This window comes from Providencia sp. PROV004 (assembly GCF_011045615.1).
Taxonomy (GTDB): Bacteria; Pseudomonadota; Gammaproteobacteria; order Enterobacterales; family Enterobacteriaceae; genus Providencia; species Providencia rettgeri.
On the sequence record NZ_CP042859.1, the window covers coordinates 2,014,633 to 2,072,303 of the forward strand.

Consider the following 57,671-nt stretch of genomic DNA (forward strand, 5'->3'; position numbering starts at 1 on the left):
ATGGGGATCCAATCATGGGCAAAGATGGGCGAACTCCGCTATCCCCTATTGAATGGATTGAATCCCTGAAAGAAAGCGCACCACACTTATTCCCAGCCGCATCAGGTACAGACGCAGGGAAACATAAGCAAGGTGGCGCACACCTTAAACGTTCTCAAATGTCCGCCAGCGAAAAGGCTGAATATATTCGCCGCTATGGCCGTGACACCTATTTAAGACTTCCAAAAGAGTAAGGAAAGGCAGCAATGACAACAACAGTGAATAGTGATTTAGTGATTTATAACGATTTGGCACAAACCGCGTTCTTAGAGCGTCGCCAAGATAATTTAGCGGTATTCAACCAAGCATCGAATGGTGCCATTGTGCTAGATAACCTGTTTATTGAAGGCGATTTCCGTAAACGTGCTTTCTATCAAATCGGCGGATCCATTGAGCACCGTGATGTTAACTCAACGGAAAAAGTAGATAGTAAAAAAATTGGTGCGGGTGAATCGGTTGATGTCAAAGCACCTTGGAAATACGGTCCATATGCAACTACGGAAGAAGCATTTAAACGACGTGGTCGCGATGTCTCTGAGTTCTCAGAGCTGGTGGGCACGGATGCAGCAGATGCTTCCCTAGAGGGTTACATTAAATACTCGCTGGCGGCATTGGCAGCAGCCATTGGGAGTAACAAAGCAATGGTTGTCACGGCAGATATTGCCACCGACGGTAAGAAAACACTGACCAAAGGGTTACGCAAATACGGTGATAAATTCAACCGTGTTAATTTGTTTGTCATGCACTCAACGACCTATTTTGACATTGTTGATCAGGCCATTGATAACAAAGTCTATGAAGAAGCAGGGGTCGTTATCTATGGTGGTCAGCCCGGCACGCTGGGTAAACCTGTTCTCGTGACAGATACCGCGCCAGTGGATGCTATTTTTGGTCTTGTTCCTGGTGCGGTGACTATCACCGAATCTCAAGAGCCGACTTTCCGCTCATTTAACATTAATGATAAGGAAAACTTAGAAATTGGCTATCGTGGTGAGGGCACGGTAAATGTGGGTGTTCTAGGCTATAGCTGGGATGAAACGAAGGGTGAGAACCCTGATTTAACCAAACTTGGTACTGAAGGTAACTGGAAGAAGCATTTTAAGAGCGACAAGATGACCGCGGGTGTGATGATCAAACTGACCACTGAAGCGGGAAAGTAACTCTGTCAGCGGATAAAACGTCCGCTATCGCTGACAGTACCGATGTTGTGACCGTTACACTCAATTATACCAAGGGAAGCTCGCCAGTTGAGGGGGCTACCGTTAACTGGTTAACAACGGGGGGAAATTTGAGTGTGACATCTTCTAAGACGGGCAAAGCGGGTGGCACGACAGTGAAACTGACCTCGGATACCGACGGTAAATTCATTGTCACTGCGACAGCCGATGGCGTGACTCAGTCAACGGATGAAATTACATTTACGGCTAAGCCACCTGAAAGTGGTGAATAACTTAAAGGGGTGTAATGCCCCTTTCTTATTTTGAGGGGCTTATGATTGATTCAGATAAAACCTCCCTGACCTTTAACAGCTATGCCAGCGTCGCGGATTTAAAGTCTTATGCTTCAGCAAGGCAGTTAACGCTCCCTAATGAGGGGTTGGAAGGATTGCTCATTGTGGCCATGGATTATCTTGAATCCCAAAAGTGGTTAGGTAAGCGAACCGATGCTCATCAGCCGTTATCTTTTCCACGTACGGGATTAATTCGTGATGGTATTGCGGTTTCAAGTGAAATTATCCCCCGGCAAGTTATCCAAGCCCAATGCCGCTTAGCAATCGAATCTCAAGAGAACGACCTACAACCCACTTTAGGCGGGGAAATCATTGCGGAACGTATTGAGGGTGCAATTGATTTGAAATACGCGGAAGGCACCAATACAGGCACACCGAATTTCGCTTGGTTGAAAGGTTTGTTATCGGGCTTGATTGATATCTCTGAGGGGTTCGCCATTAATACTTTTGCAATGAGGTAGCCATGAATATCTATCAGCGTGGTCACCACACAGCGTTGCGAATGCTGAATAAATACGGTGCTTCATACCAAGTTAAACGAGATGGCAAACACTGGGTTGATGATGAGACGGGTAAAGAGCACCACGAGGCTGAAACCGAGTTTCTCGTCACAGGGGTTAAGGTGCAATACAAACCTCATGATATTGACGGGACGCTTATTCTGGCGACGGATATCAAAATGGTCTTTTCACCCGCCACAGTTATTCAGAAAGGGGATCGGGTATTCGTTGACGGCGTGTGGTTGCGTGTTCAAGAGCCTAACCCAATTAAACCTGCTGAACTCGTGATTTGCTATCAATCTCAATTGAGGGCGTGACATGTCACAATCATTTATGCGTTCAATTAACTTGTTTGTTGATAGTGCCCAAGCAGACATGGAAGCGGTTGTTAAGAAAACGGGGTTTAAAATTTTGGCTCAGCTGGTTCAAATGTCACCTGTCGGTAATCCTGAACTCTGGGAAGTCAACCAGACGGCAGTCAGTTATAACCAAGCAGTATTTGAACACAATGAAGAACTTAGGAAAGACCCTAATAACCTTACCCCGAAGAAACGCCAGTTAAAAAAGCGCGTGCGTGTCAATGACTCCATGGATATCAAAGCCCCTCCGGGTTATACCGGTGGACGTTTTCGGGGAAATTGGCAAGTGACGTTTGATACACCTGCGGACGGTGAGACAGGACGAATTGATAAATCAGGCCGCATGACCGTCTCTATGGGGAATTATGTGCTTGAGCACTTTAAGGTAGGCATGAGTGCTATCTACTTTACCAATAATGTGCCCTATGCTTACCCGTTAGAAATGGGCCATTCAAAGCAAGCCCCGAATGGCATGGTGGCTATCACTGCACAGAATGTGAGTCAGTTTTTTAGAGAGGCTATTGCTGAGGTGAAATCATGAAGCAATCCGAAATTAATCAGTCAATACGTGCGCTGGTGGCTCAAATTGCGAAGCAAGCGGGGTTAAAGGTGGCATGGCCTAATATGGCTTTTGATGAGATTAATTCCCCTTATCTGCAAATGCATATTTTGCCAGCGACAACGGAGAATATGGGGCTAGCGCTCGATATGCCGATTTTAAAAGGGGTCATTCAAATTAATATTGTGGGTAAGGTGGGGAGCGGTGATGAACAATTAAGCCTGGTTGCGGATAACATCAAAGCTCAGCTTGAAAATGGGCTCACACTGACCAAAACCCTTTATCTCAACAGTGAGCCAAATCAATTACCCCCTCTCGTGGGGGATACCCACTACACCATTCCCATACGCACATCCTATCGATGTGATTCAGTTCGATAACACCGCCAGCTGGCGGTTTTTTTATGCATAAATAAAGAGGTTCATTATGGCGGAATATAGCATTCCTAATGGTTCTACTGTTTCGGTGTCCAGTGGATATGGTGAAGCAATCGCGATTACTGCAGCATCGAATGCCAGTGAGGTTGTTCTTACTGTTGCAAGCGCGGGCGATATTAAAGCGGGTGATGTTGTGATCATCAGTGACAGCTGGAGTAATTTAAATGGCCCTAAACGGGTTAAAACGGTTGCAGCCAGCAATATCACCATTGAAGGCTTTGACAGTACGGATAAATCTAAATATCCAGCAGAAGAAGCAATAGGTACTATCAAGAAGGTCACGGGTTGGACGCAAATCAAGCGTGTGACGACGGTGGGCATTGAAGGGGGCGACCAGCAGTCCACCAGCATTCAGTTTCTTGAGGATGATCAGGCAATCAGCCTTGATACCTTTAAGAACCCGTACATCATTACTTACACATTAGCTTATAACGCCGATGCTAAACATCATGCCTTATTGCTGGATTATGATGAAAGTAAATCGCTGGTGGCTGTGCGTTTTTATAATAAACGCGCCGAGCAAGATCGCTATTATTTGGCATCGACCTCGTATAAAGAAATCCCTGATACGGCGGTGAACGAAATTGAAACAACGACTGTTCGCTTCTCTTTGCGTTCTAAACAGTCCGTCTACGCCCACGCAAAGTAATCCCGGTATCTGAGCTCACAATTGATAAACCGATTGCCACAGGTGTTGTGGGAGAGGTGATTTTACTCAACCTCACCTTAACACCTGCTAATGCATCCAATCAGAATGCGACATGGAAGAGCTCTGATACCGCAAAAGCGACTGTGAATACCGCAGGTAAAGTCACACTGAAAGCCGCGGGCAAAGTGACTATCACTGCCACTGTTGACGATGTGACAGTCAATTCAGTTATTACGATTAATGAAAAGGCGAATAATGGCTAAGTTAACCTACAACCCAACACCCACATTTGAACACACCGTGAAAATCACAACACCTGACGGTAAGCAAGGTGATTTACCGTTTGTATTCGTTCACAAAAAAATGAGTGAACTGGATGAGATGGGGAAAGCTGACGATCTAACCGATACAGGATTTTTGCTTCAAATTGCGAAAGGGTGGGGATTTAAAGATCGCGAGTTTAACCACGATAATGTGGCAGAATTTTTCGATAACTACCCGGGGGCAGCTTTCGAGATTTTTACGTCCTATCGCCAAGCGCTCTTAGGTATTCGGGAAAAAAACTCCTAGCGGTTGCGCAGGTACTTTACAGTAAGCCACTGTCAGCGATTGAATTAGATTTGCTGGGGGATCTTGATGACAATGATGTTGAGGTTACCCCAGATATTGAAGCTTCAGTCACGCTATTCCAAGCGCTATCAACACAATGGCGGGTCAGTATGGATGGTCCTACTGGGATTGATTATACCGTTATTCCCATGCTGGCCAGCGCTTACGGTATTTGTGATCTGGCAACCGTGATTAAAGATATTCAACTGATGGAGTCAAAAGCTTTAGAATTGATCCATAAAAAATAGGGCAGTAATGCCTTAAACATTATAATTGTATATGTATACAGTGTTTTGGGTGGGTTTAGGTAGGTTAGTTATGGGAGGGATTCTGTTGCAGCCAAAACCATAACATGGCAATCTCGCGGGGCGCGAATTATACGTATGATAATGTAAAATACAAGCAACGCTATTGACTTAATGTAACTTAACTTACATTATAACCAGAGGTAATACACACCGTATACCTAGATGAAGTTGATAACTCATTGGTTTATAACGAGGTTAATATGGGTCACGCACTGCAAAAGCCTAATCGCTTGAATATACCTGCTCGTGACAAAAGTAAAATTGCAGCGCCAAAAGCTGCCATGAGCGAGCAATGTTCTCACGATAATCAAGTCAAGAATGCTTTTGATTTTGGTTTCGCTCGCTATGAAAAAGCCATGGAAAAATTAGCTAAGGTATAGTGAGTGATAAGCATCACAGGGGAGTTTGTCGAAGGGATTAACTATCTATCTATTGATGACCTAATAAACATCAATAGAACATTGATAGAGTTGCAAACTCCCAATGAGCCTATCGAAGTATTGAACTTCAATAACCTTAGCTCATCCCAATCAAGACCAAGCCAAGTGAAATATTATGAGCAGACAGATGACATGTTTGTTCTTACTGCAGTATTAATTGAAAGCCTGATACAAAATCATCCTTTTGCCAATGCTAACAAACGAACAGCAATGATGGCAGGGTACGTTTTTTTATTGCTTAATGGTTATGAATTAACGGCTCCAGAGGATGAAGTGGTTGAAATGGCTCGCGGATTAGCCACTAAAGAATATTCACTTGATGAACTAGACAGTTGGCTGTGTAATTGGTCAAGAGATTTTGATTCAAGGCAACTCTGTAAAGAGCGAATAGGCATTGAATATTGCTCTATATTCAGATTCAAATTAGATTAGCCCACTTCGGTGGGTTTTTTATTGCCTAAAGTTTTATTTTGTAGTCTTTGTATAGTCTTTTTTCAAAATCCAAGAATCGGCGCTTTAGTGTCGATTTAGCTAATGTCGAAGAAAAATAGTCAAGAGGGATTAGATTCGCTGAGCCTAAGTTATCGATAATAAAAAATCTTCCATGCGGTGAGTGTCCTAATTGATAAACAATATTGTAAGTTTTTAGAGTCATCGATACGATGGATTCACTGAAAACTTTCTTTTTGAACTCACTATACGCAATTTTCATGTTGCTTTTATGTTTCAGAAAAACGCTTTTATTGCTCAGGTAATAATCTAAAGTTTGAGATGTATTCCCATTTTTATCTTTTATCAATTGAAATATATAGCCTAGGCCACGGTCTGTTTCTTGTGTTCCATAATATTGAGATACAGTGGTTACGTTTTTATTTTTTCTAGCCAATAACTTGTAATAACGGACTTCTCGTAATGTTTCTTTATCATCACGATCACTATGATGTACCTTGATACATAGGTCAGAATAATCAGGGTGTTGATAACATGCACGTTGGCGACCTGATGCAATTAGAAGGGATGGGGGAAGATAAATTCCTTTGTTAAATAGTCTGTTCATACCAATAGCCGCTTTCATAATGCGATATAGATGTTGTGTCGGTTTATATATTAATCAGATTTTGGTTAAGTAAAGCATTGTACTTACTTTTGCTATGAAATGTAAGTTCGGTGTTTGCTTCAATTTGCACTCCCGCTAAGCCAATATTACTGATACTAATTGATAGTGAAAAGTTGCTTATCTCAATGGCTTTTATTGTTTATCTATTAACATTAACCTAACATAGGGCTATCTTAAGCTAAATCTTGGACTTGCTATGAATAGATTACTAATGCTTATAGCTCTTATATGCTGTACTTTTGTTGTAAATTCTAAGCCTGTTTATACGGCTGATGAACTTCATGAAATGGTTCTTTCTGGTACTAATCCTGAGATGCTTAATCCTCGCTTAGTGTACGATTCGACAGGTATAGTCACATTCAATAAATGTGTATCTACGATGAGAAAGTTACTCAGTGATTTGGGGAGTTATCCGTCTGTAATCGAAAGAAATAGTTTTGGTGTATTTCGCGCTAAGCTTTGGGCTAGTGACGGATTGTATGAGCTTAACTGTGTTGAAGCTAATGATAGTGTTATCGCTGAACAGTATAAGTCAGAGTACAAATAGAATGGAGATTTGTTTCAATTGAATGCCCACCAGCTGGTGGAATTTATGTTTGGCTGATGCTAATTGAGTGCATGGATAACATGAAGACATTAGGTTTAGTTTTAATCATCATTGGAGTTCTATTAATGGGGATTGGAATTTGGTCTTTCAGTATTATTTTTAGAATTCGTCATAGAGAAAAGCACTTTAGAAGCCATAAAAAAAACCGATGATTGAGTTCCAACTTAGTGTTCTGCTTTTTTACTTTACTGGGAATTCACATCATACTAGATCGGTGAAAACTAAATGACGAGGCTGGGATGAAAAAACTACTACTAGGACTATTGCTTTGCTCTGTTGGGTTTGGGGCTGTTGCCGATTGGAAGTATTCTGAGAAAGTTGATGAAATGCGAGGAACTACTCAGTATTTTGCAAGCTTAGCACCAGAGAAGGATAATGAAGGTGTAGCAATAACGTTAATAGCGGAAGGCTATAACAATAAAGAAGCATATAATTTTCACTTTTCCCTAAATGGCGCTGAGTTTGATTGCAAAGTAGGGGATATCTGTTCTGGCCTAATGAAAGCTGATAACGGCGAAATTAAAGAGCTATTATTTGAGCTCGATAAAACAAACCAGCTTTTGGGATTTGTTATTGGAATGCGTAATTTTGCAACAGAATTATCTGGCGCAAAAATCCTATATATAGAGCTCCCTATTTTAGGTAAAGGCATGATGCAATTTAAGTATGAACCCAATAAACTGAAATGGTCGATGTAACAATCATCCACAGTCACATATAACCACCTTCGGGTGGTTTTTTTGTACCCGAGGAAAGTTATGACACAAGAAATAGCCAGTATTTCATTTAAGGTCAGCACTAGCGAGCTCGAAAAAGGCTCTAAAGCACTAAATGATTTACAACAAGCCGCCAGCAGAACAGACCAATCCGTAGATGAGTTAAATAGTACATTTAAACAATCTGAACCCGCACATAAAGCGGCAGCCCGTTCTATTTCCGAGTTAACCCAAAGACAAAAGGAAACTGCAGTAGCTGTTGAGGCTATGAATGCGAAGTATAAGGAAAATGCCTCATCACTACGAGACCAAATTCTATCCATAAAGAAAGCTGGTGATGCGAGTAGCCAATTTGCAGAGATCCTAAAAAGACTGAACAGCCAGTATGAAAGTGGAAGAATTAGTGGTGTACATTTTGCCATACTGGAAAATCAGATTAAAAAGGCAGTCAGAGAGACCGAAACCGGGAACACAAAAGTTGCTGACTCGTTTGCGAGGCAAATTGAAAGTATTGAAAAAGTATCGGGGTCTACAGCAAAACTGACCGCAATAAGAGAAAATCTGACCCAAGTATACCAAAAAGGCAACATTGATACCGAGCGGTATCAAGCATTACTTGAAGATATCACCAATCGTACCAATGGATTATCCGTTGCTGAAAAAGAACTTTCTGTTCTAAAGGATTCCTTCCTACGAAAAATACATGAGCAAGTTTTTCTGTATGGCGCCAGTAAAACAGAAATGTTGTCGTACAAAGCCGCTCAGATGGGGATTTCAAAAGAAGCAGCACCCATCATTACCCAAATGAAAAAGCAGGAAGAACGCACCGCAAGGCTAGCTTCTGAGCAAAAACAAGCAGCTCAAGCGGCAAGAGAGTTAGCCAGAGAGCAACAACTAGCTGCAGCGGCTGAAGCTAGGGAGGTTCAAACTAAAGAAAACTTTATTCAGGCGTTGAAAAATGAAGCGGACGCAATAGGTAAAACAAAATCTGAATTGCTACAAATGAAAGCGGCTCAATTAGGTGTGAGTCAACAGGCTGAACCGTATTTAGCGAAGTTAAAGCAGCAAGATCAGGCCTACCGCAATGGCGCTATTACATTGGGGCAGTATCGTAATGCTATGCGGCAATTACCGATGCAAATGACGGATATTGTGACGTCATTAGCTTCAGGTATGCCTATTTGGCTGGTCATGGTTCAGCAAGGCGGGCAGATTAAAGACTCCTTTGGTGGTGTTGGGAATTCATTTAAAGCGGTATTGTCATTAATTACACCAATGCGAATTGCAATGTTAGGGCTGGTGGGAGTGACTGGCTCATTAGTGAGTGCAGCTTATAAAGGCTCGAAAGAATTCACTGAGTACAATAAACAGTTTATTTTGACGGGGAGTTATGCAGGAAAAACCGCTTCGCAACTTGATTCATTGGCTAAACAGCTATCTGGTAATGGCATTACTCAATATCGTATGGCCGACGCATTAGCGAAAGTGGTGGGTTCTGGTGCATTCTCAGGAAATCAAGTTGGTATTGTTGCTGATATCTCTGCGAAGATGGAAAAAGCAGTCGGGCAGGATATTGATAAAACGATTGAGCACTTTAAACGTCTTAAAGATGATCCAGTTAAAGCGGTAACGGAGTTAAATAACTCGTTGCATTTTTTAACCGCTAAGCAGTATGAGCAAATTGCAGCGGCAGAAGCACAAGGACGTACTGAAAAAGCGGCAGAACTTGCAACGAAAGCCTATGCCGAGGCAATGAATCAACGTTCTATGTCTATCGTCGATAATCTTGGCACTTTAGAGCGTGCGTGGAATTGGATTGAGAACGCAGCGACTAAAGGCTGGGATGCGATGCTAGGGGTGGGGCGAAATCCAGGTCTTGCATTGGATAGACAGACAGCATTTGCTGAACTTCAGCAAGCCCAAAAACAGTATAATCAATTACAGAAAACTCTCGGTTATTCTAAAGGGTATGAGGGAAACAATGTAAATACAAAACAAGATGCTGAACGTTTAGCTAATGCTGAGCGTGAAGTTGAACTCAAAACACAAGCCTACGAACTTATTGACAAAGCGTGGGCAGCAGATGGGCTAAAAGTTGAGCGTGAGCGATTGGCTCGACAAGATGAAGAAAGGGCGATTAAGAACCAAGAGATTTTCAACGCTAAAGTTAAGCAAGGCCAAACAGCTGCTCAGCGTCGCAATGAGGAAGAAAAAGAGCTCAATCGATTAATTCTAGAAAATAAACGGCACGCAAAAGAAGGTCGAGCATCTCTTTTTACTCAAGAGGATATTGAGGCTGCTAGGAGGGGGATTCAGGAACGAAATAAAGACAAAAAAGTACCTAAAGGCTCATCTTTTCACCCTGATTATGGCACCCGCCACGATGAAGATCTCCAAAAGCAGCTTTTAGCACTTGAGGCACAAACAAAAGTGGCTCGTGATTTCTCACAAACAGGTGACCGCATTGTGAGTAACGAACGTAAGCAACTTATGCTTACTGAGGCCCAATTCACTATCTTGGATAGGATCGTTAAAAAAGGTGAGCGTCAATTAACGACTGATGAAAAATCACTGTTAATGAGACGTGAGTCTATTTTGTCTGGTCAGCGTGAACTTGCAGTTAAAGGTGATGCTTTAGAAAAGCAAAACCGTGAAAACAAGCTGCTTGAGGAAAGAGCCAAGCGTATTAAAGAGATTGAGAATCGTATTCAGGCTTTAAAAGGCAGCGCAGGATTAACCGATAGACAATACCAGCGTAATATTGCATTAGAAAAGGCGGATTCACCTGAGCAAAAAGCCAAGTTAGAAGAGTTTTACCGTGAGGAAGATGAACTTCGGGGAAACTGGCGTGACGGTATCAAAAAGGGCTTTGCGGAGTTTGAAGAAGACGCAACCAACACTTATGGAAAAGTCGCCCAAGCTTCGCAGTTTGCTTTTGTTGGGATGACTAATTCTCTCACGGATTGGTCTATGACAGGCAAGGCTAATTTTGGTGATTTTGGGCGTTCGTTTGCTCGGATGGTTACCGATATGCTGATAAAGGCTGCAGCACTAAAGGCGATGACAGCAGCATTTGGTGGTACTAGCTTTGGTAACTTCTTAGGTATTAAGCCGGGCTTTGCGCGTGGTGGTTTTACGGGGGCAGGTGACAAGTACGAACCTGCAGGCGTTGTCCATAAAGGTGAGTTTGTTTTCACAAAAGAAGCCACAAGTCGTTTAGGTATTACCTCATTAATGTCATTAATGAAAAGCGCTGAAAAGGGCTATGCTTCTGGTGGATACGTTGGAAACAATCATCCTATGGCGAATGTACCTGTTCAGCGTATGTATGGAATGCAAGGCGCTGGTGGCGTTAATGTTAACCTTAATCTTGGCGGTATTAATGTTGAGGCGGGGCAAGTGCAGCAACAAAATACTGTTTCTAATATTGACTTAAATTCTATTGAAAGATCCCTGACAAGTAAGCTTAAGCAGCTTTTGGTCAGTGAAGGGCAGGAAGGTGGCGATCTGTATAAAATAGTCAAAGCCATTACAGGTAACAGATATTAATCAAGGGCCACCAGCACGGTGGCTTTTTTATTGGGGCATGTGTGATGGATGAATTTAAGTGGCGAACTCAGGTTCAGGATTCACCCGTAGGTGAGTTTAGGCATCGAGTTAGAGAGGTGGTGTTTGGCGACGGGTATAAGCAGGTTGCGGGGGATGGCATTAACCCCGAATCGCAGTCATGGCCCATTACCTATACAGGGCTAAAAGTTGATGTTATTCCTATTTTAACTTTCATTCGACAACACACAACAACGTCTTTTATCTGGATATCACCCTTAGGTGAGAAAGGGCTGTATCGAGTGAAAGCTGATTCTATCTCAATGAAACCCGCTGGTGGTCGAATTATTACGATATCAGCAACATTTGAACAGGCGTTTAGTGCATGAATATCACTTCTGATGTACAAAAATTAGAGCCCGGCAACCGCATTCAATTGGTTGAAATCGATGGCAGCGAATTTGACGGTCCCATTCTTCGTTTTCATGCTTATAACTTACCACACACGGAAGCAGAGCTTGAAGCAATCACGGATGATATACGGCCCAAATCAATTTGGTGGCAAGGTAACGAATATGCGGCTTGGGCTTATGAAATTAAAGGTGTTGCCAAAAACAGTGATGGAAGTCCAACGAAACCTCTATTAAAAGTTTCAAATATTGACGGGTTGGTCTCTTCGCTTTGTTTGCAGTTTGACGATATGGCACAAGCGAAAGTAACGATTTACGAAACATTTTCGCATTATTTAGATAGTCGAAATTACGCTGAAGAAAACCCAACGGCTAACCCCGATGAGCATTTTTCACAGGTTTACTATATTGAACAAAAAACCAGTGAAGTTGCTGGGGATGCAGTTGAGTTCAGATTAGCGAGTCCGTTCGATTTGCAGGGGATGATGATACCTGTTCGGCAAATCCATAATCTCTGTTTCTGGTGTATGAAGGGGGATTACCGTAGTGGTAATGGGTGTTCCTATTCGGGTAATAAATACTTCAATGAACGGGGTGAGCCTGTCGATGATCCATCACTAGATAAATGCGGTGGGCTAATCAGTGATTGTAAAAAACGTTTTGGTGAAAATGAGCCTTTAGATTTTGGAGGGTTCCCTGCAGCAGGATTAATACGATGATCACAAAGAAATTAACCGAAGCGATATTTCAGCATGTTAAGTTGGAATATCCCAAAGAGGCCTGTGGTGTTATTTGCCAAAAAAGCCGAGTCAAAAAATACTTCCCCTGCAGTAACCTTTCCGATAATCCCAATGACCATTTTGAACTTTCACCCGAAGACTATGCCATTGCTGAAGATTGGGGGGAGCCTATTGCAATTGTGCACAGCCATTGCGGGGATGGCGCTACGACTCAACCGAGCGAAATCGATAAGTTACAGTGTGATGCCTCGGGGTTACCGTGGATTATCGCATCATGGCCAGAAGGGGATATTCGACTCATTCAGCCTCGAGTAGAACGCGAGTTGGAAGGGCGTCCATTTGTGCTGGGTCATGCAGATTGCTGGTCTTTAATTATGGACTACTACCGACAAAAACACGGTATTGAGCTACATAACTACAGCGTCGATAGGCACTGGTGGGAAGAGGGCGAAAATTTGTATATGGATAATTACCAGACAGCGGGTTTTGTTGATGTTACGGGCGATCCGAAAGAAGGCGACATGATTATCATGCAAGTACAAGCCGATGTGCCAAACCATGCAGGGGTGATAGCCGACGGCATGTTACTTCACCATCTATATGGCCAACTGAGTCGACTTGTCCACTACAGCGATTATTGGCGTGATAGGACAGTTAAAATTGTTCGGAGGAAAGAATTGGTATGAATGAGCTCAAAACTATTCGGCTGTATGGCCAACTCGGTACGTTGTTTGGACGGGAGCATAAATTAGCGATTAACTCTCCTGGTGAAGCAATCAAAGCCTTATCAGTGCTCTATGAAGGCTTTGAGCAATTCCTTGCAAATGCACACCTTAAAGGGTTGGTGTTCGCGGTATTTAAAGGTAAGCGCAATATCAGCGAAGATGAGCTGAATTTAGATACCAGCGAAGAAATTCGCATTGCACCGGTAATAAAAGGGAGTAAGCGCGGGGGATTTTTCCAAACAGTACTGGGTATCGCTATGATTGGGCTTGCGGTCTGGAACCCTGCATTTTTAGCTATGTCAGCTACCACCAATAGCGCTTTAATGCTAGGTGGAGCTGCAATGGCAATTGGCGGTGTCGTTCAGATGCTGTCCCCACAACCGCGTGGTTTATCTATACGCCAAGACGCGGATAATAAACCATCGTATGCCTTTGGTGGCGCAGTCAATACCACAGCCCAAGGCAATCCAGTACCGTTATTTTATGGGCTAGACCGACGCGAAATCGGTGGCGCAATTATCTCTGCAGGAATATACACCGAAGATCAGCAATAAACTACATCAACTTTCTATGTTAAATAGCGGCTTAATTGCCGTTTTTTTATGGGTGAAATATGAGAATTCAAGGCGCGAAAGGTGGGAGTTCCAAACCTCGGACACCCGTAGAGCAAAAAGACAGCCTATTAGCAGAATCAACGGCAAAGTTACTGCTTGCTATTTCTGAAGGGGAAATTGCTGGTGGGTTAGATGATACGTGTATTTTTCTTGATGATACCCCAATCGGTAATGCAGATGGCTCTAAAAACTTTGAAGGTGTGACGTGGGAATTTCGTGCCGGTAGTGAACATCAGGAATATATTCAAGGTATCCCTTCCGTTGATAATGAAATTGCGGTGGGGATGGAATTAAAAGACGATCAGCCATATGTAAGAACGGTCAATAATACCCAGTTATCGGCGATCCGTATTCGCTTGTCTGTGCCTCAATTTCTCCAGCAACACGATAACGGTGATACCACAGGTTATCATGTCGATTATGTTATTGAGCTTTCCACGGATGGGGCTGGCTATAAAGAAGTGGTTAAATCCGCCTTTGACGGTAAGACCACCAGCGAGTACCCAAGAACGCACCGCATTGATTTACCCAAGGCTTCTACAGGTTGGCAAGTTCGTGTTCGCCGTTTAACGAAAAACCAGAATAATGCACGCATTGCGGATCGGATTAATATTGCTGCGATTGCGGAAGTGATAGACGCCAAATTGCGGTACCCAAATACGGCCCTGTTATTTATCACTTTTAATGCCCGTCAATTTAATAACCGGATCCCTAAAGTCAGCGTGCGCCCAAAAGGAGGCTTGTTGGTTAAGGTACCAACGAATTATGACCCCATTAACCGGACCTATTCAGGGGTATGGGATGGCACCTTTAAATTAGCGGCAACCAATAATCCAGCATGGGTATTTTATGATCTGGTACTCAATAACCGTTACGGCTGCGGTGACCGCATTAAAGCGTCACAAGTTGAAAAGTGGGACTTATATAAAATTGCACAGTATTGTGATGAATTAGTTCCAGATGGACATGGTGGTGACGGTAAAGAGCCTCGTTTTTTATGTGATGTGTATATTCAATCGCAAGAGTCGGCTTATACCGTCCTGCGTGATATTGCGGCGATTTTCCGTGGCATGACGTTCTGGGCGGACAATAAAGTCAAAGCGGTTGCTGATATGCCTGCCAGTATTTTCCGTACTTTTACCAATGCGAATATTGTGGGCGGTAAACCCTCTTATTCAGGTGGCAGTACTCAGAATCGCTATACACAAGCACTGGTTTCTTTTACGGATATTAATAACCACAGCAATGATGATATTGAGCCCGTAGTCGATTTAAAGCTTCAGCGACGTTACAAGACTGTGCGTAAGGTGGAGTTATCCGCTATTGGGTGTACCCGTCGAAGCGAAGCAAATCGCCGTGGACGCTGGGCATTATTAACCAATGCCAATGACCGCATGATTTCCTTTGCAACGGGGTTAGAGGGCGCAATACCTTCTCCTGGTCATATTATTGCTGTTGCTGACTCATCACTTGCGGGTCGCAATACGGGTGGTCGTATTTCATCCGTAGAGGGGCGTAAAATTACCCTCGATAGAACCACCTCAATTAAAGCCGGCGATCGCTTAATTGTAAACTTACCCAATGGCGGTTCAGAGGGGCGAACAGTTACAGCCGTAAATAAAAAGGTGGTGACGGTTTCTGTTGAGTATTCACAAGTACCCCAAAAAGAAGCTGTGTGGGTAGTGGACTCTGACGACTTAGCGATCCAGTTGTACCGGGTCATTAACATCAGCGTTAATGGTGATAATACCTACACCATTAACGGTACCATTCATAACCCTGACAATTATGACCATATTGACTCAGGGGCGCGTATTGATGAGCGGCCAATTACAGTTATCCCGCCCAATGTGCAGCCAGCACCGAAAAACGTGCGTATTTCCTCCTATTCACAAGTAGAACAAGGTATTGCATTCACCACATTGCGTGTTGATTGGGAAGCTGCTGAAAGTGCGATTGCGTATGAAGCTGAATGGCGTCGAGATAACGGTAACTGGATAAATGCCCCGCGTACATCAACGCTGGGTTTTGAAGTTAATGGTATTTATGCCGGGCGTTATCAAGTTCGCGTACGTGCAATTAATGCATCTGAAATTTCCAGCGTGTGGGCTAGTGCGGAAGAAACCCAGCTAAACGGTAAAGAAGGTAATCCACCGAAGCCACTTAATCTACGTGCGACCTCAGAGGTTTGGGGTATTACATTGGATTGGGGCTTTGATGTAAATACCAGTGATTCACTCAAAACAGAACTGCAGTATTCACCTGAAAATACCGCTGATTCTATGCAGTTGCTGGCGGATGTGCCTTACCCTCTCAAATCTTATCGTATGTCTGGCCTTAAAGCGGGTGTGCGCTTCTATTTTCGTGCAAGGCTGGTGGATAAGAGCGGTAATCAATCGGAATGGACAAGCTTTGTTTTAGGTGAATCATCAACGGATGTTGAGGGTATTCTGGGCGCGGTTGGCGATAAGTTCCTCAGCAATGAAGCCGGTCAAATCATGCAAGAGCAAATCGACTTCAACCAAGGGAATGTTCAACTGCAACTTGAGCAAGCAGCCGAAGCGACACTTAACAACACAATGATGTTAAATCAAGTCTCATGGCGCTTATTCGAAGAAGAGGGCACGCGTAAATCTGAAATATTCCGACTTGAACAAGTGAGAGTATCAGACCAGGAGGCGCTAGCACGTTGGCAGCAGCAAGTTAAAACCGACTACGAGCAAACCTCATCCGCTGTTCTAAAAGTACAAGAGTCATTATCAACACTTGAGGAGTCAACAGCGAAAGATATTTCACAGGTCAAAGCTGAGATTAAACAAGTTGATGACAAATTAGGACCGATGGATGCCCGTATTACGGATCAGTCAGAGGCGATTGCTAAAATCGATGAGACACAGACGAAGCATATTGAAACAGCAGAATCCCGATTTAATGATAATGAAGCGTTAATTAATCAATTGGCACGCACAATTACCAATGCTGAAAGTTCATTAGCAGAAGTGGGGATGCAGCTGACAGCGGAATATGGCAACCAAGCGGTTGAGCAGTTAAAAATTCAATCCTCAATCACTCGACTGGATAAGACGGTTGCTAATAATCAGTTAACGTTTGCACAGTCTATTGAGCGGCTTAATTCCCAATACGGAGAGACTCAAGCAGCGATTGAGAAAATGGCAAAAACAGAGGTGGACTATCAAGGTAATGCTTCTTCTGTTATTTCGTTTAAAACTGCGGTGATGTACAACGGCCAATATTATGATGCCAAAATGCTAATAGGGGCTAGCGTTAAAAACGGGCAAGTCGTTACTCAAATTGGTTTTAGTGCCGATACCTTCGGTATTTTTAATCCATCCAGCGGCAAGTTAGATCCGGCATTTGTCGTTATTAACGGGCAAGTGGTTATTAGCGAAGCACTGATTAACAAAGCTATGATTGGCAGTATTGTTGTTCAAACTGACATGCGCTCACCTAACTATGTGCCGGGCAAATCTGGAATGCGTATTGATATGCAAAACAGTGTGTTTGAGACAAACAGTAATGAGGGGGATTACTCCGTTATTCGAAACAGTAAAGGCGACTACTTTAAGTATAAAAACATCTACATCATAGAGTTAGGGTGGTTCTTATGATTGATAGTTTGTATGGCTTGAAAATTCGGAATTTAGACGGCAGTGAGTTTGTGTTCAATGAACGAACCGCTCCAGCGACAAACCTTTGGACTCGTTACGTTAGGGCGAATGATGGCCTCTCCCCTGATGGGGGGTGGCTAACATCAAAATGGACGTGTCCGAACGAAATTCCAGAAGGATATGGATTTCAGGTGGTTTCTTTAACAGCAGCGGAAGTCACGTTTACACAAAGCGGGGATAGGCGTTATGTATCGGGGACTCAAGATAAGATCGCCTATAGCTCGGATGGTCGAAAAGTCACGGTAATGGGGTTTAGTGATACGCATAATTTTAATTATACAAAAATTATCGCGTTTCCGACTATCGCATCACAAAAAACCGCGAGTGGTTTTGGGCTAAAAGTCATGGGGAGTTCTATCTTTCTGGAAAATACGCCACCCCTTGGTTATGCCTATGCCACTCATAAAGCCAAGGTCTACATTACGGATGCCTTTAACATTGAAAGTACCTTCCCCGGGCTAACAATTGAAAATGCCGTGTTTTTCTTTTACACCGACGATAACAAATCGTTTATCCGTTTAGAGCCTTCAAACGTACAAAGCTGGGAAAAGTTAAAGTGGTGGCGTTATGTTAGCCGAAATCGAAACAGTACCAATATTACCGCCTATTCGCCCGCGTGGTATTGGGTTGTTGCATTTACGAATGTGCAACCCGCCCAACTGGATACCCCCGGCTTTGGTTTGAAAATTCGTAATCTAGAAGGGAAAGTCACGTTTAACTCTCAAATGGGCGTAATGACTCGGCCTATTACCGTTCCCGGCAATCAAATACCGCTAGGTTCAGGTATTAACGTTGATCCCATTCGTCGACCCATGTACACACCGACAAAGGTCGGGGAGATATTCAGCAGCGATGGTGGTTTAGGCTGGTGGCGAGACTTAAATATCGGTAATTTAGGAGAGTCTCAAATCAGTTTATTTCAAACCAGTACCTCTCAACAGCGTGGTTATCACGGCAATCAAACGATAGCCCGAACCGCAACACCCGCTATTTTTCTAGACGCTGCAGATTATTTTCCTTTTCCATAGGTAACCATATGAAACAAATGAAATATGCGATATTCGCAGGAATGGTCGTGCTTATTGCTGCGTGCAAATCTCCTGTAACAGTTACGCACGAAGTATGTGAAGGATTATTTGTGGTCACACAATCAGACAAAAATGAGTTCAAACAACATCACTGTATGAAGTAATAAACGAATATCAATAAGCCGCGCAAGCGGTTTTTTTACGTTCAAAATTCAAGGAAACACCATGATTTATGAAATTGGCACTATCTCAACAAAGGCTAACGACCCGAAAATCACAGGTAAAAACACGTTATGGAAAAACAGCGTGACGAAAGTCTCTGTGGGGCAAATTATTCTTATCCAGTCGGGCAATACGATATATCAAAACAGCATTCGCTCGGTGGAAAGCGATACACAAATGACGTTGAGCCTTCCTGTTCCAGTGGCACTAACAGATGTGAAATACGTTATTTCAATCACGATGATTGGTTCAGTATCAGACGGTGTTAACAAAGCAACAGCGATGGTTACTGAAAGCTATCAACTGATGATGATATTGAACCGACTCATGACCGAATCCGGTGTGATTAAAGTGGTGTTACCTGACGGCACTGAAATGCAACTGAGAACGGAGAAAGAAAGGGATAGGCTGCTAGATGGGAAGTTTGATAAGACTGGGGGAGATATTAAAGGCAATACCACTGTTGAAGGTGATGTTGCTTCCAAAATGGGGACGTACTTAGTTAAGCTTGAGACCCGTGGAAATAAAACCTCAATAGTATCATCAAAGGACTATGAGAGGTTTAATATTCACACTCTTCAAGAAAAAAGTGGCACATTAATGCATGTCGGTGATTTTGGATGGGGAGATACTGGGGCTGGTACTGCAGGAAACTGGGATGCAGCTGCTGTTATTGAAAATTTCAGAACTGGAGTAAGCAGGATATGGCGGACTGAAGTGGGTGGGTCGGACTATGCGTACAGATATGCTCCAAATATTCTGTTCAAAACTGGGGACACTTTCACTAATATTTCGACGGACATATATACAGGCATAACAAAGATTACATCTGGAATAAGCGCTAATACAACTTCATACAAACATAACACTTTGTGGGGAAGCTCAAACACAACAAAAGACTCAAACGGTAACTTAAAAGCTGCATCACCAGTTATTAAGGTTTTTGCTGATCATATTGAAAGTAATGACGAATCCGAGGGCGTTGAACTCGAAAAACTCGGCACCGGACGTTATAAGCTGAAAGGTACACTGGGTATGCACTCAGATGCATCGTGGGGCGGGATACATGGCGGCTTAGTCGTTCCAAATGGAATTAATAATCTCCCGTTGGTGTGGGCTGATTTTGACGTTTTACCGGATGGTGACATAGTCATTGAGACACGTTATAGAAAACACGCCCTCCATCAGATGCTAGAAGCACAGCGATTAATGACTTACCCGGAGTTTCTTGATGAAAATAACGAAGAGCGTGAAGATTACGACTATTGCGATATTCCGAATGGTCACTGGATTGACGTGCGTGTAAACATGCCTAGTAACTCCCTCTACAATCAAAAGCAAGCTGAAGCAGAGAGACTCGCTAAGATAGAAGCAGAGCGATTAGCGCAAGAAGAAGCTAAACGTGCAGCAGAGGAAGAAGAGAGGGTAGAGCAGGAAGCTGCGGAACGTAAACAATATGGCCTTGATGAAAATAGTGTATTGCTGTAATTAGGTGCAAAAAAGCCGCATTATTGCGGCTTCACTTACTATACGCATTCAGTAGTTCTTGAATACTAACATCAAGAATGTTAGCTATCGCGAATAAGTCATCGATGTATATTGATAACTCACCACTTTCATATTGTATATATTTTTTTTCAGAGGCTGTTAAGCCTTTTGCTATTTCTTTGGTTGAAATATTTTTAGCTAACCGCTTATTTTTTATAAGGCTGCCGATTGCTTTATTTCCCATATCCCTCTCAATCAGTCCAGTTGCAAAGTAAGTTAGTTAGGGTGAGAGGGTATTTTACAAAAAATAATACAGGCTTCAAACGAAACAAGGCTAAGCAAGTATTTTATAAACAGAGCAACAATAAAAACTAATGCGCCAGCTCGAGTAGTTGGCGCATCTAGAACACTTATCAAAATATTCTACTTCGGCTTCTTGGGTTTCAGGAAGCCAATCACCATCGATAAATATCTCTTCTAGTGTTTCTTCAATATATGTTTTCTTCTCATTCTTCCCAAGACCGTCAATAGACACGTTACTTGAGTGATGTAGTTTATATCGATATTTAGATCGGGGTATTAGAGTAAGAAGAAGCTAAACGTGAAGCAGAGGAAGAAGAGAAGGGAGAGCAGTAGGATAATAAATCCTAACGAGAGGAAGGGTAAAAGCCGGTATAACTATGTCGGACTTTTACCCGACTTTTACCCGACTTTTACCCGCCCCAAACTCACCGCACAAAAAAACCAACCTTAAGTGGTTGGTTTCTCTATATAAAGTTGGTCGGCATGATAGGATTTGAACCTACGACCCCCGACACCCCATGACGGTGCGCTACCAAGCTGCGCTACATGCCGAACTTTGATTAATACTACTCATTTTACTTCTAAAAGCAATAGACTGAAGATGCGACTGGTTGATATTTAAACACTAATTTTCATTAAAGCGTTTTAACTCAGTAAAGATCTTCAACAACTCAGCCAAGTCAGGTTTTTCATTTCGTTCTATAGCACCTTGTTTATCATAGATATTAAACTGACCATTTTGATCCATGTAGAGGGTGGCATTATCTGTGGTAATGACAACATCGTCGTTATCACCGGTGATCACCCATGGGTAAGTACGTTTAACACTAAATAAATCCTCACCTTGGCTGTAATCATCGGGTGGATTACTGACATGTAGTAAACGCTGCATCAATGTTGTCATGACATCTTGATGACTAGTTAGCTTATCTATTTGCTGCGCTGGTGTGTTTGGCCAATAAATGAATAGTGGCACTTGCATATTATTACGATTGAAGCGTTTGCCATCTAACCACTCGTTTTCTGCTTTTCCTTGGTTATTGTAATTTGCGGTCACAACAACAATGGTGTTTTGCAAGCGATTATCACGCTGTAATACAGACATCACGCGATTGATTTGTTCATTGGTTTTCGCGCTTCCAGGTGTTCCTTTAATATTGAGGAAAGAGAACCAAGGAGAGTCATTCTTAAGGCTATCTAGCCAGTTACTCCATTGTGTCACTGTTAAGTTGTCATTATCTGCAGTTTTTGCAGGTAATGAGTAATCCGCTAAAATAGCTTGCCTGAATAATGGAGAATTAAAGCCATCTGTTGAGAATAAACCAAACTGATATCCTTGATGCTGTAAGGCTTCGATTAGCGCTGATGGATGGCGACCATTGAGAATATTATCGAAATAAGTTGATGAAATACCATAGAATAAGCCAAATAGCGCGGTATCGTTACGTAGACCGGCAGTGTAGTGATTCGTAAACTGTGTACTGATTTCTTTAAATTCGTTTAACGCACCCATAGAATCTTGTTGAGATTTGTCTCCAAGATCATCAATGACCAACAATAATAAGTTGTAATCGGCGCCTTGGTCATAATAACTTAAAGGTTTCAATGGGTAGTTTAATTTAAGTGCTGTTGGGCTACCTTGCTGGAATACACGGTTTTGATGTTCAGTTAAGTCTAACAGGCCATATCTATCAAGGAGCTTGCGGGCTGTCATGGGTTGTGACAATGGATAATTGTAGCGTTGCATGGTGATAGGGCGATAAAAATTAGCATCGGCCCATGCATACATCAGGTGTGACATAATAAAGGTCACAATAAAAATACCCGCAAGCGGTTTGCCAAATGTTTGGCGATTTAAACTACGTAATTTTTGCCAACTCCAAGTCGCAAATAACATTTCAACAAGAAAGATAATCGGAATGCTGATAAACATCAGTTGCCATTCACGAGCCATCTCACCCTTAGTTGGGTTGATGACCAAGTCCCAAACTTGTGGTGTTAAATGCAAACCAAATTGGCTAAAAACACGGATATCAAAAATTAATAGCGTTGTACCAGCCGTTGCAAGGGCAACACAAAGTACCCTCAGCAGCCGCTGAGACATAACAATAAAGGTCAGTGGAAAAACAATTAGTAAGTAAGTCGCAAAGACCACAAAACTAAAGTGACCAATCCAACTGACGAAAGCATAAATTCGGCCAGTTAGGGTATCTGGCCAATCAAAAATAAACAGATAGCTACTACTTAACACGAGGCTAAGCAGTATATTGAATAGTGCAAACCAGTGCCCCCAACCAATCATGTTAGAGACTTTGTCACGGTAGCGCAGGTGGGTGACCATACTGTTTATTTCATTAATCAATTAGTGTGATTGATCTTCTTTAACAGAAGAAAGTAATGCATTTGCGAATGATTCTGCAATCATTTTACGTTGCGCAGGCGCAACCGACGTATTCAGCAGATTCGTTACCATATTACCTAACACCATGAGGGAAAGGTCAACAGGGGTGTGGTTTTTTTCTAACACGCTCACGAGGTCAGAAAGTAAACCTTCAACTTTTTCATCACTATAGCGAGATGATTGTGGCATAAATTGAGACATCCTAAATTAATGAAAGCTACATATCATAGCGTATCACAGCTGGTTTTTCTTCTTTCTTCGCAACAAATTTTTGTTTAAGTGATAATAATGCTAATTCAGATTCGTAAAGTGCGTATTAGTTCAGCGTAATTAGGCTGAAAATAGAACAAATGATGGTTTCTGTTGCAGAGGAATAATATCAATGTTTGAATACGCGCAACATTATTTTCGCTATAACGAAGGAGCCAACAATGAGTCTGGAAATTAACCAGATAGCTTTACACCAGTTAATTAAAAGAGATGAGCAAACCCTAGAGGTGATGTTGCGGGATTCTTTATTGACAGCAGATGGTGTCGTACAAGACATGATGGCAGAGTTACACCGCGTCTATAGTGCAAAAAGTAAAGCATTTGGCGAATTTAACGAAGAAAGTGAACTTGCCGATGCGTTAAAGTTATTGCGTAAAGGCGAGGAAGAGTTTTTAGGGTTCAGCCGTGCGATGACCGTTCGCTTGAAAGATGAATTAGCCAAATATCCTTTTGCTGAAGGGGGCGTGGTTCTCTTTTGTCAATACCGTTACCTCGCGGTCGAATATTTATTAATTGCGGTGCTCAATAGTTGTGACAGCATGTTTGTCACGGAATCATTGGATTTAGGCACCACACATTATTTAGATATTCCTCATGCAGATATTGTCGCTCGTATTGATTTAACGGAATGGGAGACCAATCCTGAATCAAAACGCTATTTAACTTTCTTAAAAGGTAGAGTAGGGCGAAAAGTATCTGATTTCTTTATGGACTTTTTGGCTGCATCAGAGGGATTAAATGCAAAAGTTCAGAATAAAGGCTTGGTACAGGCACTTGACGATTTTTGTGATAATGCACAAATGGACAAAAACACACGTCAAGCTTATCGCCAGCAAGTGCATAGTTATTGTACAGAACAATTACAGTCTGGAGAGGAAATTGAGTTACAGGCGCTGGCAAAAGAGCTGCCAATGGTTGAAGAACAAAGCTTCGATGATTTCGCTCGCCAAAATGATTATCAACTCGAAGAAAGTTTCCCTGCCGATAGAGGAACGTTGAAGCAATTAACGAAGTTCTCAGGGAGTGGCGGAGGGATCACGATTAGCTTTGATGCGATGCTTATGGGAGAGCGTATCTTTTGGGACCCTGTCACTGATACGTTGACCATTCGCGGTACACCACCTAATTTGCGTGACCAGTTACAACGCCGGGGGGCTAAATAGGCTGTGGCGTTGAATCGGTAGAAATAAATAACGCCGCAATTGCGGCGTTATTTACTCGGCGTCCCGAAAATTCTAAAGCTCGGCTGTGGGCTTTAATTAAGCGCGCAGGAAGTCAATGTGCGTCACTTTTGGCTTAAATGGGTGACGTTGAACAGCCTGAACTTTTACTTTTGTTTCTTTACCATCGATAACCAGGTTCAGAACTTCGTAAAATTCTGCTTTGCTTTCTTGGTTGATGATTTCATCGTGGTTAAGAGTTACAGAGATAGCTTCTTGGTTGCCACCGTAAACGATAGCTGGAAGCTGGTTATCTCTGCGCAGGCGGCGGCTCGCACCCTTACCCTGCTCTTTACGTTCAATTGCATTGATAGTTAACATTACTATTTCTCTATAAAAAGAAAATATAAATTCCTGCTACAGGCGACCCAGCAGCAGGTTCGAGATTTGGCCTATGGATACTTCATTCAGCGAACAAGATATCGGAAGGCGGGCGGCATTTTAACGAAAAATCCATCATCCAGCAATCATTATGATCGTTTTCGCTTTATGATAGAGAATCTGCAACGCGAAAACGCCCTTGATAATCGAAGATTTTCTCTCTAATTTCCCAAAAACGCTCTTTTTTGCGTGCAACAATAAATTGAGGATAACGTAATAAAGATTGCTGCAATAATATATCATTTGCACTATTCCATTTAAATGGAACACCCGGAGCACGCTGATGCTCTCGTAAAAAACGATATTCGAATACGCGTTTTTGTGCGGGCGTCGCTAAGCGAAAACGTTCAGAAACGCTAGTTCCGTCTTCATCAAAATAATTTATTTTAATCCATTCACCTTTGGAATCACTTCCAGTAATGAATTGCATACCACCGCAACGAATGATTAATGCATCTTTAAGTTTTAATGCGGCTTTTAGCATATCGTCAGGGTCGGTAAGCACCTCTTGGCATTTTTGGCAGCGACGAGCAGCAATATCATTTTCTGCACCGCAATGTGGACATTGCTTGAAGCGAAAACGAAATTCACATTGTTTTTTCTGCCTATTTTCATCCTCTTCCCAGCCTTGGCAGCGCCGGCCGTAATGTTCAATAATTTGCCCATCAGAGGTACATTTACCCCAAAAAATATTCGCAAATTGGCACAATGGACAGAAAACTTGCACGGGAACACTGGTTGAGTTGGGTCTACTAGAACCCACTTCAGGCCGAAACAAATCATGTGGATTACCGGCATAATCTAAGATTAAACAGCGGGTTTTTCCTTCGGAGAGGCGTAATCCTCGGCCAACAATTTGTTGGTATAAGCTGACTGACTCTGTGGGTCGTAAAATCGCAATCACATCAACATGAGGCGCATCAAACCCAGTTGTTAATACTGAAACGTTAACGAGATAGTGTAATTCTTTGTTTTTAAATTGGTTAATAATTGCTTGCCTATCAGCAGCAGGGGTTTCAGCTGTCACTAATGCCGCACTGTTTTGGGGTAAATAGCCCAAAATTTCTTTTGCGTGCTCAACCGTTGCTGCAAAAATCATACAGCCTTGTAATGGTGCTGCATATTCAATAACTTGCTCAATAATTTTAGGGGTAATGCGTTGCTGCTTTTTTAATGACAGATTAAGCTCTTGTTCATTAAAAATACCTGATGATGTCAGTGAAACTTGGCTAAAATCATATTGGAGAACAGGCATATCTAAGCGTTCAGGTGGTACTAAGAATTTGTTTTTAATCATATAATGTAGAGGTAGTTCATAAATACACTCACGGAAAAAACAATTTTCATCGCCACGTACCATACCATGGTAATGGTATTGGTAAATCCAACCACTGTTGAGACGGTAGGGCGTGGCGGTTAATCCTAAAATACGTAATGAAGGGTTATTGGACTGTAAAGCCTGGATGATTTGTTGGTATTGGCTTTTATCATTCAAACTTATACGGTGACACTCATCAATAATCACTAACGAAAAATGTGCATCAAAGGCTTTAAGGTTTCGAGCAACAGATTGCACGCTACCAAACACGACTTTGCTTTGAGATTCTTTTCGATTTAGACCTGCGGCAAATATATCGGCTTGTAGGCCATATGTGAGGTACTTAGCATGATTCTGCTCAACTAATTCTTTTACATGTGCTAATACCAGCACTCGGCCACGAGCAAGCCGCGCCAATTCAGCGATCACTAAGCTTTTACCTGCTCCAGTTGGCAAGACAATTACGGCAGGGTGAGTCTGTTTACGGAAATAATCAACCGTCGCATCGACAGCTTCTTGTTGGTATGGGCGTAAAACAAAAGGCATATTATTCAGCATTATGTAATTAAATCAGGTGAATGACGTTAAATTTAATTTAAAACGATGACTCTGTCTAAAGATGTGAGTTGTTTCGGTGAAACTATCACTTCACAAGGGTTATTGTTATAATGAATTATGTGATAACAATCACAACAACCTTTCACTCTATATTCTGACAGTTGAGCGTTATTGTACGCTTCACTGGCATTCCATCAAGTTAAGAGAATCTATGCGACTGGATAAATTTTTGTCCCAGCAATTAGGGATAAGCCGAAGTTTGGTAGCGCGAGAACTGCGCGCAGGGCTTGTAACGGTTGATGATGAAATCGTTAAATCAGGGGCTTTTCAAGTTACGATTGACCATGAAGTCGCTTATGATGGCAATGTCCTCGTACAAGTTACTGGGCCGCGTTATTTTATGTTACATAAACCACAAGGCTATATTTGCTCAACAGATGACCCAACACATCCAACAATTCTTTTTTTTATTGATGAGCCTCTTGCACAAAAACTGCATTCAGCAGGGCGTTTAGATATCGATACAACCGGCCTTGTATTATTGACGGACGATGGCCAATGGTCACATCGCATTACTTCACCCAAGCATCATTGTGAAAAAACGTACCGAGTTCAATTGAGTGATGATATTGCTCAAGATGTTGCTGAGAAGTTTGCTCAGGGCGTTATGCTCAATGGGGAAAAACATCCAACTAAACCAGCGAAACTGGAAATTATTAGCCCTAGAGATGTCAGGCTGACGATTAGCGAAGGGCGTTATCATCAAGTAAAACGTATGTTTGCAGCGGTAGGAAACCACGTTTGTGGGTTACACCGTGAACGTGTTGGGGAAATTTGGCTCGATGATGCTCTTGAGCCAGGAGAATACCGCCCACTGACGGAAGAAGAAATCAACAGCATTAATGTACCACGTAAAAAAACAGCAGGAGTTTAAAGAGTGCAACAGCAGCGTTCATCCTATTTGGGGCTGATATTAATTCTAGGTTTATTATCGATGCTAATGCCATTGGCTATCGACATGTACCTACCAAGCTTTCCGACGATGATGCATTATTTTAATGTAGATGAAGGGCGCATTCAAATGACGCTCAATAGCTACATTTTTGGTTTTGCTATAGGGCAATTATTTTATGGTCCTATGGCTGATAGCATTGGGCGTAAACCTGTTATTTTGGGTGGAGTTGTCGTTTTTGCCATCGCTTCAGCGGCTTGCGCTATCACTGAATCGATTGATTCACTGATTTGGTTACGTTTTTTACATGGTTTTGCCGCTGCAGCTGCAAGTGTTGTGATTAACGCACTTATGCGAGATATGTTTACTCGTGATGAATTCTCAAGAAGTATGTCTTTTGTTGTATTAGTGATGACGGTGGCACCGTTATTAGCCCCTATTTTAGGGGGAGAACTAATGCGTTGGTTTTCATGGCATGCCATTTTCTGGAGTATCGCCATTGCAGCGGTTGTTGCCGTTATTTTAGTGAGCTGTTTTGTGCGGGAAACATTGCCCGTTGCTAAAAGGCAAAAGTTTCATATTGGTACAACATTAAGGCAATTTGCGACTTTATTTAGAGCAAGACAGGTTCTGTTCTACATATTAGCGAGTTCATTCTCTTTTGCCGGGATGTTTTCGTTCTTAAATGCAGGTGCTTTTGTCTATATCGATTTGAATGGGGTGTCTCCACAGAATTTTGGCTACTATTTTGGTATCAACATTATCTTCCTGTTTATTATGACGACAATAAATAGCCGCTATGTAAGGCATTTTGGCGCAGAAAAAATGCTTTACTTTGGCATCATTATCCAATTTGTGATGGGCGTGTGGTTGCTTGTTACAACGGCATTTGCATTAGATTTTTGGACATTGGTTATCGGTGTTGCAATCTATGTTAGTGGCATAGCGATGATTACTTCTAATGCAATGGCAGTGATCTTGGATAATTATCCACATATTGCCGGAACCGTCTCTTCATTGGCAGGAACAATAAGGTTTTCAATTGGCGCACTCGTTGGGACTTTATTATCACTCATACCCGCTCAGAGCGCATGGCCAATGGTTGGTTCTATGGTTGCTTGTGTAGCATTATCAATGTTATTTGTTCTATTAGCGAAAAAAGCAAAGTAAACCATATGTTTTCAAGTTTCATGGATGAAACTGAGAACACACAATTCCCCTTTCTTTAAATAGAATATTTTCTAGTTACTTCCCTAGATCATTCATTTTATCTATTAGAGATAAAGTAACATTGCTCGATAAAAGCGAGTAGTAATGTAGAGGTATTAAAATCCTTAATGAAAAATGATCTAAATCAATTATCATTCGAGCTAAATTTGTTAAATTTATGTTTTATGAATTAATGCTTATTGCAACATTATTCATTAATAAAAATTTGGTTTAACTTCAAAAACAAACTGTTTTTTACTATTTTCATTTCATAAATGTAAAAAAAAGTTAAGTGTTTTGAGTGAGATGTTGAGCTTAGAGATCAAAATTAGTTTAAATTTTAATATATTTACTACTAAAATGAATGTGCAATGATTTGTGTCACAAAAATTTAACGACATTTTGTTTTTTTAATGTTATATTTAAAGTTCGACATTTAACATTCATGTTACTTTTTGGATGACTAAAAGTTCGGTTTGAACGATGAATGATTGGCTTAAGCCCGTGTTAGGTCAAGTAAGAATGTAAGTATCAGTACTTGGCAAAATACTAAAATGTTTCAATAGGATATCTTTGTGGAAAAATTAGGTCTTTCGGTGGTGCACAGGCTACCGCAAAGCTACCGCTGGTTATCAGGCAAAATAGGTACGGATGTTGAAGTCGTGCCTATGAATGATGCCGATAGCGATAAGCTTGTGGGGCTGAAGCTACTTAGCCATGACTGTGCGACAGATTGTATTGCAATGCAGCAATTGTCTGAATCATTGTCAGATATGCAGATCGCTAACGCAATCTTAGAGTGGCAAAAAGAAATTTGCCTATTCATTCATGCTAATGATGAGCTAGCTGCTATGTGTCGCTTAAAAGCTTCTGGCGTCGCGATTGCAGAACTGTCTTCTGGCTTTTATAGTGCTTAGTTTTGAGTATATTTGCTTGGTTATATTGGCTCGATGATTCATTATTATTTTAGTTACAAGTTTAGTTCAGCTATGTTTTATAACTTGTTTTTGAATGAGCGTTATCGTGAGGTGGGTTTGGTATTTAAGCTATTTTTATCAAAAAGAATCAAATAGCTATACTAAATTTAGTTAATAAAGATTTCCAATAAAAAAGCTTCCATTGTATGGAAGCTTTTTTATTGGAAGGGGGATATAGAATGTTAAAAAAACTTATGAGCCATTAATAATACGTCTACCGGCATAATATCTTTTGCTCCAGTAGGAGTTAGTCATTTCAGAAACGATAACACCACTACTGGTTGACGCATGAACAAATTTTTGGTCGCCAATATAGATACCAACATGCTTCATAGTTCGGCCTGTTTTAAATAAAACAATATCACCGACTTTTAGGTTATTACGTTTTACGCTTTTGCCTGAGGATTCTTGTTCAGAAGTGGTACGAGGGAGTTCAACACCAAATTGTTCAAAGAATGTGCGTTGTACGAAACTTGAACAATCAACACCTTTCTTTGTTGTACCGCCAAGACGATAAGCCACGCCTTTCCAGCTTGCGTATTGATCCATTATTTTAGATTTAGTATCAACACTTTGTACTAATTCTTCGAATTCATCTTGAGATGCCATCGTCAAGGAGTCGCCAGCAGAACCATTTAGCATACGTGCATCTGATTTGGCAGTATATTGTGTGTTTTTAGCAGACTTTGGGTTGGTACATGCTGTGAGAGTTACGGCGATTGCAATTGCCGGAACAATGCGCCAAGCATAGCGCTTAAGTTTTTCAGGAGTTAGCATTCTTATATATATCCCTTACCATTTTTTAGTACTTTATTGTGTAAAAAGACACAAAAAACTAAACTTATCCCTGTGAAAAACGCATTATAGATGCCAAAACTGTGTTTTTCGCAGAAAGTGTTTATCGCAGCACTACTAAATTTCGAATGTACTAGTCATATTTAATGACTTATTGAGTATAGGATATATATCAATATCGACTAAATTTACTAAGACATTCTTTACATTTTTTACATAAAAGATTTGGTATCGCAATAATCCCAAATCAAACCTTTAAGAGCATACATAAACAAAAGCAAAATGGCGAGTTAATAGAGGTGAAATTTACAAAACATTAGATAAAAGTGCCTATTTGCCATTGGTTTATGTGATAACTGTCTACAATGAAGGATCTTTACTTATAACACAGGTAATTGCAGTCAATGAAATATGATCTAAATCACATTTTCTTGGTTATTATCTCAGTGTAATTACATAAATATGTGCTTTTTAAGTTTGAAATGTAAAGAAGTTTAAATTTATATCTAATGACGGCTTATTTGTGAGTAAAACGAATAGCTTAGTAGACTTTAAAAAGGATGGTTAGAATAAAAGACAAACAAAGAATAATGAAGAAAGTCAATTCACTGTATGTTTATCAGGGGGTTTTGTTGTTCGGATTTTCTTTATGAAATAGATACTGGCGAGTGAGAGGTAATTTATGTCGACCACCAAACGGTAATAATGTAGGTGAACCATCAGTGTATGTGCTATATCTTGATATTGTAGTCACGATAAAGCCGTTGCTCGAAATCATTAAACCGGCGATTGAGGGTAGCACGAGCAATTCTAGCTGAAAAATAATCCATGGGAATGAAGTTAGATGACCCAAGGTTATCAATAATCAGAAATTGGCCGTGAGGTTTATAACCTAATTGGTAAACAATGTTGTAAGTCTTAAGTGCCATCGTGGCGATAGCCTCTTTATAAATATTCTTTTTAAATTGCTCATAAGCAATTTTCATATTTTTTTTATGTTTTAAAAAAAGTTGTTTGTTTTTTAGGTAGTAATCTAAAGTATGTGAAACATTTCCAGTTTTATCTTTGATTAATTGGAATACATATCCTAATCCGCGATCAGTTTGCTGGGTTCCATAGTAATGAGAAATTGTTTTTATTGTGAAGTTTTTTTTATATAGACGCTTATAATAGCGAACCTCTCTTAATGTTTCTTTATCATCTCTTCCACTTAAATGAACTTTTACACATAGGTCATCATATTCAGGATGCTGATAACAAGCACGCTGTCGGCCTGATGCGATCAAATTGATAGAGGGTAATGCGATTTTTTTATTTAAATTCTTATGCATGATGATTAACACTATCTTTAACGATTCTAAAGTTTTTGATGTATAGATGAGCCTTAAGTGGCGTTGCGACGATTTTCATAAATTATAGGGCTAATGCTAATAGATATTATTTATAAAGTGTTGCATTTTGTGTGGTTAATTAAGTGTGATGTAAGTCCTTTATTTTGTTTTGATAAATAATTAAAACAAAAAATAAAAAACTACGACCATAAATGAAATTATTAATATCCCTTTGGAATTAGTATGTCGTCCTCAGGCAATTCAGCCAAATTAAATACTTTAACTGTAAATAAATTACAGAAAGTGACGATAACATAATTTTAAAAGGGGATTTCATTATGAATAGCTCAGTAAAAAAAATGGTCATGACTTTTCTGGCAGTAACGGCATTAAGCACAAGTTTTTCAATCGTTGCGTCAGAAAATAGTGAGACGAAACGCAGTAGTACAGGCGTTATTCGATTTACTGGTGCCATAGTTGCATCACCTTGTGTTGTCGAAGCGAATGCTAATAAAGTTGAAACTAAATGCTGGAATGATAATGGTAAATTGGAAACTGCATCTGCAGATATTCGTAAATTAAAAAATAAAGAAATGTTGCTTCCGAATCAAAAAGGTACTCAACAATTTAATTGGATTAATAAAGATAAAACCTTAGGTATTTATACAATAAAATACGATTAATCTTGAGTTGAATAAGAATTGAATGTAGCAAACTAATATGAGAAGGGTATGCAATGTTTAATTTTAATGACATATGCCTATGAACAGTAACTTCATAGGCATATAAAAAATTGTTTCTATCAAATTAAAAACAAAAATTAGTCACAACGGCCCATATAACGACGCTCGGCGATATGAATACGAATTTTTTCTCCGCTGGTTAAATATTCAGGGACTTGGACTGTTAGTCCTGTAGCCATGGTTGCGGGTTTAGTCCGTGCGCTTGCTGATGCGCCTTTAATTGCAGGTGTTGTTTCAACAATCACCATATCAACCGTTTGTGGTAGCTCTAATGCAAGAACTTGTCCATCCATTGTTAATACTTGCATTCCTGGTAACCCTTCTTCAGGAATAAAAAGTAATTCTTCTTCAATATCCGCTTTTTTGAAAATGTAAGGAGTGTAATCTTCATTGTCCATGAAGACATATTCATCACCATCAATATAAGAAAAACTCACTCCACGGCGTGTTAGCGAAATGGTTTCTAAAATATCATCGCCTTTGAAACGCTCTTCAACTTTCTGGCCAGTTTTGATATCAGTAAATCGCATTTTATATAGCGTACTTGCACCACGAGCGCTAGGTGCTTGAATATCAATGTCTTTTACAAGTAATAGTTTGCCATTGTAGTTAATTGCTAAACCACGTTTAATTTCGTTGGCCTTGGCCATAAATAACCTTCTTTAGGGTTGTCAAAAAGAGTGCGACAAAATTACTCGCAGATAAGGAATTAGGCAAGATGCTGAAGTCAATTTTCAGTGAAAAATTTTTAGATAAATATCAGTATGAATATAACCCGTAGGTTATATTCATACTCGAATGGTTAATAGATAGGAAGTAAACCAGATAGCGATAATAAATGAGCGACCGCATTAATTAATCCAAAGAGGATCACGAAGCCAATGATAAAGCTCCCTCCTGGTGCTTTATAACTGTTGTTAGGGTAGCGTTTACGACTTGCTTTCGCCATCAGGGCAGGGACAATAACAGCCCAAATAGTCGCTGCTAACCCTGCAAAACCAATCGCATAAATAAACCCATTAGGAAAAATTAAAGCGAGTACTGTTGGTGGTAAAAAGGTGACTAATATGGATTTAAGGCGGCCAAATTTGTTATCTTCAAATTTGAAAAAATCAGCGATAAAATCAAATAGCCCTAAAGATACACCTAAGAAAGAACTCGCTAAAGCCATATAGGAGAACAGGTTCAAAAACTGAGAAATAAAACTGCTTTGGGTGGAAATATTCATTTGGGTCAGTAATGCATCAATATTATTACCATTTTCTCTGATTTCAATAAATGAAGTTCTTGGAATATTTCCTTGAATCGCATACTGCCACAAAATATAGATAACCACGGTAATGGTTGCGCCATAGACGAGGCTCTTAACAACACTGCGGCTATCTCTATTATAATATTTTACTAATCCTGGCACATTACCGTGATAACCAAATGAAGTTAATAAATAAGGTAATGCGGCTAAGGCATATGGAAGATACTGGCTTTCACCTTGTTCAGTTTGGTTAAATAAGATAGCTGGAGATGCAGTTGAAACCATTCCACCGATTGACATAATAAAGGTGATTACCATTCCACCAATTAAAATAGTGCTTAACCTATCGACAGCACGCGTAGAAAGCCACACAAAAAAAGCCACTATGAAGGCAAAAATAAAGCCAGCACCTGCTTGAGGTATCTGTATTTTTTCTGACAAATTCGCTGCGATGATAGAGCTACCCGCAGAAATATAGGCATAAGTAAGTATGTAAAGCACAAAGGTGACGGATAAACTATTAATTGAATTCCATGTCGAACCCAACAAATCTTTAACCATCGTATGGAAACTAGCGCCCGCAGGGTAATTCATATTGGCTTCTAAAATCATTAACCCAGAAAGTAACATGCAAATAAAGGTATAAATCAACAGTATGACGGAGCCTGTGAACCATACGCCAGAAGTCACCATAGGAATAGAAAACATACCAGCACCCACTGCGGTACCGGCAATGATCATAGCACCTCCTAATATAGAAGGATTTTTTTGTTGTGTTGTTCCATCAATAGCCATGGTGGCTCCTAAATATATTGTTTCACTGTACTAGCTAAATGATACGGCAAGCATGAAGTATTGTAAATATAGTAAATAGAATAAAACAGGGAAAAATGAGTAATTAGAAAGGGATGGATAATAAACGTACAACGCGAGAATGTTTGTACGCTTACGATTAATTAGGCGTTTTGGCGATAGAAACGTTGTGTTAGCCAGAGGTCAACCGCGTTGCGACTAGCCTCAAAATGCGGTTCTGGGAGTTTGTCTGGTGAAACCCACATTAAGCTTTCACATTTATCTGGTTCCATAATTTGAGGCTCAACATCACCGTCATATTCAACATGCATGCAAACAGAAACGGTGTGTTTACCTTCTTGTTGGTGAGTTTGTAAATTATTGCTGATGCCAAAAACAGTGGGGGCTTGGATATCAATACCTATCTCTTCTTTTATTTCGCGAATTGCACAGGTTTCAAAAGATTCACCGGGGTCGACATGTCCGCCGAAAATGGACCAATAGGGCGCATGTTTACTACTGCGTTTACCTATCAAAATTTGCCCATACTTGTTAGTGATTAGCACACCGACACCAACGACGACGTAAGCAGGCTCAGACATATATTCTCCTTATTATTTTATTTTTCAGCGCGCTGATCCTGACATAATCTTGTAGAAAAACAAGCAGGAAAAAGTACAAATATCACTGAAAACAATATGCTTTAATGTTATAACTATACTTAAATTTAAAGACACGATAATCATGATAAGGGAGATTAGTGGTTATGACTCGCCGGGTTGCTACAATTACATTAAATCCTGCTTACGACCTTGTGGGCTTATGCTCTACTATCGAAGTGGGGGAAGTCAATTTAGTCAAAACCGCTAGCCTCAATGCGGGTGGTAAAGGGGTCAATGTCGCAAAAGTACTCCGTGACTTAGGTATTGATATCACTGTTAGTGGTTTTATGGGAAAGGATAACCAAGAAGAATTCCAACATTTTTTCAGTGAAAATGGCATGGCTAACCGCTTTAGTATGGTGCCAGGACGGACACGAATTAACGTAAAACTCACGGAAAACAATGGGGAATCGACTGATTTCAACTTTTCAGGTTTTGAGGTCAGCAAAGAAGACTGGAACCGTTTCTCGACAGAATCACTCAATTGGCTTGGCCATTTTGATATGGTTGTGGTTAGCGGAAGTTTGCCAAGTGGTATTGATCCAGAAGAATTTACTCGGTGGATGACTCGCCTTCGCCAATTATGCCCATGTATTATTTTTGATAGCAGTCGAGAAGCCTTAAAGGCGGGTTTAAAAGCGTCACCATGGCTAGTAAAACCTAATCGTCATGAGCTAGAAAGTTGGGTTGGTCGAAAACTACCAGACTTACAAGATGTCGTAGCTGCAGCCCATGAATTAAGAGATAAAGGCATTTCCCATGTTGTCATATCGCTAGGGGAAGAAGGGGCTCTGTGGGTTAATGCTTCGGGTTCTTGGTTAGCTAAACCACCACATTGTGAAGTGATAAGCACGGTTGGAGCTGGTGACTCGATGGTGGCAGGGCTAGCTTACGGGCTACTCAATGGTGAGTCCAGTGAGCATACCTTACGTATGGCGACTGCAATTTCTGCACTCTCAGTTTCCCAGCCAGATGTCGGCTTAAAAAATAGAAATAAATTAGCGGATATGATGGCAAAAATTGAAATGAAATCGTTATAGGTCATTCAGTTCAAATAAAACCCCCATATGATAAATGCGGGGGTTTTTGTTATTAGAAAGTAGGCTAAATCGCTAATTATTTTGTTGTGCTTTTAACCACGCAATTTCTTGTGGCCAAATATCGGGGTTTACGGTTTCTAAAATCAAAGGGATACCATCGAAGCGGTTATCTTGCATAATGTAAGTAAATGGTGCAAAACCAATATTCCCTTCACCTAAACTATGGTGGCGGTCGACACGGCTGGCAAATTCACTTTTCGCATCATTAAGGTGCATTCCTTTTAGAAATTCAAACCCGACAATTTCTGCAAACTGGTCAAATGTTTTATCACAATCTTCGGCAGTGCGTAGGTCATAACCTGCGGCAAAAGCATGACAAGTATCGATACACACACCTACACGGCTTTTATCTTTTACCCCATCAATAATTTTTGCGAGATGTGTAAAGTCAAAACCTAAGTTAGTACCTTGCCCTGCCGTATTTTCAATGACAGCAGTCACTCCCTCGGTTTCAGCAAGCGCGATATTAATAGATTCAGCAATCCGCGCTAAACAGTCGTCAATTTCAATTTTGTTTAAATGACTACCTGGGTGGAAATTAAGTAAATCAATACCTAATTGCTCACAGCGCTGCATTTCATCGATAAAAGCGACCCGAGATTTTTCTAGAGCTTCAAATTCAGGATGACCTAAATTGATTAAATAGCTGTCATGGGGCAGGATCTGGTGTTTACCGTATCCATATTTTTTGCAGTTATCTTTAAATTTTTTAATCACTTCTTCGCTCAGTGGCGCAGCTTTCCACTGACGCTGATTTTTTGTGAACAATGCAAAAGCGGTTGCGTTGATTTCATGTGCACGAATAACGGCTTGGTCAACGCCACCAGAGGCGCTGACATGTGCTCCAATATATTTCATTTTTGACTCCTTTTTATTGGAGTATGCCATTAATAAGTGAATAAATGAAATCAACAAAAAAGCCACCAGTTAAGGTGGCTAAAAACGAGGAAAATGTAGATTAAAAAATGTTTTGAATCAGTAAGTTAATTAATAGCCCGCCAACTATCAACCAAACAAACAGTATCAACGCCATTAGCAATGGTTTAATGCCCGCTTGGCGAATAGCGCTAACATGGGTAGTCAACCCTAAAGCAACCATTGCCATAGCAAGTAAAATGGTATCCAAAGCAATAACTTGCTGTACTAATGCCTGAGGCAGTAAATTGAGTGAGTTAAAACCTGCGACAACAATAAAAAATACAGCAAACCAAGGAATAGTAATTTTACTTTTTTGGGTCTTTGTTGTTTGGTTAGCGGCCGTTTTACGGCTTAAAAACGCAGATAAAATAATTAAAAATGGCGCAAGCATCATGACACGGATCATTTTGGCAATAACAGAGGCATTTTCTGCATCTGTACCAATTGTATGGCCTGCTGCAACAACCTGTGCAACTTCATGTACTGTTGAACCAATGTAAATTCCAAAGGTTTCTTCTGTTGCCGGAAACCAACCAAAGTGTGCGTTTAATTGGTAAATCCAAGGGTAAACAAAGATACAAATCGTACCAAAGATAACAACGGTTGAAACGGCAACAGCGACTTTACTTGCGGATGCTTTAACGACAGGCTCAGTTGCCATGACCGCGGCTGCGCCACAGATACTACTGCCAGCACCAATTAATAATGTTGTTTCTTCATCAAGACCGAACACTTTTTTGCCTAGCCAATACGCTAATAAAAATGTCGATGTTAATGTTAAAGCATCAATAATTACACCAGTAGCGCCTACGTCAGTGATCTGTTGAAAAGTAAGGCGAAAGCCATACAAAATAATCCCGGCACGTAAGAAATAGTGTTTGGCAAATTTAATGCCAGCATCACAAGATTGACTGGCTACGGGGTAAAAAGTATTCCCGACAATAATTCCTAACAATATTGCGAGGGTTAATGCACCTAAACCGATCTCCATAAACCAGGGTTGGTCACCGAGGTAAATTGCAATAGCAGTTAGAATACCCGCTAGAATAATACCTGGTATGAGTTTAAATATAGGGTTTAGGCTATTCTGCTCAAGGGTGTTGGTGTCACTTTTATTCATGATAATACTCTTTATTACCGCTTATAAGATTTAGTAATAAGGATATAACAAAAGTAATAATAATTTAAATTGATTATCTTTATATAATCTACCACCAAAATAGATTATAAGTTTCTTCTGGAATATTGCGAATAAATCGTTAATATTAACATTATTATTACAAATACTAAAAATCACGTTGGGGCTTACCTTTATGCGAATTACACTTAGGCAACTTGAGGTTTTTACGGAAGTATTAAAAAGTGGCTCCACGACGCAGGCATCTCAGTTATTAGCACTTTCACAATCGGCTGTCAGCGCGTCGCTAACGGATTTAGAAGGTCAATTAGGCGTTCAATTATTTGACCGTGTGGGTAAACGACTTGTTACGAATGAGCACGGAAGGCTGCTATATCCCAAAGCTTTAGCGTTATTAGAGCAAGGGTTAGAAGTCGAGCAATTATTTAAAAAAGAGATGGGCGCAGTGCGTCTTGCAGCAAGTACAACGATTGGTAATTATATTTTACCAGAAGTCTTAGCGGGTTACCGTCATGACCACCCGGATATTCCTTTAGAGCTTTTTATCAGTAACACAGAAGAAATTATTAAAGCAGTCATGGAATTTAGAGCCGATGTTGGGTTAATCGAAGGCGTTTGTCATAGCCCTGAGTTAATTTCAAAAGCATGGTTAAAAGATGAACTCGTTATTTTTGTTTCACCCCAAAATCCATTGGCGAATAAAAAAGTTTCTTTAAAAGATTTGCGTGATGCGCCTTGGATTTTGCGTGAAAGAGGTTCAGGTACGCGGGACGTGCTCGACCAATTATTATTTGCACATCTTCCTGGCTTTCATATTTTAATGGAGCTAGGGAATTCAGAAGCTATCAAACATGCAGTTCGTTATGGAATAGGTATAAGTTGTTTATCTCGTCGAGTGATCGAAGAGCAATTAGAAAATGGCTCTCTAGTTGAACTAAAAATAGATGAACTTCATTTAGAAAGAACGCTATATTTGATTTATCACCGCCAAAAGCATCTTTCGAATGCGATTACTAACCTTCTGTCTTACTGTAATTAAAAATCCTCGTCATCTTTTAACCTGTCGCGTTGTTGGCTGCAATCGACGACCCAAGTCACATACTAATGTATGCTCCTTGGATAGTCTCAATTGCCGCCTAGCGACACGCTAAAAGCTATAGAGGATTGCAGTGAATGTGTTGCACTTGTGATAGGCTATCGCGTTGTTGGCTGCACTTTTTATGTGCCTTGAACAGTCACATTTGCCGCTACTGACACGATAAAGAAAATAAGACGTCGTCCTCTTATTAAGAGGGTATACTGAATTTTTTGAGATAACGCATTTTACTTATAATTTTGTGTGAATTATGAAGGTATCTTATAACAGTGAAGAGTTGCTTAGTTCTCACAGCCTATTTTGCTAGAATCCCTGCGATATTAGCTGAATAATAAAATGCAGGGAACAAATGTCAGAACAACATACCAATACTATCTCGCAGGGCGGCCCACAAAGACTACGCCGTGAGCTAAAGGCACGCCATCTTGCGATGATTGCTATCGGTGGGTCCATCGGTACAGGTTTATTTGTTGCCTCTGGGGCAACGGTTGCACAAGCAGGCCCCGGCGGAGCACTCCTTTCTTATGCTATCATTGGCTTAATGGTCTATTTTTTGATGACCAGTTTAGGTGAGTTAGCCGCATATATGCCCGTTTCAGGTTCATTTGCAACCTATGGTGCAAAATATGTCGATGAAGGCTTTGGCTTTGCGCTTGGGTGGAACTATTGGTACAACTGGGCTGTGACCATTGCGGTTGACTTAGTTGCCGCTCAATTAGTGATGACTTACTGGTTCCCAGATACCCCCGGTTGGATTTGGAGCGCCATTTTCCTTGCCATTATTTTCTTACTGAATTTCATCTCGGTTAAAGGGTTTGGTGAGGCTGAATACTGGTTCTCATTAATAAAAGTCACCACGGTCGTCATTTTTATTGTTGTCGGCGTATTAATGATTTTTGGCATCATGAGCGGTGCGGAAAATGCCGGGTGGCATAATTGGGAAATTGGTGATGCGCCTTTTGCTGGTGGTTTTTCAGCCATGATTGGTGTGGCAATGATAGTTGGGTTCTCATTCCAAGGAACTGAATTAATCGGTATTGCTGCGGGTGAATCGAAAGACCCCGCTAAAAATATTCCAAAAGCCGTGCGCAAAGTATTTTGGCGTATCTTGTTATTCTATATCTTTGCAATCTTAATTATTAGTTTGATCATTCCTTACACTGATCCAAACTTACTGCGTAATGATGTCAAAGATATTAGTGTAAGCCCATTCACTTTAGTATTTGAAAATGCAGGCTTATTATCTGCGGCAGCAGTAATGAATGCGGTTATTTTAACAGCGGTATTATCGGCAGGTAACTCCGGTATGTACGCATCAACGCGTATGTTGTATACCTTAGCCCGAGAAGGTAAGGCTCCACGTATTTTCGCCCGTTTATCTAAAGGTGGCGTACCTCGTTATGCATTGTTAGCAACGACGGTTGTTGCAGGGTTATGTTTCCTAAGTTCCATGTTTGGCAACCAAACGGTGTACTTGTGGTTGTTAAATACATCGGGGATGACAGGGTTTATTGCTTGGTTAGGTATTGCCATTAGCCATTATCGTTTCCGTAGGGGCTATATTGCACAAGGGAGAGATCTTAATGACTTACCTTATCGTTCAGGCTTTTTCCCAATCGGTCCTATTTTTGCCTTTATTTTGTGCTTAACAATCACGTTGGGTCAAAACTACCAAGCTTTTTTAGAAGATAAAATTGATTGGGTAGGGGTTACCGCAACTTATATTGGAATTCCGTTATTTTTAGCAATTTGGTTTGGTTATAAGATAGCGAAGAAAACGACGTTTATCCGTTATAAAGACATGAGCTTTCCAAGTTACCGCGAAAATTTAGATAAATAGTTTTTTTAAATATCTATCATCAATAACAGCACTCTTAATAGGGTGCTGTTTTTTTATATATAGCGCAATAAACCTGCATTTTGGCGGTAAAATAGGCTGAATGTTTAGGTTTACGATGATGGTCACAGAATTCTATTGATGAAAGCCATGATTAAACTAATAATCGTATTGATAAGTATTCTTATTTGCTTTATTGTTACCGCATAAAAAAAAGTAAGTCAATGAGGTTAAGAGTGGAGCTTAATACTATGTCGTCGGTAGCCAAGAAGTCTGTAGCTAGGTCGGTAGTAAAAGGAATAAGTTTAGCGTTATTAGCAAGTGCCAGTATGAGCGCTTGGGCTGTAACAGTGACTGATATTGCAGGTCGTACCGTTGAGGTTCCTGATAATGTTAATCGCATTTTATTAGGCGAAGGGCGCCTATTTAGTGCAATAGCTCTGCTAGAAGGTGATAAACCCATTGAGCGAATTGTAGGTTGGCAAGGTGACCTTCGAAAACTAGACCCGCAAACCTATGCTGTTTATAAAGCGAAATTTCCTGAAATTGATAACATTCCATTAATTGGTAATACCAGTGCAGATAGCGTCAGTTCAGAAAAAGTATTAACTCTAAATCCAGATATTGCGATTTTTGGTTTGTCAGGCCATGGGCCGGGTAAAAATAGTGAATTAGTTAGCCAGCTCGAAAAAGCTGGTGTACCTGTCGTATTTGTGGATTTCCGTGATAAACCACTGGAAAACACTTTACCAAGCATGCGTTTACTTGGTAAAGCATTGAACCGCGAACAGGCGGCAAATAAATATGTCGATTTTTATGAAAGAAACCAAAAATTAGTCACTGATATTACTTCGAAAATACCAGAAGATAAAAAACCAAGTGTTTTTATTGAATTACGCGCTGGTGCTTTTGAAGATTGCTGTGGTACCGCTGGCGATGGAAATATGGGGAATTTTATTGATTTAGCTGGTGGTAAAAATATTGCTAAAGGTGTTTTGCCGGGCGCGCTTGGCACGATGAACTTAGAGAAAATTATTGCAGCAGACCCAAATATTTACATTGCATCTGGTGCAAAAGCACCGGGTAGTAAAGATGCCGGCGTTCAATTAGGCGCACAAAGCACATTAACAGATGCACAAAAAAGCCTGAAAAAAATTACTGAACGTAAAGGGATTAGCTCGTTATCAGCCGTAAAAGATAAGCAAGATTATGCTATCTGGCACAATTACTATAACTCTCCATACAATGTGATTGCGACGCAAGTTTTCGCCAAATGGTTCTACCCAGAACAATTTGCCGATCTAGAACCGCAAAAAACACTAGAAGAATTGCATCGAGAGTTTCTCGCCATCGAACCAACCGGTGTATATTGGGTCAGCGAAAAGTAATGAAAACGGGTAAGAGTTGATGAGTATTACGAGCGAGCCAATGATTACGGCTGAAAAAGCGGCTATTCAGGCTGACAATAATGTAAAACAGCATTATCAAACTATGTTACGCCGTCGATTGACATGGATAGTTGTTATCATCGCGGCAATTTTATTATCACTGGTTATAGATTTTACCTTGGGGCCTTCAGGGTTATCTCTTGAGCGCTTATGGCAAACGTTGATGACCCCAGAGTCGGTTGATGCAGGAACGCGTGTCATTGTCTGGGACATTCGCTTGCCTTACGCATTGATGGCCGTGGTGATTGGCATGTCATTAGGGCTTGCGGGTGCTGAGATGCAGACAATCCTCAATAACCCGTTAGCGAGCCCATTTACATTAGGGGTATCTAATGCAGCAGCATTCGGTGCCGCATTAGCGATTGTTTCTGGTATTGCAATTCCAGGCGTGCCTGATCAATGGGTGATATCAGCCAATGCCTTTATTTTTGCCCTGTTAGCCGCACTGATGTTAGACGCAGTCACTCGTTGGACGCGTGTAGCAACTTCAGGTGTCGTACTGTTTGGTATTGCGCTTGTGTTCACCTTTAATGCATTGGTTTCCATGATGCAATTCATCGCAACAGAAGATACCTTGCAGGGTTTAGTCTTTTGGACGATGGGCAGTTTATCAAAAGCGACTTGGGTGAAACTTGGGGTGATGGCATTAGTTTTCGCACTTATTTTCCCAATTGCCATGATGAGTTCATGGAAGCTAACGGCTTTAAGATTGGGTGAGGATAGGGCGATCAGTTTCGGTATTGATGTGCGCCGTTTAAGGTTAACAACGTTATTACGCATTAGTATTTTATCGGCGCTAGCAGTGGCATTTGTCGGTCCTATTGCCTTTATTGGTTTAGTTGCGCCACATATAGCAAGGTTGATTTTTGGTGAAGATCACCGTTTTTATCTGCCTGCAAGTGCATTAATTGGGGCGTTAATTTTATCCATGGCCTCAATAGCGTCGAAGAATATTATTCCGGGTGTGATTATCCCTGTTGGGATCGTGACCTCGTTGGTTGGTGTACCGTTCTTCCTAAGTATTATTTTGCGTCATAGAGGGAACGTATCATGAGTGGCCTGATTATTAACCAATTTAATGCAGGTTACCCTAAACGTCCCGTAATTGAGAACCTATCGACGGATATCTTGCCTCGCGGCAAGATCACGGTATTACTTGGGCCAAATGGTAGTGGCAAATCCACATTATTGCGTTCGTTGGCGGGGTTAAATAAGGCAACAGGGCAGTTATTACTGGATGGTCAAGACTTAACCCAACAGAGTTTTGCCCAGCGAGCACAAAATGTGGTGTATTTACCGCAAACATTACCTGCTGGTGTGCACCTGTATGTTTTAGAGTCAGTGATTGTTGCTCAACGTGCTTCAGGCGGTTTGAGCAATGAGAATAGTAAAGACGAAGTAATGGGGTTATTACGTCAATTAGGTATTGAGCATTTGGCGTTAAGTTATTTAGACCAACTCTCAGGTGGTCAAAAACAATTAGTGGGTTTGGCACAATCTTTAATTCGTCAACCCAACTTATTGTTATTAGATGAACCGTTAAGTGCGCTGGATTTAAATTACCAATATCATGTGATGGATTTAGTCGCAAAAGAGACGAAACGTCGAAATATAATCACGGTTGTGGTGGTTCATGATATTAATATTGCGCTCAAACATGCGGAGCATGTATTAATGTTGAAACAAGGTAATTTAATTGCTCAAGGCGAACCCGCTGAGGTTATTACCCCCGAAAGCCTTGCTGAGGTTTATGGCGTGCGGGGTCGTATTGAACGTTGTTCGCAAGGTGTGCCACAAGTCCTAATAGATGGGCTGGTTGATAAATTAGCAAGTTAATATAGTAATAGAATAGTGTGCTTGCAGCACTTGGCAAGCACATTAAATAAAATATAGAGGGCGCAATATTAAAAAAATCAAATCTTAATTAATAGTAATTACCCACAGGAAATTTAATTGAATTATATAATGGTTTTTACCATGAATTTCCTATGGGTATTTAAATACCCCAATAATAAAAAATATTTTTTGATTCAATGAAATCAATGTGAGCAAATCAATTCATATATAAAACAAAATATCTCTTGGAGAGTTGGGAATGGTTGTTTTTAATAAAAGAAAAGTGGCAATTAGCATTATTGCGGCTATTGCTGCGGCGCCTGCATTTGCTGATGATAGTAATGATAAAATCTATGTGACAACGGCATCAGGCTACCAACAGAAAATTGAAGATGCACCTGCGTCTATTTCTGTTGTGACGCGCGAACAACTCGAAACTAAAGCTTACCGTGATGTGACTGACGCATTAAAAGATGTACCGGGTGTTTTAGTGACCGGTGGCGGCAGTAGCTCAGATATCAGCATCCGTGGTATGGATGCTAAATACACCATGATTTTAATCGATGGTAAACGTGTTGACACACGTACAACTCGCCCAAATAGTGATGGCTCTGGTATTGAACAAGGTTGGTTACCACCATTACCAGCTATTGAACGTATTGAAGTGGTACGTGGCCCAATGTCATCGCTGTATGGTTCAGATGCGATGGGAGGGGTAATTAATATTATCACTCGTCGCGTACAACAAGAGTGGACGACCAGTTTACGTGCTGATACAACATTAACAGAACGTAAAAATTCAGGTAATACAGGCCAAGGCAGTTTCTATACATCTGGGCCATTAATTGATGGGTTATTGGGTGTAAAACTACAAGGGCAATATTCTCATCGTGGTGAAGATAAAATCATTAATGGTTTTAACCGCCAAATCATGGCGAGTGGTGGAGCAACAGTATCGTTGACCCCAGATGACAAAAATACCTTCGACGCAGAATTTAAACGTGATAACCAACACCGTGATGACCGTGAAGGTTATACAAGCAAAAGAGGCGACGGTAGCGGTTTTAGCAAATATGAGTTGACTCATATGGCATTAACCCATACGGGTATTTATGATATTGCATCAACAGATACCTATGTTCAATATGATGAGACAAAAAACCCAGGCCGTAAAATGACGGCAGAAGACCTTGTTTTCCGTAATCAAAGTGTCTTTTTACTGGGTGACCATAGTTTAAGTATTGGCGGTCAATATCGTAAAGAGAAATTGAAAGACGAAGGTAATAAATTTAAACAGTATAATCAGCTTGAACGATATAGCTGGGCGTTATTCGCAGAAGATGAATGGTTAATGACCAATGACTTTGCGTTAACGGGTGGTATTCGTATGGATAAAGACGAAAACTACGGTTCACACTGGACGCCACGTTTGTATGGTGTATGGCATGCTGATGAACAATGGACAATTAAAGGTGGGGTAACTACAGGTTACAAAGCACCAAGCTTGCGTGAATCGTCTGCAAACTGGGGACAAGCAACAGGTGGTAATGCAGGTAATGCCGTTATTTATGGTAATCCTGACTTAAAACCAGAGAAAAGTGTGACCGAAGAAATTGGTGTTATCTGGAACAATCAAGATAATATTACTGCGGGGATAACTATCTATAACACTGACTTTAAAGATAAAATTACTGAAGTTAGGCGTTGTGAAGAAAATAGTAGCACAGTAAGAGCATGTACAGTAGCTCAAGATGGTGAAGGTGACAAACCTAACCAACCGTATCGTTTCATTAGCGATAAAGCGAACGTTGATAAAGCAAGAATGCGCGGTGTTGAACTAACTTTCAACTGGCGTATTGTGGATGACTTAAGTTTTGCAGCTAACTACACCTATACTGATACTGAACAGAAAAGTGGTGTAAATAAAGGTAAGCCATTAAATAAGCAGCCTAAACATATGGCTAACTCCACACTGACATGGCAAACAACTGAAGATTTAGAAACATGGACACGTATGAATTTCCGTGGAAAAACCTCTGAATACCAAGGTCGCGGACAAAAAATGTCAAGTGGTACAGCATCTTATGCTTTGTTTGATTTAGGTGCAAGTTATCAGCTTAACAAGAATGCGAACATTGTTGGTGGCGTATATAACGTATTAGATCGCCGAATCGATAATGCGACTTACGGTGCTGAATTAGAAGGCCGTCGCTACAATATCGGTATCAACTACAACTTCTAATCGAAAAAATAATTTCGATTAATCCAAACCCTTTGGCTTCTACCAAAGGGTTTTTTGTTGATTAAAACCTGATAAAAATCATAAGAAAAAGAGGTTATAAGCAGATATGGCAAAAAGTCAGAAATAATCAAAATTTCTCATGGAAAATAGGGTGATTTGTTAACAATTTAACTTGCTATTTCGAGTTATGGCGTGCAAAATGCGCGAACTAAAAAATAACTGATGCTTAATCAAATGAAGCATCGGTTTTTTTGTTTTTAGGAACGTTCATTCTAGCGGGGCCGGACATAGAGCCGGAGAGATAATTTTAATATTTACGTGTAGCAAACATTTTTCGCTACCGATTTGAGGAATGCTTTTATGGCTTACTTTTTCGCATTCGCAGCAGGGCCAGGCGCTGGCGGCTGCCGTATCGATGACTACGGGGCTCTCGGTGGCTTCGCTCACACGCCTTTCTCCCTTTCTTCGTTTTTCTCTGCCTATAGGCAGATGCAAAGTCTTCCCAGTAACTGTCGATTAAGCCGAAGTAGTATGCAATCGAAAGTTATGGGAGGGCTTAGACGTGCAAAATAATACTCCAATTCCATTAGACATCGGTCACAATCAAACGGGTGCGAATAACCGCGTACAACTTGCAAAAACCTTAACATTGGTGCAAGTAGTGATGATCGGTATTGCGTATATCCAGCCAATGACGATATTTGATACCTTCGGAATGGTGTCAGATAAAACCGGTGGACATGTTCCAACTTCATACATTATTGCACTTGCTGCGATACTGTTTACTGCTCTGAGCTACGGTAAATTGGTGAAGCGTTTCCCATCAGCCGGTTCAGCGTACACTTATGCCCAAAAATCAATGAGCCCTCATATTGGCTTCTTGGTGGGTTGGACATCCTTGCTGTCCTATATTTTTATGCCAATGATCAACATCTTATTGGCTAAAATTTATTTACAAGATATTTTCCCTAATGTTGAACCAGCGATTTTTGTTGTGGGTCTAGTCATATTGATGACGGCAGCAAACTTACGCGGTATCAACGTAATAGCGAACTTAAGTACCGTGATTGCGATTATCCAAGTTGGTGTCATGGCTGTGTTTACTGGGCTTGTTATCCACGGTGTCACTAACGGTGAAGGTACAGGAGAAATTTGGACCTTTAACCCATTTGCTAATGAAAAAACCGAAGTGATTCCGCTGATAGCTGGGGCGACAATTCTTTGTTTTTCATTCTTAGGTTTCGACGGATTAAGCTCACTGTCAGAAGAAACGCCAAATGCAGGTAAAGTTATCCCGCGTGCTATTTTCTTAACTGCGTTAATTGGTGGGGTTATCTTTATTACCGTTTCTTTCTTCTTACAGCAATACTTCCCTGATGTATCACGCTTTAAGAATATTAATGAAACACAACCAGATATTATGCGTTTTGTTGCTGGAACATTCTTCCAGTCAATCATTCTGGTGTTCTCATGTGTTACGGTATTAGCGTCAGGTATGGCGGCTCATGCGGGTAGTGCGCGTTTGATGTATGTAATGGGGCGTGATGGGGTATTCCCAGAAAAAGTATTTGGTTATGTTAGCCCAACGTGGCGCACTCCTGCATATAACGTATTAATGGTTGGTTTCTTAGCACTAGGCGCTATCTGGTTTGAAATGGATTTTGCGACTGCATTAATTAACTTTGGTGCACTAATCGCGTTTACCTTCGTGAATATCTCGGTTATCAGCCAATTCTTTATTCGTGAACGCCGTATGACTGGGGCTAAAAATATCATTAACTATTTGATTTTGCCTGTCATAGGGACATTAACAGTCTGTGTGTTATGGCTAAATATTGAAGAAGATTCAATGGTATATGGTTTAGTCTGGACTGCGGTTGGTTTAGTTTATATGGCTATTTTAACGCGTATGTTTAAGCGTCCTATGCCGCAAATGAGCGACATCTAACTATATTCTTCATATTTCGCGCTGTAGCTGCGTTGCGTTCTCAAAACGACATGGGTCACATACTTATGTATGCTCCCCATGCTCGTTTTGCTCGGCGCCTTGCTACAACACGAACTATTTTGAATATACTCAGAATTAGAATTGATCAAATAGCGTCCTTGAGGCGCTATTTTTTTACCCGTTAAGAATTATTTAAGATAAAGCGTGTAGCCTATTAACATCATAATATTATGTGATATTGTTGTTACAACACATAATGCATAACTATGATAATTACGAATTCGATTAATAAGGCACACAAATGAATGATGCAAAGAAACCTGAGAATCAACGGTTATTACTGACGCTTAGGAATATTGTTGGCAAAAAAAATATTTTAACAGAGCCGCATAAAACAGAACGTTATCGCAAAGGCTTTCGCTCTGGTATGGGGGATGCAATCGCGGTTGTATTTCCAACAACATTGCTCGAACAATGGTATGTTTTCAAGGCGTGTGTTGAAGCGGACAAAATTGTCCTGATGCAAGCAGCGAATACAGGGTTAACCGAAGGGTCAACACCGAGCGGTTATGATTATGATCGCGATATCGTCATCATTAGTACATTGAAATTAAACCAAATTCAAGTTTTACCAGAATTTAACCAAGTGGTTGCGATGCCGGGAAGCACTTTGTACGATCTGGAAAAAATCTTAAAACCATTAGGGCGCGAACCGCACTCTTTGATTGGGTCTTCGTGTATTGGTGCTTCTGTAGTTGGGGGGATTTGTAATAGTTCTGGTGGGTCGCTAGTACGCCGAGGTCCTGCTTATACGGAGCTGGCTCTCTATGGTCGAGTCAATGATGATGGCAAAGTAGAATTGGTAAATCATCTTGGTATCGATTTAGGGGACACCCCAGAAGAAATTCTGACAAATCTGCAAAATCGCGGTTATAGCAGTGAAGACGTACAAGTTAGCGATAAATTAGCCTCTGATCACGAATATGCAGAACGCGTTCGTGATGTCGATGCCGATACACCATCACGCTTTAATGCTGATGAACGCCGTCTATTTGAAGCATCAGGGTGCGCTGGAAAATTAGCCGTATTTGCTGTTCGCTTAGATACTTTCCCTGCAGATAAAAAAACACAGGTATTTTATATCGGTTCTAATAATCCAGATGTTTTGGAAGATATCCGTCGTTATATTTTGAGTGAATTTAAAAACCTGCCAGTAGCAGGTGAATATATGCATCGCGGTTGCTTCGATATTGCAGAAGTTTATGGCAAAGATACCTTTTTAATGATTGATAAATTCGGCACTGACAAAATGCCAATGTTTTTCACCATTAAAGGGCGAATTGATGCGGTATTAAATAAAGTCCCATTCCTGCCATCAAATCTGATTGACCGTACTATGCAGATTCTCAGTAAATTATGGCCCTCCCATTTGCCGCCTCGTATGAAAGAGTTCCGTGATCGTTACGAACACCACTTAATGTTAAAAATGGCTGGAGACGGCATTGATGAAGCTAAAGTTTGGCTAAAATCTTATTTTTCAAGCGCAGATGGCGGCTATTTTGAATGTACACCCGAGGAGGGAACAAAAGCATTTTTACATCGTTTTGCTGCTGCGGGTTCTGCGGTTCGTTATCATGCTGTCCACAACAAAGATGTGGAAGATGTTTTACCTCTTGATATCGCATTACGCCGCAATGATAGAAATTGGTTTGAAACGTTACCACCAGAAATTGAAAAGTTATTGGTGCATAAATTATACTGTGGCCACTTTATGTGCCATGTTATGCATCAGGATTATGTATTGAAAAAAGGCGTAGACCCGAAAGAGCTAAAAGAAAAAATGTTAGCTTTGTTAGATGAACGAGGCGCTCAATATCCTGCAGAGCATAACGTAGGTCATTTATATAAAGCCCCTGAACAGTTGAAATCGTTCTATAAGCAATCTGACCCAACAAATACAATGAACCCCGGTTTAGGTAAAACAACTAAACGAAAAAATTGGGAAGGGGATTGTGGTTGCGGTCATTCTCATGACCATTAAGGCACGTGTCATATAAATGAAAAAAAGCAGGTATTGGTAAGCATTTCAATATCTGCTTTTTTATGACTAAATTAGCTGGCGAGGTCTCTCGCATAATTAATCAATGCTTTTAATTGCTGGCAACGCTTTTCATCATGTTGATGCTCTACAAGTAATAGCTGTATTTGTTGCATATATTCTGTTAAACGCTCTTCATTAAAGTAGTCTCTACGGTGCTGTAACCAGCGCTGCTGCTCATCATAAGATAAGGTTGCAGGGTAATTACGTGCTTTATAGCGAAAGAAAAGTTCTTTCATGCGCTTATCTTCAAAACTTAATTCCAATGCAGGTAAGTTCTGTGGGGAAGTTTCACGAATAATATCCATCGTTGAGCGGTCAGAAGGACTGAAAAAACCATTATAAATTTGTGTATCGACATCATCTGACTCTGCAAATATTTGAGGCTCGCTAAATAACTCAATTAGTTTATTACGAATTTCAGGGTGCTTGCGTAAGGTTTCCAGATTGCGCATACATAAGTCACGGTCAACACCTGTTCGCTGTGCATCTTCTGGGCGCAGTGTCTTTTCTGGCGCTAAAATTGGGCATTTATTAATATGAACTAATTTTACAGGAACGGGAGAAGCGCCCGCCAATTCAGCTTTAGGCGTATATAATCGGGTACGTAATTGTTGAACGTCTAACTCAATTAATGGTGAGATATCGGCAGATAAATCGCACATAATAACGGCATTTTTGTTATCGGGATGCCAAGCAAGTGGAGCGACTAAACTGACATAAGAGCGCAATGCGCCAAACATACCAGAGACATGAACTAATGGTGTTATTTCTACAATATCAATAAGTTGACTTATTTTATTTTTATTTCTTAACTGATAAAAGTAATCGAACATTCGCGGTTGAGCGGCTTTCAACAGTTTTGCCATATTTATAGTCGCTAAAACGTCAGACATTGCATCATGTGCATTTTCATGAGCAACCCCATTTGCTTTGGTCAAATGTTCTAAACGCATACTCGGTAAACCATCTTCATTTTCTGGCCATTGAATACCTTCAGGGCGAAGCGCAAAACAGGCACGCAAAGTGTCGAGTAAATCCCAACGCGAATTTCCTTGTTGCCAACTATATGCATATGGGTCGTAAAAATTTCGGTAAAAAATATTACGCGTAACTTCATCATCGAAACGAATATTGTTGTAGCCCATAATACAGGTATTAGGGACACTAAAAGCCGCATGAATTCGTTTAGCAAACTCGGCTTCATTTATGCCTTGAGATAATGCGACTTGCGGGGTGATCCCAGTGATCATGACGGCTTCAGGTTGCGGTAAATAGTCATCAGCCGGAGCACAATAAAAAACTTCGGGTTCTTCAATGATATTAAAATCAAGGTCAGTGCGAACGCCTGCAAACTGCGCAGGCCTATCGAGAGCAGGGCGCTTACCAAAGGTTTCATAGTCATGAATAAAAAAGGTCGGTTGTTTTTTATTATCTTGCAACGTTTTCACCATTTTGATGATTATATAGTAGATTGATAGTGGTTAATTTATTGCTATTCACTATACCTTGTTGATTAATGATACCTTATCTACCGTAAAAGCTAAACTAAGGCTATCTGATATTGAGTGGGTGAGATTGAGAGCCGCATAACTTGGATGATTTGATGAAATCTTTTACCCAGCAGACATTCGTCATTAATTTGCGAGAGTATATCGTGATTGATATCACATATATCAATTGTTAACGTTAACATTAGTGATTAACATCACAATTAACAGGCTATTTTGTGGTTTGAAATTAATGTTAACCTTAACATTTCATCAAGATAATTTTTGATAGGTGATGAAATATGAATCGTGGCTCAAGAAAGTATTATGCCTCTTTGAGTGCATTATTGTTTTTTTTCTTTTTCACGTGGTCATCAACGTTTTCTGTCGTCGCAATCTGGCTGCGTAAATATGTTGGCTTGGATGGGGCGGATACAGGATTTATTTTCTCTTGTATTTCGATTGTGGCACTTTGCGCACAGCCACTCTATGGGTTTATGCAAGATAAATTAGGATTACGAAAAAATTTACTGTTATTTATTGCAGTTCTACTGATTTCATCTGGGCCATTTTTTATGGTTTTCGGTACGTTGCTAAGATGGAATGTGTTTTTGGGTAGTGTTATTGGTGGTTTGTTTATTGGCATGACTTTTCATGCGGGCATTGGTGTACTTGAATCTTATACAGAGCGAGTTAGCCGATTACGTAATTTTGAATATGGAAAAGCGAGGATGTGGGGCTCATTGGGTTGGGCGACTGCAACGTTTTTTGCTGGGCGTAATATTAACCTGAACCCTGATTACAATTTTATTATGGCAACCGTTTCAGGCTTATTATTTTTAGTTATTTTATTGAATTTAAAAACGGCAAACGCAGATGCCTATAATAGCCTTGAACATGGTAAACCTTCAGCCATCACTGTGAAAGATGCTTTGCAATTGTTTGTACAGCCCCATTTTTGGGCTTTGATATTGTTTGTATTAGGTACCTGTATATACAGTGTGTATGACCAGCAATTTATGGTGTATTTTGCCCATCAGTTTCAAAGTGAGCAATTAGGTAATGAGATGTACGGTTATCTAAATTCATTGCAGGTTTTCTTGGAGGCAGGAGGAATGTTTTTAGCGCCATTTATCGTCAACCGAATTGGTGCTAAAAATGGATTGCTGTTTGCGAGTTCTGTCATGGCGCTACGCATTATTGGTTCAGGCCTAGTTGATGGCGCGATTATGATATCGATAATGAAATTACTGCATGCCGTTGAGCTCCCGATTCTGTTAGTCGCGATTTTTAAATATAACAGTCTTCATTTCGATAAACGTTTGTCATCGACACTTTATTTGGTTGGCTTTAGTTGCATGAGCTCTGTCGTTGCAAGTATTTTATCGCCATTAGCGGGTTGGGGGTATGATAAAATTGGTTTTGCTGATACCTATCTGGTCATGGGGATATTTGTTATTATTACGACGATATTATCTGCATTTTGTCTCAGAGGTGATGGGGCAGGTCATCAAGAAATCAGAGAAAAAGATCAAACAAATAAATGTAATCAAGATCACTCCGAAAATTTGGTCGTTAAAGTATAAAGTGAAATCAATTTTCAGCGGAATAATTTGATAAATATGCGAAACGGGCTTGTAACTCAATAGGATTAGATTGTATTGTGTTAATAGATAATGCGTTTTGAATATTGACTAGAGGGTTTTAAACATGGACAACGCTAACAAGCCGTCTTTCCAAAATGTTCTGGAATTTGTGCGTATGTTTCGTCGCAAAAATAAAATTCGTCGTGAAATCACCGACAATGAGAAAAAAATTCGTGATAACCAGAAGCGTGTTTTGCTGCTGGATAACTTGAGTGAATATATAAAACCAGGTATGTCGATTGAAGATATTCAGGCAATTATTGCGAATATGCGTAGTGATTATGATGATCGTGTTGATGATTATATTATCAAGAACGCTGAACTCTCCAAAGAACGTCGTGAAATATCGAAAAAGCTCAAAGAGATGGGTGAATTACCGCGTATTGATGTGAAATAATTACCACGTAAAGCCGAGGTCATCTCGGCTTTATTGTTTTTGACTTGAGTTGATAGATAGCATCGACCGCACGTAGTGATTATAAATTTAACCTATTAACTTGTTTGATTAATGCGGTTGCTAACCTTTCCATTTCATTTTCTGCAATAAATCCCATCGTCACTGCTGCTGCGACAAGCTGGCCTTCGCCATTAAATACAGGACAAGCAATAGATTGCGCTCCGGGAATTCCTTCAGTTGGTTGGTAACGGATGGCATAGCCTTGTTGGATAACTTTATTAATTTCGTCCTGCGAATAGGAATTCGAACCAAATTGGTTATCAAATGCAGAATAAATCAGCCCAGCAGCACTTTTTACGACAGGCAATGGCGTGTTAGGTAAAAAGTCAATTTCAATATTTTTGAAGCTACGATTATATTTCACTAAAGACAGTGCCTTTCCTAGACGCGTGGCTATGCCTGTTGAAACGTTTTGTTCATCGCGAAATTGAATCAAATTATTGTTAATGGCGTCGATGTATGAGTCTTCAGGTTTAACAAAATTAGCTAAGAAGGTTAAATTGCGGCCTAAACCATAACGGCTAGTTTGAGTATCTTGGTACAGCATTTGTGTACGGCACAGTGAAACCAAATATTTATGTAGACGGCTTTTTGATATCTCACAACCTTTTGAAATATCCGCTGCACGAGCAATGCCCCCATTTTGAGCAATATAATTTAAAATGCTTACGGCTATATCAACAGAATTAACACCTTGCAGAGTAGACATACATAAACCTCAGTTTAACAAGTCCTGAAATTTTACCATGAGTTGCCTTGCGCTGCTAACGAACCAATAACGCAGAAGAATAATCCGAAAGCGGTAGCACCTTATTACCTATAAATAGATAGAATTATTGATGCTACTCAAGTTCATCTTTAGTGAATGGCGTATATATATAGTGTACTTATAAAGGCAATGTCGAGGTTTACTATAATGAAAACGATAAATTCACTACGTTTGAAACGCCGAACTCTACTCAAAGGGCTTGGCGTTGTAGGGTTGGCGAGTATCGCCCCCTGTTCTTATGCACAAGGAAACAGCAATCAACCCTTACCGAAGGTGCGACTCAAACTGTCGGACTACAAAACATTTCGGTCAACTTGTGCAATGGAGTGTTTACATTGCAACCTAACCGCATATACCTACCAAGGTAAGCTGATGAAAATTCAGGCGACGGAAGGGTTTAATGTCAAATGTTGCTTGCGAGGTATGAGCCGAACTAAATGGGTCTATCATGATCAACGCATCAAAACACCGTTACTACGAGTAGGCGAAAAAGGTAAAGCTGAATTCAAACCGATAAGTTGGGATGAGGCGCTGGATCTTATTGAAAAAAATATTAGAGAGACCATTGATAAATATGGTAATGAAGGGTTGTTTATTTCCACTCATGCCGGAAATATGGACTCGATTAAAAATGATATGGGGAAGGCTTTCTTTGATTATTTAGGCGGGTCAACGAAACAAGCGGGTTCACTTTGTTGCTCTGCTGTAACAGCTGCGATGATCCCGATGCTCGGCCTGAGGTATGCAGATACCCGCGATACGATAGCGGATAGCCGTTATATCCTGTGTTGGGGCAATAACCCAGCTGTTACGATGCAAGCCTATTTTAAAAATTATAACCAAGCGAGAAGAAATGGCGCTCGATTAGTGGTGATTGATCCGCGTTTTAGTGAAACAGCTGCAAAAGCGGACGAGTGGATACCTATTATTCCAGGGACAGATACCGCGCTTGCTTTAGGTATGATTAAAATTATTATTGAAGAAAACCGGATAGATGAAAATTTCTTGAGGGCTCATACTGGCGCGGTTTATTTGGTCGATGCGAATCAAAAACAAGTCAGGCAAAACAAAGATGATAAGGACAGCTATTTAGTTTTCGACACATTAAGCAGACAATTAGTTCGTCATGATTCATCGGGCATTAAACCGGCACTTTTTCAACATGAACTTCCAGAGGATTTGAATTACACCACTGTTTTTGAACAAATTTACCAGCAAGCAAAAGGTTGGGATATTGCCCGGGTCAGTGAAGAAACGGATGTTCCAACGGAAACTATTGTACGTCTTGCTCGGGATTACTCATCAATAACTCCTTCAATGATTGTGCAAAACATGTCAGGAGCACAACGAACCGAACATGGCGCTTATGTCGCAGGAAGCCAGTTCTATCTCGCCTTATTGACTGGAAATATAGGTAAACGAGGGGCGGGTGTTTGTGATGCTGGCGGAGCTCGGCAAATGGCTAATTTTAGTCCAATAGTGCCACCGGCGCCGAATGTGAAAAACATTCCTCCCATTCCTGTAGCGAAAGTTGGCGATTTTATCGTCAATGAAAAGCCACATCCGATTAATTTCTGGTGGATTATGACGATGGGGGTTATGACCCAATTGCCGAATACCAACAAGGTTCGCGAAGCACTAAAGAAAGTTCCATTTGTTGTGGTAGCCGATAACCTCATGAGCTCAACAGCCTTATATGCTGATTTAGTTTTACCGGTGACCACTATTTTTGAAGATACCAGTTTGATGGCGGGCGTTCGTAGCCAATATGTCCAATTAATGGAAAAGGCGGTTGAGCCAGCAGGTGAAGCAAAACCCGACTATTGGATTTTCGCCCGATTAGCAGAACGTTTCGGGTTTGGCGACGTATTTAATAAGCCAATAGAGCACTATATTGATGCCTGTTTAGTCGGCTCTGGTATCACTCGCCAAATGTTAGAAAAAGGGCCAGTACGCCCAGTCGAAGGGGATTGGATACCGTTCAAAGATGGTGTGTTTAGGACATCAACCAAAAAAGCACACTTATTTGTTGAAGATTGGCAAAAGAAAAATTTTTCACCTGTCGTCGCTTACTACCAAGTGACCGAGTCTGTTAAAGGTTCACCTGAATTAGCCAAAAAGTATCCTTTGATGGCGGTTCAGCGCAAGTTAGCGCGTAGTGTGCATTCAAGT

Annotated in this window: 56 protein-coding genes and 1 tRNA gene (2 of these 57 only partly in view); 41 read left to right on the forward strand and 16 right to left on the reverse strand. The window is 40.7% G+C overall.

The features are described 5' to 3' along the window. The 13 genes from FVA69_RS08805 to FVA69_RS08865 all read left to right on the forward strand — a co-directional run. Positions 1 to 233: the final stretch of a hypothetical protein gene (locus FVA69_RS08805; RefSeq protein WP_164528714.1), read on the forward strand. Its footprint begins 532 nt before the window's first position; only the last 233 of its 765 coding nucleotides appear in the window; its start codon lies off the left edge, out of view; it ends in the stop codon at positions 231 to 233. A gap of 12 nt (positions 234 to 245) precedes the next feature. Next, on the forward strand, positions 246 to 1,199 hold the full coding sequence (locus FVA69_RS08810; protein ID WP_164528715.1) for a major capsid protein: 954 nt from the start codon (positions 246 to 248) through the stop codon (positions 1,197 to 1,199). A gap of 47 nt (positions 1,200 to 1,246) precedes the next feature. Beyond that, positions 1,247 to 1,489: an Ig-like domain-containing protein gene (locus tag FVA69_RS08815; protein ID WP_238789299.1), complete on the forward strand. Its 243-nt coding sequence runs from the start codon at positions 1,247 to 1,249 to the stop codon at positions 1,487 to 1,489. Between the two features lie 41 nt (positions 1,490 to 1,530). Continuing rightward, the gene (locus tag FVA69_RS08820; RefSeq protein WP_164528716.1) at positions 1,531 to 2,010 is read left to right on the forward strand and encodes a DnaT-like ssDNA-binding protein; all 480 of its coding nucleotides are present in this window, start codon (positions 1,531 to 1,533) and stop codon (positions 2,008 to 2,010) included. Positions 2,011 to 2,012: 2 nt separating this feature from the next. After that, a complete protein-coding gene (locus FVA69_RS08825) occupies positions 2,013 to 2,366 on the forward strand; it encodes a hypothetical protein (protein WP_164528717.1) in 354 nt (117 codons plus the stop codon). A 1-nt stretch (position 2,367) separates the two neighbouring features. Then, positions 2,368 to 2,949 carry a hypothetical protein gene (locus FVA69_RS08830; RefSeq protein ID WP_164528718.1) on the forward strand — a complete coding sequence of 194 codons (582 nt, stop codon included), beginning with the start codon at positions 2,368 to 2,370 and terminating at the stop codon, positions 2,947 to 2,949. After that, positions 2,946 to 3,347 carry a phage tail terminator-like protein gene (locus tag FVA69_RS08835; RefSeq protein WP_164528719.1) on the forward strand — a complete coding sequence of 134 codons (402 nt, stop codon included), beginning with the start codon at positions 2,946 to 2,948 and terminating at the stop codon, positions 3,345 to 3,347. The genes FVA69_RS08830 and FVA69_RS08835 overlap by 4 nt, the downstream gene beginning before the upstream one ends. Before the next feature lie 46 nt (positions 3,348 to 3,393). Continuing rightward, complete coding sequence (locus FVA69_RS08840; protein WP_164528720.1) at positions 3,394 to 4,053, forward strand: phage tail tube protein; 660 nt, start codon at positions 3,394 to 3,396, stop codon at positions 4,051 to 4,053. 56 nt (positions 4,054 to 4,109) lie between these two features. Next, positions 4,110 to 4,316, forward strand: coding sequence for an Ig-like domain-containing protein (locus tag FVA69_RS08845; protein ID WP_238789300.1), 207 nt, complete (start codon positions 4,110 to 4,112; stop codon positions 4,314 to 4,316). After that, a complete protein-coding gene (locus FVA69_RS08850; protein WP_164528721.1) occupies positions 4,309 to 4,623 on the forward strand; it encodes a phage tail assembly chaperone in 315 nt (104 codons plus the stop codon). Before FVA69_RS08845 ends, FVA69_RS08850 begins: the two co-directional genes overlap by 8 nt. A gap of 50 nt (positions 4,624 to 4,673) precedes the next feature. Next, the gene (locus tag FVA69_RS08855) at positions 4,674 to 4,910 is read left to right on the forward strand and encodes a DUF1799 domain-containing protein (protein ID WP_154623732.1); all 237 of its coding nucleotides are present in this window, start codon (positions 4,674 to 4,676) and stop codon (positions 4,908 to 4,910) included. Between the two features lie 260 nt (positions 4,911 to 5,170). Next, the gene (locus tag FVA69_RS08860) at positions 5,171 to 5,350 is read left to right on the forward strand and encodes a hypothetical protein (protein ID WP_042847844.1); all 180 of its coding nucleotides are present in this window, start codon (positions 5,171 to 5,173) and stop codon (positions 5,348 to 5,350) included. 12 nt (positions 5,351 to 5,362) lie between these two features. Next, on the forward strand, positions 5,363 to 5,842 hold the full coding sequence (locus FVA69_RS08865) for a type II toxin-antitoxin system death-on-curing family toxin (protein ID WP_042848061.1): 480 nt from the start codon (positions 5,363 to 5,365) through the stop codon (positions 5,840 to 5,842). A gap of 25 nt (positions 5,843 to 5,867) precedes the next feature. On the opposite strand, the gene FVA69_RS08870 is transcribed toward FVA69_RS08865, so the two are convergent. Then, positions 5,868 to 6,467: a YrbL family protein gene (locus tag FVA69_RS08870; RefSeq protein WP_164528722.1), complete on the reverse strand. Its 600-nt coding sequence runs from the start codon at positions 6,465 to 6,467 to the stop codon at positions 5,868 to 5,870. 256 nt (positions 6,468 to 6,723) lie between these two features. Between FVA69_RS08870 and FVA69_RS08875 the strand changes: the two genes are divergently transcribed. The 10 genes from FVA69_RS08875 to FVA69_RS08920 all read left to right on the forward strand — a co-directional run bounded on the left by FVA69_RS08875 (position 6,724) and on the right by FVA69_RS08920 (position 20,312). Then, positions 6,724 to 7,074 (forward strand): hypothetical protein, encoded by a 351-nt coding sequence (locus FVA69_RS08875; protein WP_164528723.1) that lies wholly within the window; start codon positions 6,724 to 6,726, stop codon positions 7,072 to 7,074. A 299-nt stretch (positions 7,075 to 7,373) separates the two neighbouring features. Beyond that, positions 7,374 to 7,832: a hypothetical protein gene (locus FVA69_RS08880; RefSeq protein ID WP_164528724.1), complete on the forward strand. Its 459-nt coding sequence runs from the start codon at positions 7,374 to 7,376 to the stop codon at positions 7,830 to 7,832. 60 nt (positions 7,833 to 7,892) lie between these two features. After that, positions 7,893 to 11,399, forward strand: a complete 3,507-nt coding sequence (locus FVA69_RS08885; protein ID WP_164528725.1) for a phage tail tape measure protein — start codon at positions 7,893 to 7,895, stop codon at positions 11,397 to 11,399. A 44-nt stretch (positions 11,400 to 11,443) separates the two neighbouring features. Next, the gene (locus tag FVA69_RS08890) at positions 11,444 to 11,785 is read left to right on the forward strand and encodes a phage tail protein (RefSeq protein WP_164528726.1); all 342 of its coding nucleotides are present in this window, start codon (positions 11,444 to 11,446) and stop codon (positions 11,783 to 11,785) included. Beyond that, entirely contained in the window at positions 11,782 to 12,525 is a 744-nt protein-coding gene (locus FVA69_RS08895; RefSeq protein WP_164528727.1) for a phage minor tail protein L, read from the forward strand. The genes FVA69_RS08890 and FVA69_RS08895 overlap by 4 nt, the downstream gene beginning before the upstream one ends. Continuing rightward, positions 12,522 to 13,232, forward strand: coding sequence for a C40 family peptidase (locus tag FVA69_RS08900; RefSeq protein WP_164528728.1), 711 nt, complete (start codon positions 12,522 to 12,524; stop codon positions 13,230 to 13,232). Before FVA69_RS08895 ends, FVA69_RS08900 begins: the two co-directional genes overlap by 4 nt. Then, positions 13,229 to 13,825 (forward strand): tail assembly protein, encoded by a 597-nt coding sequence (locus FVA69_RS08905; protein WP_164528729.1) that lies wholly within the window; start codon positions 13,229 to 13,231, stop codon positions 13,823 to 13,825. The genes FVA69_RS08900 and FVA69_RS08905 overlap by 4 nt, the downstream gene beginning before the upstream one ends. Before the next feature lie 59 nt (positions 13,826 to 13,884). Then, positions 13,885 to 17,514, forward strand: a complete 3,630-nt coding sequence (gene gpJ / locus FVA69_RS08910) for a TipJ family phage tail tip protein (protein ID WP_164528730.1) — start codon at positions 13,885 to 13,887, stop codon at positions 17,512 to 17,514. Further along, positions 17,511 to 18,602: a hypothetical protein gene (locus tag FVA69_RS08915; protein ID WP_164528731.1), complete on the forward strand. Its 1,092-nt coding sequence runs from the start codon at positions 17,511 to 17,513 to the stop codon at positions 18,600 to 18,602. The genes gpJ and FVA69_RS08915 overlap by 4 nt, the downstream gene beginning before the upstream one ends. 225 nt (positions 18,603 to 18,827) lie before the next feature. Next, on the forward strand, positions 18,828 to 20,312 hold the full coding sequence (locus tag FVA69_RS08920) for a hypothetical protein (RefSeq protein ID WP_164528732.1): 1,485 nt from the start codon (positions 18,828 to 18,830) through the stop codon (positions 20,310 to 20,312). A 31-nt stretch (positions 20,313 to 20,343) separates the two neighbouring features. On the opposite strand, the gene FVA69_RS08925 is transcribed toward FVA69_RS08920, so the two are convergent. The 4 genes from FVA69_RS08925 to FVA69_RS08945 all read right to left on the reverse strand — a co-directional run bounded on the left by FVA69_RS08925 (position 20,344) and on the right by FVA69_RS08945 (position 23,205). Further along, positions 20,344 to 20,556, reverse strand: a complete 213-nt coding sequence (locus tag FVA69_RS08925; RefSeq protein ID WP_094961282.1) for a helix-turn-helix domain-containing protein — start codon at positions 20,554 to 20,556, stop codon at positions 20,344 to 20,346. Between the two features lie 534 nt (positions 20,557 to 21,090). Next, positions 21,091 to 21,167: transfer RNA gene (locus tag FVA69_RS08935), tRNA-Pro, on the reverse strand. A 73-nt stretch (positions 21,168 to 21,240) separates the two neighbouring features. Continuing rightward, entirely contained in the window at positions 21,241 to 22,956 is a 1,716-nt protein-coding gene (gene yejM / locus FVA69_RS08940) for an LPS biosynthesis-modulating metalloenzyme YejM (protein ID WP_109911578.1), read from the reverse strand. Positions 22,957 to 22,977: 21 nt separating this feature from the next. Continuing rightward, the gene (locus FVA69_RS08945) at positions 22,978 to 23,205 is read right to left on the reverse strand and encodes a YejL family protein (protein ID WP_004911940.1); all 228 of its coding nucleotides are present in this window, start codon (positions 23,203 to 23,205) and stop codon (positions 22,978 to 22,980) included. A 242-nt stretch (positions 23,206 to 23,447) separates the two neighbouring features. On the opposite strand from FVA69_RS08945, the gene yejK reads away from it, so the two are divergent. Continuing rightward, entirely contained in the window at positions 23,448 to 24,449 is a 1,002-nt protein-coding gene (yejK, locus tag FVA69_RS08950; RefSeq protein WP_004911936.1) for a nucleoid-associated protein YejK, read from the forward strand. A gap of 96 nt (positions 24,450 to 24,545) precedes the next feature. Here yejK and rplY read toward each other — a convergent pair whose 3' ends face one another. Beyond that, on the reverse strand, positions 24,546 to 24,827 hold the full coding sequence (gene rplY / locus FVA69_RS08955) for a 50S ribosomal protein L25 (protein ID WP_004260060.1): 282 nt from the start codon (positions 24,825 to 24,827) through the stop codon (positions 24,546 to 24,548). 166 nt (positions 24,828 to 24,993) lie between these two features. Continuing rightward, complete coding sequence (locus FVA69_RS08960) at positions 24,994 to 26,751, reverse strand: DEAD/DEAH box helicase (RefSeq protein ID WP_110731997.1); 1,758 nt, start codon at positions 26,749 to 26,751, stop codon at positions 24,994 to 24,996. A gap of 223 nt (positions 26,752 to 26,974) precedes the next feature. On the opposite strand from FVA69_RS08960, the gene rsuA reads away from it, so the two are divergent. The 3 genes from rsuA to FVA69_RS08975 all read left to right on the forward strand — a co-directional run bounded on the left by rsuA (position 26,975) and on the right by FVA69_RS08975 (position 29,841). Further along, on the forward strand, positions 26,975 to 27,697 hold the full coding sequence (gene rsuA / locus FVA69_RS08965; protein ID WP_109911580.1) for a 16S rRNA pseudouridine(516) synthase RsuA: 723 nt from the start codon (positions 26,975 to 26,977) through the stop codon (positions 27,695 to 27,697). 60 nt (positions 27,698 to 27,757) lie between these two features. Continuing rightward, entirely contained in the window at positions 27,758 to 28,885 is a 1,128-nt protein-coding gene (locus FVA69_RS08970; protein ID WP_231136509.1) for a Bcr/CflA family multidrug efflux MFS transporter, read from the forward strand. 614 nt (positions 28,886 to 29,499) lie between these two features. Beyond that, entirely contained in the window at positions 29,500 to 29,841 is a 342-nt protein-coding gene (locus tag FVA69_RS08975; RefSeq protein WP_004260080.1) for a hypothetical protein, read from the forward strand. A 252-nt stretch (positions 29,842 to 30,093) separates the two neighbouring features. On the opposite strand, the gene mepS is transcribed toward FVA69_RS08975, so the two are convergent. Both mepS and FVA69_RS08985 read right to left on the reverse strand, forming a co-directional pair. Then, on the reverse strand, positions 30,094 to 30,678 hold the full coding sequence (gene mepS, locus FVA69_RS08980; protein WP_004911920.1) for a bifunctional murein DD-endopeptidase/murein LD-carboxypeptidase: 585 nt from the start codon (positions 30,676 to 30,678) through the stop codon (positions 30,094 to 30,096). A gap of 749 nt (positions 30,679 to 31,427) precedes the next feature. Then, the gene (locus tag FVA69_RS08985) at positions 31,428 to 32,027 is read right to left on the reverse strand and encodes a YrbL family protein (protein WP_109911631.1); all 600 of its coding nucleotides are present in this window, start codon (positions 32,025 to 32,027) and stop codon (positions 31,428 to 31,430) included. 338 nt (positions 32,028 to 32,365) lie between these two features. Between FVA69_RS08985 and FVA69_RS08990 the strand changes: the two genes are divergently transcribed. Next, positions 32,366 to 32,710, forward strand: coding sequence for a hypothetical protein (locus FVA69_RS08990; protein WP_004911913.1), 345 nt, complete (start codon positions 32,366 to 32,368; stop codon positions 32,708 to 32,710). 137 nt (positions 32,711 to 32,847) lie between these two features. On the opposite strand, the gene yeiP is transcribed toward FVA69_RS08990, so the two are convergent. The 3 genes from yeiP to FVA69_RS09005 all read right to left on the reverse strand — a co-directional run bounded on the left by yeiP (position 32,848) and on the right by FVA69_RS09005 (position 35,416). After that, positions 32,848 to 33,420: an elongation factor P-like protein YeiP gene (gene yeiP, locus FVA69_RS08995; RefSeq protein WP_004911909.1), complete on the reverse strand. Its 573-nt coding sequence runs from the start codon at positions 33,418 to 33,420 to the stop codon at positions 32,848 to 32,850. A gap of 152 nt (positions 33,421 to 33,572) precedes the next feature. Continuing rightward, entirely contained in the window at positions 33,573 to 34,817 is a 1,245-nt protein-coding gene (gene mtr / locus FVA69_RS09000) for a tryptophan permease (RefSeq protein ID WP_164528733.1), read from the reverse strand. A gap of 161 nt (positions 34,818 to 34,978) precedes the next feature. After that, positions 34,979 to 35,416 (reverse strand): nucleotide triphosphate diphosphatase NUDT15, encoded by a 438-nt coding sequence (locus FVA69_RS09005; protein WP_004911901.1) that lies wholly within the window; start codon positions 35,414 to 35,416, stop codon positions 34,979 to 34,981. A 164-nt stretch (positions 35,417 to 35,580) separates the two neighbouring features. Here FVA69_RS09005 and fruK point away from each other — a divergent pair, with 164 nt between their 5' ends. After that, a complete protein-coding gene (gene fruK / locus FVA69_RS09010; RefSeq protein ID WP_004253135.1) occupies positions 35,581 to 36,516 on the forward strand; it encodes a 1-phosphofructokinase in 936 nt (311 codons plus the stop codon). Positions 36,517 to 36,588: 72 nt separating this feature from the next. Here fruK and nfo read toward each other — a convergent pair whose 3' ends face one another. Together nfo and FVA69_RS09020 are read right to left on the reverse strand one after the other, a co-directional pair. After that, positions 36,589 to 37,434, reverse strand: a complete 846-nt coding sequence (gene nfo, locus FVA69_RS09015; protein WP_123381707.1) for a deoxyribonuclease IV — start codon at positions 37,432 to 37,434, stop codon at positions 36,589 to 36,591. A 100-nt stretch (positions 37,435 to 37,534) separates the two neighbouring features. Then, a complete protein-coding gene (locus FVA69_RS09020; protein ID WP_164528734.1) occupies positions 37,535 to 38,614 on the reverse strand; it encodes a YeiH family protein in 1,080 nt (359 codons plus the stop codon). Positions 38,615 to 38,807: 193 nt separating this feature from the next. Here FVA69_RS09020 and yieE point away from each other — a divergent pair, with 193 nt between their 5' ends. The 9 genes from yieE to dld all read left to right on the forward strand — a co-directional run bounded on the left by yieE (position 38,808) and on the right by dld (position 51,080). Continuing rightward, positions 38,808 to 39,671 (forward strand): DNA-binding transcriptional regulator YeiE, encoded by an 864-nt coding sequence (gene yieE, locus FVA69_RS09025; RefSeq protein WP_004911888.1) that lies wholly within the window; start codon positions 38,808 to 38,810, stop codon positions 39,669 to 39,671. Between the two features lie 406 nt (positions 39,672 to 40,077). Beyond that, positions 40,078 to 41,568 (forward strand): amino acid permease, encoded by a 1,491-nt coding sequence (locus tag FVA69_RS09030; RefSeq protein ID WP_004911886.1) that lies wholly within the window; start codon positions 40,078 to 40,080, stop codon positions 41,566 to 41,568. A gap of 221 nt (positions 41,569 to 41,789) precedes the next feature. After that, on the forward strand, positions 41,790 to 42,953 hold the full coding sequence (locus tag FVA69_RS09035; protein WP_109911586.1) for an ABC transporter substrate-binding protein: 1,164 nt from the start codon (positions 41,790 to 41,792) through the stop codon (positions 42,951 to 42,953). Positions 42,954 to 42,972: 19 nt separating this feature from the next. Further along, positions 42,973 to 44,067: a FecCD family ABC transporter permease gene (locus tag FVA69_RS09040; protein WP_164528735.1), complete on the forward strand. Its 1,095-nt coding sequence runs from the start codon at positions 42,973 to 42,975 to the stop codon at positions 44,065 to 44,067. Beyond that, complete coding sequence (locus FVA69_RS09045) at positions 44,061 to 44,849, forward strand: ABC transporter ATP-binding protein (protein WP_094960415.1); 789 nt, start codon at positions 44,061 to 44,063, stop codon at positions 44,847 to 44,849. The genes FVA69_RS09040 and FVA69_RS09045 overlap by 7 nt, the downstream gene beginning before the upstream one ends. A gap of 259 nt (positions 44,850 to 45,108) precedes the next feature. Continuing rightward, positions 45,109 to 47,091 (forward strand): ligand-gated channel protein, encoded by a 1,983-nt coding sequence (locus FVA69_RS09050; protein ID WP_109911589.1) that lies wholly within the window; start codon positions 45,109 to 45,111, stop codon positions 47,089 to 47,091. Between the two features lie 360 nt (positions 47,092 to 47,451). Continuing rightward, positions 47,452 to 47,664: a hypothetical protein gene (locus FVA69_RS09055; protein ID WP_004253162.1), complete on the forward strand. Its 213-nt coding sequence runs from the start codon at positions 47,452 to 47,454 to the stop codon at positions 47,662 to 47,664. Continuing rightward, complete coding sequence (locus tag FVA69_RS09060) at positions 47,654 to 49,039, forward strand: APC family permease (protein WP_164528736.1); 1,386 nt, start codon at positions 47,654 to 47,656, stop codon at positions 49,037 to 49,039. Before FVA69_RS09055 ends, FVA69_RS09060 begins: the two co-directional genes overlap by 11 nt. A gap of 301 nt (positions 49,040 to 49,340) precedes the next feature. Beyond that, positions 49,341 to 51,080 carry a D-lactate dehydrogenase gene (gene dld / locus FVA69_RS09065; RefSeq protein ID WP_164528737.1) on the forward strand — a complete coding sequence of 580 codons (1,740 nt, stop codon included), beginning with the start codon at positions 49,341 to 49,343 and terminating at the stop codon, positions 51,078 to 51,080. Positions 51,081 to 51,151: 71 nt separating this feature from the next. On the opposite strand, the gene sbcB is transcribed toward dld, so the two are convergent. Then, complete coding sequence (sbcB, locus tag FVA69_RS09070; protein ID WP_109911592.1) at positions 51,152 to 52,579, reverse strand: exodeoxyribonuclease I; 1,428 nt, start codon at positions 52,577 to 52,579, stop codon at positions 51,152 to 51,154. 350 nt (positions 52,580 to 52,929) lie between these two features. Here sbcB and FVA69_RS09075 point away from each other — a divergent pair, with 350 nt between their 5' ends. Continuing rightward, on the forward strand, positions 52,930 to 54,213 hold the full coding sequence (locus tag FVA69_RS09075; RefSeq protein WP_004911868.1) for an MFS transporter: 1,284 nt from the start codon (positions 52,930 to 52,932) through the stop codon (positions 54,211 to 54,213). Between the two features lie 124 nt (positions 54,214 to 54,337). Further along, complete coding sequence (gene tmaR / locus FVA69_RS09080) at positions 54,338 to 54,670, forward strand: PTS system regulator TmaR (RefSeq protein ID WP_004253179.1); 333 nt, start codon at positions 54,338 to 54,340, stop codon at positions 54,668 to 54,670. Between the two features lie 79 nt (positions 54,671 to 54,749). On the opposite strand, the gene FVA69_RS09085 is transcribed toward tmaR, so the two are convergent. Continuing rightward, positions 54,750 to 55,439 (reverse strand): helix-turn-helix domain-containing protein, encoded by a 690-nt coding sequence (locus tag FVA69_RS09085; protein ID WP_004911864.1) that lies wholly within the window; start codon positions 55,437 to 55,439, stop codon positions 54,750 to 54,752. A 207-nt stretch (positions 55,440 to 55,646) separates the two neighbouring features. Here FVA69_RS09085 and FVA69_RS09090 point away from each other — a divergent pair, with 207 nt between their 5' ends. Further along, on the forward strand, positions 55,647 to 57,671 hold the 5' portion of the coding sequence (locus FVA69_RS09090; protein ID WP_004911861.1) for a molybdopterin-containing oxidoreductase family protein. The gene runs 306 nt beyond the window's last position; 2,025 of the gene's 2,331 nt are visible here — the first part of the coding sequence; it begins with the start codon at positions 55,647 to 55,649; its stop codon lies beyond the right edge, outside the window.

Coding starts and splice junctions, on each gene's coding strand:
- FVA69_RS08840 (WP_164528720.1), top strand. CDS start 3,394: ATGGCGGAATATAGCATTCCTAATGGTTCTACTGTTTCGGTGTCCAGT.
- nfo (WP_123381707.1), bottom strand. CDS start 37,434: ATGAAATATATTGGAGCACATGTCAGCGCCTCTGGTGGCGTTGACCAA.
- rplY (WP_004260060.1), bottom strand. CDS start 24,827: ATGTTAACTATCAATGCAATTGAACGTAAAGAGCAGGGTAAGGGTGCG.
- FVA69_RS08960 (WP_110731997.1), bottom strand. CDS start 26,751: ATGCCTTTTGTTTTACGCCCATACCAACAAGAAGCTGTCGATGCGACG.
- FVA69_RS09055 (WP_004253162.1), top strand. CDS start 47,452: ATGGCTTACTTTTTCGCATTCGCAGCAGGGCCAGGCGCTGGCGGCTGC.
- FVA69_RS09005 (WP_004911901.1), bottom strand. CDS start 35,416: ATGTCTGAGCCTGCTTACGTCGTCGTTGGTGTCGGTGTGCTAATCACT.
- FVA69_RS08820 (WP_164528716.1), top strand. CDS start 1,531: ATGATTGATTCAGATAAAACCTCCCTGACCTTTAACAGCTATGCCAGC.
- dld (WP_164528737.1), top strand. CDS start 49,341: ATGAATGATGCAAAGAAACCTGAGAATCAACGGTTATTACTGACGCTT.
- FVA69_RS08915 (WP_164528731.1), top strand. CDS start 17,511: ATGATTGATAGTTTGTATGGCTTGAAAATTCGGAATTTAGACGGCAGT.
- fruK (WP_004253135.1), top strand. CDS start 35,581: ATGACTCGCCGGGTTGCTACAATTACATTAAATCCTGCTTACGACCTT.
- FVA69_RS08825 (WP_164528717.1), top strand. CDS start 2,013: ATGAATATCTATCAGCGTGGTCACCACACAGCGTTGCGAATGCTGAAT.
- FVA69_RS08870 (WP_164528722.1), bottom strand. CDS start 6,467: ATGAACAGACTATTTAACAAAGGAATTTATCTTCCCCCATCCCTTCTA.
- FVA69_RS09035 (WP_109911586.1), top strand. CDS start 41,790: ATGAGGTTAAGAGTGGAGCTTAATACTATGTCGTCGGTAGCCAAGAAG.
- FVA69_RS09020 (WP_164528734.1), bottom strand. CDS start 38,614: ATGAATAAAAGTGACACCAACACCCTTGAGCAGAATAGCCTAAACCCT.
- FVA69_RS08920 (WP_164528732.1), top strand. CDS start 18,828: ATGATTTATGAAATTGGCACTATCTCAACAAAGGCTAACGACCCGAAA.
- mtr (WP_164528733.1), bottom strand. CDS start 34,817: ATGGCTATTGATGGAACAACACAACAAAAAAATCCTTCTATATTAGGA.
- mepS (WP_004911920.1), bottom strand. CDS start 30,678: ATGCTAACTCCTGAAAAACTTAAGCGCTATGCTTGGCGCATTGTTCCG.
- FVA69_RS09085 (WP_004911864.1), bottom strand. CDS start 55,439: ATGTCTACTCTGCAAGGTGTTAATTCTGTTGATATAGCCGTAAGCATT.
- FVA69_RS08885 (WP_164528725.1), top strand. CDS start 7,893: ATGACACAAGAAATAGCCAGTATTTCATTTAAGGTCAGCACTAGCGAG.
- yeiP (WP_004911909.1), bottom strand. CDS start 33,420: ATGGCCAAGGCCAACGAAATTAAACGTGGTTTAGCAATTAACTACAAT.
- FVA69_RS08890 (WP_164528726.1), top strand. CDS start 11,444: ATGGATGAATTTAAGTGGCGAACTCAGGTTCAGGATTCACCCGTAGGT.
- FVA69_RS08945 (WP_004911940.1), bottom strand. CDS start 23,205: ATGCCACAATCATCTCGCTATAGTGATGAAAAAGTTGAAGGTTTACTT.
- FVA69_RS08905 (WP_164528729.1), top strand. CDS start 13,229: ATGAATGAGCTCAAAACTATTCGGCTGTATGGCCAACTCGGTACGTTG.
- FVA69_RS09050 (WP_109911589.1), top strand. CDS start 45,109: ATGGTTGTTTTTAATAAAAGAAAAGTGGCAATTAGCATTATTGCGGCT.
- yejK (WP_004911936.1), top strand. CDS start 23,448: ATGAGTCTGGAAATTAACCAGATAGCTTTACACCAGTTAATTAAAAGA.
- rsuA (WP_109911580.1), top strand. CDS start 26,975: ATGCGACTGGATAAATTTTTGTCCCAGCAATTAGGGATAAGCCGAAGT.
- FVA69_RS08990 (WP_004911913.1), top strand. CDS start 32,366: ATGAATAGCTCAGTAAAAAAAATGGTCATGACTTTTCTGGCAGTAACG.
- FVA69_RS08970 (WP_231136509.1), top strand. CDS start 27,758: ATGCTAATGCCATTGGCTATCGACATGTACCTACCAAGCTTTCCGACG.
- FVA69_RS08835 (WP_164528719.1), top strand. CDS start 2,946: ATGAAGCAATCCGAAATTAATCAGTCAATACGTGCGCTGGTGGCTCAA.
- FVA69_RS09040 (WP_164528735.1), top strand. CDS start 42,973: ATGAGTATTACGAGCGAGCCAATGATTACGGCTGAAAAAGCGGCTATT.
- yieE (WP_004911888.1), top strand. CDS start 38,808: ATGCGAATTACACTTAGGCAACTTGAGGTTTTTACGGAAGTATTAAAA.
- FVA69_RS08895 (WP_164528727.1), top strand. CDS start 11,782: ATGAATATCACTTCTGATGTACAAAAATTAGAGCCCGGCAACCGCATT.
- FVA69_RS08810 (WP_164528715.1), top strand. CDS start 246: ATGACAACAACAGTGAATAGTGATTTAGTGATTTATAACGATTTGGCA.
- FVA69_RS08985 (WP_109911631.1), bottom strand. CDS start 32,027: ATGCATAAGAATTTAAATAAAAAAATCGCATTACCCTCTATCAATTTG.
- FVA69_RS08875 (WP_164528723.1), top strand. CDS start 6,724: ATGAATAGATTACTAATGCTTATAGCTCTTATATGCTGTACTTTTGTT.
- FVA69_RS09030 (WP_004911886.1), top strand. CDS start 40,078: ATGTCAGAACAACATACCAATACTATCTCGCAGGGCGGCCCACAAAGA.
- yejM (WP_109911578.1), bottom strand. CDS start 22,956: ATGGTCACCCACCTGCGCTACCGTGACAAAGTCTCTAACATGATTGGT.
- FVA69_RS09075 (WP_004911868.1), top strand. CDS start 52,930: ATGAATCGTGGCTCAAGAAAGTATTATGCCTCTTTGAGTGCATTATTG.
- FVA69_RS08850 (WP_164528721.1), top strand. CDS start 4,309: ATGGCTAAGTTAACCTACAACCCAACACCCACATTTGAACACACCGTG.
- FVA69_RS08830 (WP_164528718.1), top strand. CDS start 2,368: ATGTCACAATCATTTATGCGTTCAATTAACTTGTTTGTTGATAGTGCC.
- gpJ (WP_164528730.1), top strand. CDS start 13,885: ATGAGAATTCAAGGCGCGAAAGGTGGGAGTTCCAAACCTCGGACACCC.
- tmaR (WP_004253179.1), top strand. CDS start 54,338: ATGGACAACGCTAACAAGCCGTCTTTCCAAAATGTTCTGGAATTTGTG.
- FVA69_RS08880 (WP_164528724.1), top strand. CDS start 7,374: ATGAAAAAACTACTACTAGGACTATTGCTTTGCTCTGTTGGGTTTGGG.
- FVA69_RS08900 (WP_164528728.1), top strand. CDS start 12,522: ATGATCACAAAGAAATTAACCGAAGCGATATTTCAGCATGTTAAGTTG.
- FVA69_RS08925 (WP_094961282.1), bottom strand. CDS start 20,556: ATGGGAAATAAAGCAATCGGCAGCCTTATAAAAAATAAGCGGTTAGCT.
- FVA69_RS08860 (WP_042847844.1), top strand. CDS start 5,171: ATGGGTCACGCACTGCAAAAGCCTAATCGCTTGAATATACCTGCTCGT.